The organism is Polaromonas eurypsychrophila (assembly GCF_014641715.1).
Classification (GTDB): domain Bacteria; phylum Pseudomonadota; class Gammaproteobacteria; order Burkholderiales; family Burkholderiaceae_C; genus Polaromonas; species Polaromonas eurypsychrophila.
In genome coordinates this window covers 1-55,857 of record NZ_BMIG01000020.1, presented here as the reverse complement: position 1 = coordinate 55,857, position 55,857 = coordinate 1, and the positions used below count along the sequence as shown (strand labels likewise).

General features: G+C 62.2%; 53 protein-coding genes and 1 pseudogene (1 of these 54 only partly in view). 30 read left to right on the top strand and 24 right to left on the bottom strand.

All coding sequences use genetic code 11. The features are described from left to right. The 7 genes from IEX16_RS19055 to IEX16_RS19025 form a co-directional block, all read right to left on the bottom strand. A protein-coding gene (locus IEX16_RS19055) for an AtzE family amidohydrolase (protein WP_188710132.1) crosses the window boundary here: on the bottom strand, positions 1–1,202 show its 5' portion. 196 nt of this gene lie to the left of the window's left edge; only the first 1,202 of its 1,398 coding nucleotides appear in the window; it begins with the start codon at positions 1,200–1,202; its stop codon lies beyond the left edge, outside the window. Beyond that, positions 1,199–1,420 (bottom strand): DUF4089 domain-containing protein, encoded by a 222-nt coding sequence (locus IEX16_RS19050; protein ID WP_188710130.1) that lies wholly within the window; start codon positions 1,418–1,420, stop codon positions 1,199–1,201. The genes IEX16_RS19055 and IEX16_RS19050 overlap by 4 nt, the downstream gene beginning before the upstream one ends. A 21-nt stretch (positions 1,421–1,441) precedes the next feature. Continuing rightward, positions 1,442–2,263 (bottom strand): ABC transporter ATP-binding protein, encoded by an 822-nt coding sequence (locus IEX16_RS19045; protein ID WP_188710128.1) that lies wholly within the window; start codon positions 2,261–2,263, stop codon positions 1,442–1,444. Positions 2,264–2,414: 151 nt separating this feature from the next. Next, entirely contained in the window at positions 2,415–3,260 is an 846-nt protein-coding gene (locus IEX16_RS19040; RefSeq protein WP_188710126.1) for an ABC transporter permease, read from the bottom strand. A 5-nt stretch (positions 3,261–3,265) separates the two neighbouring features. Beyond that, positions 3,266–4,273, bottom strand: coding sequence for an ABC transporter substrate-binding protein (locus tag IEX16_RS19035; RefSeq protein WP_188710124.1), 1,008 nt, complete (start codon positions 4,271–4,273; stop codon positions 3,266–3,268). A 46-nt stretch (positions 4,274–4,319) separates the two neighbouring features. Continuing rightward, positions 4,320–6,035, bottom strand: coding sequence for an allophanate hydrolase (gene atzF, locus IEX16_RS19030; RefSeq protein WP_188710122.1), 1,716 nt, complete (start codon positions 6,033–6,035; stop codon positions 4,320–4,322). A 240-nt stretch (positions 6,036–6,275) separates the two neighbouring features. Next, on the bottom strand, positions 6,276–7,154 hold the full coding sequence (locus IEX16_RS19025; RefSeq protein WP_188710120.1) for an exodeoxyribonuclease III: 879 nt from the start codon (positions 7,152–7,154) through the stop codon (positions 6,276–6,278). Between the two features lie 9 nt (positions 7,155–7,163). Between IEX16_RS19025 and pyrE the strand changes: the two genes are divergently transcribed. After that, a complete protein-coding gene (pyrE, locus tag IEX16_RS19020) occupies positions 7,164–7,943 on the top strand; it encodes an orotate phosphoribosyltransferase (RefSeq protein WP_188710118.1) in 780 nt (259 codons plus the stop codon). Between the two features lie 12 nt (positions 7,944–7,955). Continuing rightward, a complete protein-coding gene (locus IEX16_RS19015; RefSeq protein WP_229676444.1) occupies positions 7,956–8,657 on the top strand; it encodes a DUF4124 domain-containing protein in 702 nt (233 codons plus the stop codon). A gap of 79 nt (positions 8,658–8,736) precedes the next feature. Here the strand turns inward: IEX16_RS19015 and gatB are convergent, their stop codons facing one another. The 3 genes from gatB to gatC form a co-directional block, all read right to left on the bottom strand. After that, the gene (gene gatB, locus IEX16_RS19010) at positions 8,737–10,269 is read right to left on the bottom strand and encodes an Asp-tRNA(Asn)/Glu-tRNA(Gln) amidotransferase subunit GatB (RefSeq protein ID WP_188710115.1); all 1,533 of its coding nucleotides are present in this window, start codon (positions 10,267–10,269) and stop codon (positions 8,737–8,739) included. A gap of 10 nt (positions 10,270–10,279) precedes the next feature. Continuing rightward, positions 10,280–11,806 (bottom strand): Asp-tRNA(Asn)/Glu-tRNA(Gln) amidotransferase subunit GatA, encoded by a 1,527-nt coding sequence (gene gatA / locus IEX16_RS19005; RefSeq protein ID WP_188710113.1) that lies wholly within the window; start codon positions 11,804–11,806, stop codon positions 10,280–10,282. A gap of 112 nt (positions 11,807–11,918) precedes the next feature. Next, positions 11,919–12,218, bottom strand: a complete 300-nt coding sequence (gene gatC, locus IEX16_RS19000; RefSeq protein WP_188710111.1) for an Asp-tRNA(Asn)/Glu-tRNA(Gln) amidotransferase subunit GatC — start codon at positions 12,216–12,218, stop codon at positions 11,919–11,921. A 253-nt stretch (positions 12,219–12,471) separates the two neighbouring features. On the opposite strand from gatC, the gene IEX16_RS18995 reads away from it, so the two are divergent. The 4 genes from IEX16_RS18995 (at position 12,472) to mrdA (ending at position 17,301) form a co-directional block, all read left to right on the top strand. Beyond that, positions 12,472–13,515, top strand: a complete 1,044-nt coding sequence (locus tag IEX16_RS18995) for a rod shape-determining protein (protein WP_188710109.1) — start codon at positions 12,472–12,474, stop codon at positions 13,513–13,515. 51 nt (positions 13,516–13,566) lie between these two features. After that, positions 13,567–14,487, top strand: a complete 921-nt coding sequence (gene mreC, locus IEX16_RS18990) for a rod shape-determining protein MreC (RefSeq protein WP_188710107.1) — start codon at positions 13,567–13,569, stop codon at positions 14,485–14,487. Then, positions 14,484–15,002, top strand: coding sequence for a rod shape-determining protein MreD (gene mreD, locus IEX16_RS18985; RefSeq protein WP_188710104.1), 519 nt, complete (start codon positions 14,484–14,486; stop codon positions 15,000–15,002). The genes mreC and mreD overlap by 4 nt, the downstream gene beginning before the upstream one ends. Before the next feature lie 232 nt (positions 15,003–15,234). Beyond that, positions 15,235–17,301 carry a penicillin-binding protein 2 gene (gene mrdA / locus IEX16_RS18980; RefSeq protein ID WP_188710102.1) on the top strand — a complete coding sequence of 689 codons (2,067 nt, stop codon included), beginning with the start codon at positions 15,235–15,237 and terminating at the stop codon, positions 17,299–17,301. Between the two features lie 35 nt (positions 17,302–17,336). On the opposite strand, the gene IEX16_RS18975 is transcribed toward mrdA, so the two are convergent. After that, positions 17,337–18,095, bottom strand: coding sequence for a sulfite exporter TauE/SafE family protein (locus tag IEX16_RS18975; protein WP_188710100.1), 759 nt, complete (start codon positions 18,093–18,095; stop codon positions 17,337–17,339). Between the two features lie 348 nt (positions 18,096–18,443). Between IEX16_RS18975 and IEX16_RS18970 the strand changes: the two genes are divergently transcribed. Both IEX16_RS18970 and IEX16_RS18965 read left to right on the top strand, forming a co-directional pair. Then, positions 18,444–19,934 (top strand): ammonium transporter, encoded by a 1,491-nt coding sequence (locus tag IEX16_RS18970; RefSeq protein ID WP_188710098.1) that lies wholly within the window; start codon positions 18,444–18,446, stop codon positions 19,932–19,934. Positions 19,935–19,948: 14 nt separating this feature from the next. Further along, positions 19,949–20,422 (top strand): hypothetical protein, encoded by a 474-nt coding sequence (locus IEX16_RS18965; RefSeq protein WP_188710153.1) that lies wholly within the window; start codon positions 19,949–19,951, stop codon positions 20,420–20,422. Positions 20,423–20,437: 15 nt separating this feature from the next. Here IEX16_RS18965 and IEX16_RS18960 read toward each other — a convergent pair whose 3' ends face one another. Continuing rightward, the gene (locus tag IEX16_RS18960) at positions 20,438–22,714 is read right to left on the bottom strand and encodes a response regulator (RefSeq protein WP_188710097.1); all 2,277 of its coding nucleotides are present in this window, start codon (positions 22,712–22,714) and stop codon (positions 20,438–20,440) included. Between the two features lie 323 nt (positions 22,715–23,037). Here IEX16_RS18960 and IEX16_RS18955 point away from each other — a divergent pair, with 323 nt between their 5' ends. Together IEX16_RS18955 and IEX16_RS18950 are read left to right on the top strand one after the other, a co-directional pair. Beyond that, entirely contained in the window at positions 23,038–23,556 is a 519-nt protein-coding gene (locus tag IEX16_RS18955; protein WP_188710095.1) for a retropepsin-like aspartic protease family protein, read from the top strand. Between the two features lie 216 nt (positions 23,557–23,772). Beyond that, positions 23,773–24,501: a hypothetical protein gene (locus IEX16_RS18950; RefSeq protein ID WP_188710093.1), complete on the top strand. Its 729-nt coding sequence runs from the start codon at positions 23,773–23,775 to the stop codon at positions 24,499–24,501. A 110-nt stretch (positions 24,502–24,611) separates the two neighbouring features. On the opposite strand, the gene IEX16_RS18945 is transcribed toward IEX16_RS18950, so the two are convergent. Next, a complete protein-coding gene (locus IEX16_RS18945) occupies positions 24,612–26,360 on the bottom strand; it encodes a GMC family oxidoreductase (RefSeq protein ID WP_188710091.1) in 1,749 nt (582 codons plus the stop codon). Positions 26,361–26,503: 143 nt separating this feature from the next. Next, positions 26,504–28,021, bottom strand: coding sequence for a CoA-acylating methylmalonate-semialdehyde dehydrogenase (locus IEX16_RS18940; RefSeq protein WP_188710089.1), 1,518 nt, complete (start codon positions 28,019–28,021; stop codon positions 26,504–26,506). Positions 28,022–28,137: 116 nt separating this feature from the next. On the opposite strand from IEX16_RS18940, the gene IEX16_RS18935 reads away from it, so the two are divergent. Continuing rightward, complete coding sequence (locus IEX16_RS18935; protein WP_188710088.1) at positions 28,138–29,118, top strand: LysR family transcriptional regulator; 981 nt, start codon at positions 28,138–28,140, stop codon at positions 29,116–29,118. 33 nt (positions 29,119–29,151) lie between these two features. On the opposite strand, the gene IEX16_RS18930 is transcribed toward IEX16_RS18935, so the two are convergent. From IEX16_RS18930 to IEX16_RS18910, 5 genes are all read right to left on the bottom strand, one after another. After that, positions 29,152–30,432 (bottom strand): TRAP transporter large permease subunit, encoded by a 1,281-nt coding sequence (locus tag IEX16_RS18930; RefSeq protein WP_188710087.1) that lies wholly within the window; start codon positions 30,430–30,432, stop codon positions 29,152–29,154. Between the two features lie 9 nt (positions 30,433–30,441). Further along, on the bottom strand, positions 30,442–30,945 hold the full coding sequence (locus tag IEX16_RS18925) for a TRAP transporter small permease (protein ID WP_188710085.1): 504 nt from the start codon (positions 30,943–30,945) through the stop codon (positions 30,442–30,444). A gap of 48 nt (positions 30,946–30,993) precedes the next feature. Further along, complete coding sequence (locus IEX16_RS18920; RefSeq protein WP_188710084.1) at positions 30,994–32,382, bottom strand: FAD-binding oxidoreductase; 1,389 nt, start codon at positions 32,380–32,382, stop codon at positions 30,994–30,996. Positions 32,383–32,509: 127 nt separating this feature from the next. Then, positions 32,510–33,535, bottom strand: a complete 1,026-nt coding sequence (locus IEX16_RS18915; protein WP_188710082.1) for a TRAP transporter substrate-binding protein — start codon at positions 33,533–33,535, stop codon at positions 32,510–32,512. A 9-nt stretch (positions 33,536–33,544) separates the two neighbouring features. Next, the gene (locus IEX16_RS18910; protein WP_188710080.1) at positions 33,545–34,432 is read right to left on the bottom strand and encodes a fumarylacetoacetate hydrolase family protein; all 888 of its coding nucleotides are present in this window, start codon (positions 34,430–34,432) and stop codon (positions 33,545–33,547) included. A 114-nt stretch (positions 34,433–34,546) separates the two neighbouring features. Between IEX16_RS18910 and IEX16_RS18905 the strand changes: the two genes are divergently transcribed. The 6 genes from IEX16_RS18905 to IEX16_RS18880 all read left to right on the top strand — a co-directional run bounded on the left by IEX16_RS18905 (position 34,547) and on the right by IEX16_RS18880 (position 39,911). Continuing rightward, the gene (locus tag IEX16_RS18905) at positions 34,547–35,254 is read left to right on the top strand and encodes a GntR family transcriptional regulator (RefSeq protein WP_188710078.1); all 708 of its coding nucleotides are present in this window, start codon (positions 34,547–34,549) and stop codon (positions 35,252–35,254) included. A gap of 181 nt (positions 35,255–35,435) precedes the next feature. Beyond that, a complete protein-coding gene (locus IEX16_RS18900; RefSeq protein WP_188710076.1) occupies positions 35,436–36,593 on the top strand; it encodes an MlaE family ABC transporter permease in 1,158 nt (385 codons plus the stop codon). 1 nt (position 36,594) lies between these two features. Then, positions 36,595–37,425: an ABC transporter ATP-binding protein gene (locus tag IEX16_RS18895; RefSeq protein WP_188710074.1), complete on the top strand. Its 831-nt coding sequence runs from the start codon at positions 36,595–36,597 to the stop codon at positions 37,423–37,425. A 166-nt stretch (positions 37,426–37,591) separates the two neighbouring features. Continuing rightward, complete coding sequence (locus IEX16_RS18890; protein WP_188710073.1) at positions 37,592–38,545, top strand: MlaD family protein; 954 nt, start codon at positions 37,592–37,594, stop codon at positions 38,543–38,545. Then, on the top strand, positions 38,542–39,237 hold the full coding sequence (locus tag IEX16_RS18885) for an ABC-type transport auxiliary lipoprotein family protein (protein WP_188710071.1): 696 nt from the start codon (positions 38,542–38,544) through the stop codon (positions 39,235–39,237). Before IEX16_RS18890 ends, IEX16_RS18885 begins: the two co-directional genes overlap by 4 nt. 101 nt (positions 39,238–39,338) lie before the next feature. Continuing rightward, positions 39,339–39,911, top strand: coding sequence for a Crp/Fnr family transcriptional regulator (locus tag IEX16_RS18880; RefSeq protein ID WP_229676443.1), 573 nt, complete (start codon positions 39,339–39,341; stop codon positions 39,909–39,911). A 22-nt stretch (positions 39,912–39,933) separates the two neighbouring features. Here the strand turns inward: IEX16_RS18880 and IEX16_RS18875 are convergent, their stop codons facing one another. Both IEX16_RS18875 and IEX16_RS18870 read right to left on the bottom strand, forming a co-directional pair. Continuing rightward, the gene (locus tag IEX16_RS18875; protein ID WP_188710067.1) at positions 39,934–40,572 is read right to left on the bottom strand and encodes a MarC family protein; all 639 of its coding nucleotides are present in this window, start codon (positions 40,570–40,572) and stop codon (positions 39,934–39,936) included. Positions 40,573–40,702: 130 nt separating this feature from the next. Continuing rightward, positions 40,703–41,449, bottom strand: a complete 747-nt coding sequence (locus IEX16_RS18870) for an SDR family oxidoreductase (RefSeq protein ID WP_188710065.1) — start codon at positions 41,447–41,449, stop codon at positions 40,703–40,705. A 96-nt stretch (positions 41,450–41,545) separates the two neighbouring features. On the opposite strand from IEX16_RS18870, the gene IEX16_RS18865 reads away from it, so the two are divergent. From IEX16_RS18865 to IEX16_RS18850, 4 genes are read left to right on the top strand one after another with little or no spacing between them, the layout of a single operon-like run. After that, a complete protein-coding gene (locus IEX16_RS18865) occupies positions 41,546–42,148 on the top strand; it encodes a 2-hydroxychromene-2-carboxylate isomerase (protein WP_188710063.1) in 603 nt (200 codons plus the stop codon). Between the two features lie 59 nt (positions 42,149–42,207). Then, complete coding sequence (locus IEX16_RS18860; RefSeq protein ID WP_188710061.1) at positions 42,208–42,897, top strand: dienelactone hydrolase family protein; 690 nt, start codon at positions 42,208–42,210, stop codon at positions 42,895–42,897. Between the two features lie 2 nt (positions 42,898–42,899). After that, on the top strand, positions 42,900–43,826 hold the full coding sequence (locus tag IEX16_RS18855; protein WP_229676442.1) for an amidohydrolase family protein: 927 nt from the start codon (positions 42,900–42,902) through the stop codon (positions 43,824–43,826). Further along, positions 43,823–44,473, top strand: a complete 651-nt coding sequence (locus tag IEX16_RS18850; protein ID WP_188710059.1) for a glutathione S-transferase family protein — start codon at positions 43,823–43,825, stop codon at positions 44,471–44,473. The genes IEX16_RS18855 and IEX16_RS18850 overlap by 4 nt, the downstream gene beginning before the upstream one ends. Here the strand turns inward: IEX16_RS18850 and IEX16_RS18845 are convergent. The 3 genes from IEX16_RS18845 to hemB are packed head-to-tail and all read right to left on the bottom strand — an operon-like array spanning position 44,470 to position 47,465. After that, positions 44,470–45,225, bottom strand: coding sequence for a DUF72 domain-containing protein (locus IEX16_RS18845; RefSeq protein ID WP_188710057.1), 756 nt, complete (start codon positions 45,223–45,225; stop codon positions 44,470–44,472). The genes IEX16_RS18850 and IEX16_RS18845 overlap by 4 nt on opposite strands. Positions 45,226–45,242: 17 nt before the next feature. After that, positions 45,243–46,397: a magnesium transporter CorA family protein gene (locus IEX16_RS18840; protein ID WP_229676441.1), complete on the bottom strand. Its 1,155-nt coding sequence runs from the start codon at positions 46,395–46,397 to the stop codon at positions 45,243–45,245. Positions 46,398–46,457: 60 nt separating this feature from the next. Then, positions 46,458–47,465, bottom strand: coding sequence for a porphobilinogen synthase (hemB, locus tag IEX16_RS18835; RefSeq protein ID WP_188710055.1), 1,008 nt, complete (start codon positions 47,463–47,465; stop codon positions 46,458–46,460). 373 nt (positions 47,466–47,838) lie between these two features. Between hemB and IEX16_RS18830 the strand changes: the two genes are divergently transcribed. From IEX16_RS18830 to IEX16_RS18790, 9 genes and pseudogenes are all read left to right on the top strand, one after another. Further along, positions 47,839–48,276 (top strand): CopD family protein, encoded by a 438-nt coding sequence (locus IEX16_RS18830; protein ID WP_188710150.1) that lies wholly within the window; start codon positions 47,839–47,841, stop codon positions 48,274–48,276. Positions 48,277–48,635: 359 nt separating this feature from the next. Beyond that, positions 48,636–49,751, top strand: a complete 1,116-nt coding sequence (locus tag IEX16_RS18825; RefSeq protein WP_229676440.1) for a VanZ family protein — start codon at positions 48,636–48,638, stop codon at positions 49,749–49,751. Then, entirely contained in the window at positions 49,748–50,122 is a 375-nt protein-coding gene (locus tag IEX16_RS18820) for a (2Fe-2S) ferredoxin domain-containing protein (RefSeq protein WP_188710052.1), read from the top strand. Before IEX16_RS18825 ends, IEX16_RS18820 begins: the two co-directional genes overlap by 4 nt. A gap of 101 nt (positions 50,123–50,223) precedes the next feature. Next, positions 50,224–50,844, top strand: coding sequence for an alpha/beta hydrolase (locus IEX16_RS18815; protein WP_188710050.1), 621 nt, complete (start codon positions 50,224–50,226; stop codon positions 50,842–50,844). Between the two features lie 46 nt (positions 50,845–50,890). Further along, positions 50,891–52,087, top strand: a complete 1,197-nt coding sequence (locus tag IEX16_RS18810; RefSeq protein ID WP_188710048.1) for a D-alanyl-D-alanine carboxypeptidase family protein — start codon at positions 50,891–50,893, stop codon at positions 52,085–52,087. A 200-nt stretch (positions 52,088–52,287) separates the two neighbouring features. After that, entirely contained in the window at positions 52,288–52,665 is a 378-nt protein-coding gene (gene rpsL, locus IEX16_RS18805) for a 30S ribosomal protein S12 (RefSeq protein WP_092130055.1), read from the top strand. 205 nt (positions 52,666–52,870) lie between these two features. Continuing rightward, entirely contained in the window at positions 52,871–53,344 is a 474-nt protein-coding gene (gene rpsG, locus IEX16_RS18800; RefSeq protein WP_188710046.1) for a 30S ribosomal protein S7, read from the top strand. A gap of 199 nt (positions 53,345–53,543) precedes the next feature. After that, the gene (gene fusA / locus IEX16_RS18795; RefSeq protein ID WP_188710044.1) at positions 53,544–55,646 is read left to right on the top strand and encodes an elongation factor G; all 2,103 of its coding nucleotides are present in this window, start codon (positions 53,544–53,546) and stop codon (positions 55,644–55,646) included. Positions 55,647–55,791: 145 nt separating this feature from the next. Then, positions 55,792–55,857: pseudogene (locus tag IEX16_RS18790) on the top strand (GTP-binding protein); the annotation flags it as partial.

The window sequence follows — 55,857 nt, the reverse complement described above, 5'->3', positions numbered from 1 at the left end:
GCAGCGCGACACGGCTGGCGCACGCCGTTGAGTTCGAGCCACTCGGTGCCAATCACGGTGGCGCTGACCGGCGTGGCCGGTGTCAGCAACACGTCCCAGTCCTTGAACAGGGCGTTGACCTTGTCGCGGTAAACGCGGCGAAATCGCTGCGCGCGCAGATACCAGTGCACCGGCTGCAACGCGCCGGCGATGAAACGGTCCACCGACAGCGGCTCGAAATCGTCGGCACGCGTGCGCAAATCGCCCAGGTGCAGGCTGCCGCCTTCGCTCGCGGTGATGATGAAGGCCGCTGCGCGCGCCAGCGCTGCATCGGGCCAAGTCACCTCTGCTTGCGCGCCCAAAGTGCGGCCGGCCAGCGCCACCGCCGCGCGCGCTTCAGGTCCGGCGTTGTCATGAAAGTAGCCGCCGAGCACACCGATACGCAGGCCGGCTATCCCCTTGCCCAAAGCCGACGTCACCGGCTGCACACGCAGCGCATGGCTGCCGGGGTCCAGCGGGTCGGGCTGTTGCAGCGTGTCGTAGGCCAGGCCAAGTCCGGCCAGGCTGCTGGCCATCGGCCCGAGGTGGTCGATGCTGTGCACAAAGGGATAGGTGCCGCGGCGTGACAAGCGGCCGAAAGTGGGCTTGAGTCCCCAGACGCCGCACAGCGAGGACGGCACACGGATGGAGCCATTGGTGTCCGAGCCCAGCGTTACCGGCACCTGGCCGGCCGCGACCGCTGCACCCGAGCCGCCTGAGGAGCCGCCGGCAACCCGCGTCAGGTCGTGCGGGTTGTGGCAGGGCCCGTAATGCGTGTTCTCGGTGGTGAAACCGTAGGCGTATTCGTCCATGTTGAGTGCGCCCACCAGCACCGCGCCGGCGGCCTTCATCTGCGTGATCAGCACCGCGTCGGCCGAAGCTGCCGGCAGGCCCTGGTTGACCTTCGAGCCGGCCAGAGTGGTCAGTCCCTCAATGTCAAACAGGTTCTTGACCGCATAGGGCACACCGGCCAGCGGCCCCAGGGTGTCGCCGCGGGCTCGCTGCGCGTCCACCGCATCGGCCTCGGCGCGGGCGCGTGCCGCAGTCGTTTCGGTGAAGGCATTGACCTGGCCGTCAGTGGCGGCGATACACGAAAGGCTGGCGTCTACCAGCTCGCGCGCACTGAGCTCGCCTGCAGCAACAGCGGCAGCCATGGTGGCGGCGTCAAACGTTATGACTTTCATAGCTGGGATGGCCGGTCATCCATGGGCGGAAAGGCTGCAGGGCTGTAAATTGCAGCCAGTTCGTCGTGCGGTGCCAACGGCGCGGTATCCAGCAGCGCGGCCATGGCGGCGGTGCGCTGCAGGTGGGCGACGACCCGCGCCGCACGTGCCGGCGACAGCGGCAGCCCCAGCATGGCGGCGGTGCTGCCAACATAGGCCGCGATCTTTGCTTCGTCCATTGTTTCAATTCTCCGGATGTCTCAGCGCCGCACTTCGCTCTGGAAAATCTCCAGGCTCAGTTTTTTGGTGCTGATGAAGCCCGGCTCGGACAGCGTGTCCACCGTGCGCGGCCGGACATCGTTGTAGGGCAGGATTTCGGCGACGCGTGTCGGCCGTTTGGTCAGCAGCAGCACCTGGTCGGCCAAGTAGACCGCTTCTTCCAGGTCGTGTGACACCAGCAGCATGGTGGTGCCGGTTTGCATGAAGACTTCCTGCAGCTTTTCACGTATGAACAGCGTCATCTCGAAGTCAAGCGCAGAGAAGGGTTCGTCCAGGAATAGCACCTCGGGGTTGTTGGCCAGTGCCCGCATGATGGAGGCGGTCTGCTGCTGGCCGCCCGAGAGTTCATAGGGGTAGCGGTTGAGGTCGAACTTGACGTCAAAAGAGGCCACCAGCTCGGCCATGCGCCGGTCCACCTCAGCCTTGGACCTGCCTTCGAGCTTCAGCGGGTAGGCAATGTTGTCGATGGTGCGCATCCAAGGGAACATCGCTTCGCGGTAGTTCTGGAACACGTAGCCGATCTTGGTGTCCTTCAGCGACTTGCCATCGAACAGGATCTCGCCGGCATCGATGGGCACCAGCCCGGCGATCATGTTGATCAGCGTGGACTTGCCGCACCCGTTGGGCCCGAACACCGAGACAATCTTGTGTTTCGGGATATCGAGGTTGAAGTCCTCGTACAGCGGCCATCCGGCGAAATACTTGGTCAGCCCGCGGATGGTGATTTGTGTGCCGGCCGGACCAGGCTGAAATTCGCGCACAGGCACATCGGCAAACACCGGCGCATTGATTACAGCGGACATGACGCACTCCAATAAGTTTCATGTTGAGGAAACGCCCGCGCACACTTCCCCTTCAAGCAGGGGCCGCGGGTCCGGCTCCGCCGGCCCGCAGGCGCAGCGGCCCCCTCGGGGGGCAGCGTAGTACCCGAAGCGACAAGCGTGGGGGCCATATTCACCTACCGCTCCAATGCACAATGCGGCGCTCAAGCAACAGGAAAAAGATGTTGAGTGCGTAACCCAGCGCGCCGGCAGCCAGGATGGACGCATACATGTCCTTCACGTTCATCACCTGCTGCGAGTTGATGATTCGGTTGCCCAGGCCGGTGTCGGCACCGATGAACATCTCGGCAACAATCACAATCACCAGTGCCATCGACACGGCAGAACGCAGGCCGACAAAACTCGGCTGCAGGCTTTCCCAGATCAGCACATCCTTGAACACCTGCCAGCGCGTGGCACCCATGACTTTGGCCGCCATCACACGCTGCTTGCGCGCATTGATCACGCCGTAGGCGCTGTTGAAGACCACAATCAGCCACGCGCCAAAAGCGGCAATAGCCACCTTGTTGATGTCGGACACGCCGAAGATCATCAGGAACAGCGGGATCAGCGCCGAGGACGGCGTCGAGCGGAAGAAATCGATCAGGAACTCGACGCTGCGGTAGGCCTTTTCGTTGCTGCCCAGCAGTACGCCCAGCGGCATGCCGATCGCGGCGGCGATCATGAACGCCTGCACCGTGCGCCATACCGTGACCGCGAAGTCCTTGAGCAGCGGCCCACCGGCCAGGCCGTTGACCAGCGCGCCGAGGGCATCGAGCGGCGGAGGGAGCAGGATGGGCTTGATGAAGCCGAAACGTACCACCATGTCCCAGACGATGAAGAGCACCACCGGGCCGATGAAGGGCAGCGCCTTGTCCAGCGCTGGCGTGCGTTGCACAACGGCCACCGGCGTGGCAGCAGGCGGCGCCCAGGGCTTGGTGGGCGCTGCCGGTGCCGCCGTCGCAGAGGTGGTGGTCATCTTGCTCAGCCCTTGTAGAGCATTGAGTCCACCATCAGACGTGAACTGAAGATGCCTTTTTCGGAGAACAGGTCGAAGAACTTCTGAAAGTGCGCAACGTCAGCCGGCTTGAATTCGTTGTACATCATGTAGGCCGCCAGCGGTACCTCGGCGGTGAGCGCGCCCTCGATGGGTGTGTAACCCTTGAGGTACTGGCGCGCCTCGACCGACTTGCTGCGCACGTAGGCCACGCCCTTGCCGTAGGCGGCAACGAATTTTTTGGCGGCATCGGGGTTCTTCTTGATGAAGTCTGAAGACAGCGAGGCCGAACCGCCGAACCACGGGGCCATCGGGTCGCCCAACACGTAGCGCGCAATCACGCCAGCCTCAAGCACACGCGTGGTGCCGTTCATGCGGCCTATGGTGCCGGTGGGCTCCAGCGTGTAGGCGCCGTCGATCTGGCCGGCGGCCAGCGCGGCCACATGCTGGCCAATCGGCAACTCGACCACGGTCGCACCCACGGCGCCGCCGCGCTCCAGCACCGTTTTGGCCAGGGTCACGTTCTGGATGCCAGGACCGGAGCCGATGCGCTTGCCCTTGAGATCGGCCATCACCTTGGCGGGACTGGCCACCGGAACGATGACCTCGTCGAGCACGTTTTTCACATTGCTCGGGTTAGAACAGAAAATCTTGAAGGTGCCAGGCTGGGCCAATTCACCGATGGCGATATTGGCCGAGCCGGTGCCGTTGGCGGTGCCATCGGAGCGGCCCGAGAGCACGGCTTCCATGACCTGCTGCGCGCCTGCGAACTTGAGCGGCTCCACGTCCAGGCCGGCTTCCTTGAAGTAGCCCAGCTCGATGGCCGCGTAAAACGGCAGGCCGGCGGCGATGGGCCAGTAGCCGATGCGTATTTTCGGTGCGGCCTGGGCGCGCACGATGGCGGGCATGCCGAGCACGCCAAGCAAGGAGGCGCCTGTGACCATGGCTTTCCTGCGGGTGACGGTGGCGGGGGACGTTGTGCTGGGAATGCTCATGGGAACTCCTTGGGTGAGAAAGGGTGGGTAAAAAAAGCGGAAAGCGTCAGGCCGCCAGGGGTTTGAGCGACTGGATATAGGCACGCCAGCCGCCAAGATGCGAAATGTCACGGGCACCGCTCTGCAGGGCCTGGGCCTCGCAGACAAAACCCTGCACGCTGCTACCGTCGCCTAGTTCCAGCGTGCCTATGCCCAGCGGCGCGGGAATCAGCGCGACAAACGAGCCGTATTCGGCCAGCGGCATGGCCCAAATTTCCAGTGCGATGCGCTCGCCCTGGTCAGGCGCCACACGCAGCAGGCCGGGCTTGGGTGGCGTGGTGCCGGGCAAGGCATACAGCCTGTAATGCGCTGCGGTTTCAGTGCTGCAAATCAGTGTGGCGCCGCGCTCGGTCAGTTGGCCGTTGAGCGGCATGCCCGAGAGGTGCGCGCCCACCACGGCGACCCGTACGGTCGCAGGGGGGCGCAGGCCGGTGATGGGCACCATCGCAGGCAGGGGCTCGCCGGTCGCGCCCTGCGTGAGCCCGCTCTGGTGATGGTATCGCTGGCCGAGATCGGCCAATTGCCAATCGCTGCCGCAGGGACCAATCAGGGTGATGCCAAACGGCAGACCGTCTGCCCGCATCGAGCTGGGCACCGACAGCGCTGCGTAATCAAGCAGGTTCACGAAATTGGTGTAGGCGCCGAGCTTGCGGTTCAGCGCCACCGGGTCGTGCTGCATTTGCGCAATCGTGTAGTGCGTGGGTGCGGTCGGCACCAGTAGCAAATCAATGCCGCTCCACATCGCATCGGCCTGCTGGCCCAGCAGCTTGACGCGGGTCTGCACTTCATAAAGGTCGGCAGCGCTGTAATTGCGACCGGCGGCAATGATGCTGCGGACCGGTTCGACAACATCGCCTTCGTGCGCATCAAAGAAACCGCGTATCGCGGCATAACGCTCCGCCACCAGCGCACTTTCATAAAGTAGCGCCGCCACCTCGGCGAGCGGGCTGAAATCGAGGGACACGGCGGTGCCGCCCATGGCCTGCAGGCGAACGATCGCGTCTCCGAACGCCGCCTCGGCGGCGGCATCACCATAAAACTCGGGTGCCGACGGCACCCCAAAACGGAAAGTGGCAGGGAAAGGCTGGCTGCTCAACACCAGCTTGCGCGACCAGGCATCGAGCGGGTCGTGCCCCATGGCACTTTCAAGCACACGCACGGCGGTGGCGACGGTGCGCGCAAAGATGGAGACACAGTCCACACTCTGGGCGGCCGGCACCACGCCGCGCGCGCTGATCACGCCGCGCGAGGGCTTCAGGCCGACGATGTTGTTCAGGCCGGCCGGCACGCGGCCGGAGCCGGCGGTGTCGGTGCCTAGGGCGAAGTCCACCTGACCGGTGGCCACCACATAAGCCGAGCCAGAGCTGGAGCCTCCCGATACATACAGCGGATTGAACGCATTGGGGACGGCGCCAAACGGTGAGCGCGTACCGTTCAGGCCGCAGGCAAACTGATCGAGGTTGGTTTTACCGGCCAGCGACGCACCAGCATCGCGCAGTTTTTGCACAACAGCAGCGTTGGCCGGTGGCGTGTAGGCAAAGGCCGGGCAGGCCGCCGTGGTCGGCAGGCCGGCGGCGTCGATGTTGTCCTTGACGGCAAAACGCAGGCCTGCGAGCGGGCCCGCTCCCACCTCATCGGCAGCCGACAGGGCAGCTTGCGCCGGTTGGTAGATCCAGGCCTCATCCGCCCAGGCCGGGTTGCGCTTGGCAGGATCGAGATTCATGAAAGGGCGCACCAATTTAAAGCATCCATACTTGTGTACAAGATGAGATGCAAGGGGCGTGCCAAGTGATCCTGTAGTCGCTGCCGTCGGCGGCGTTTTGACGCGGCGTCAGTCGGGCGCGCAAGCGCGCGGAGCGCAGGCGCCCTGTGTTTGTGTATTAAATGGGCTGCTAGCCCATGGCCGGTGGGCGCAGACAGCTATATTTTTAATAGCAAATGCAAACGTCGTCGGCCATGCGGATCAAAGCGTGAGGGCGTAATCCACGGTGATCGGCGCGTGGTCGGAGAAGCGTTGCGCCTTGTAGATGGTTTCGCTTTTGGCCAGTGCTGCCAGTGCAGGCGTTGCCAAATGGTAGTCCAGCCGCCAGCCGACGTTCTTCGCGTAGGCCTGCCCGCGGTTACTCCACCAGGTGTAAGCCGCGTCGGTGGTGGTCGGCTGCAGTTTGCGGTAGACATCAACCATGCCGCCACCGCGTGTGGCCTTTTCCGTGGGCTGGCCAGTGCCTTCGGTCAGTTCTTCGAGCGCTTCTTCCGCCGCTTCGGCGTCGCGCAGCAGAGCAGTCATCCACGCACGCTCTTCGGGCAAAAAGCCGCTGTTCTTTTTGTTGCCCTTGAAATTTTTCAGGTCGATCTCCTGGTGCGCAATGTTGATGTCGCCACACAGCACGAAGTCGCGGTTTTCCTTGAGGCTGGCGAGGTAAGGGTAAAACTCGGCCAGAAAACGGAACTTCGCGGCCTGGCGTTCCTCGCCTGAGGAACCACTCGGGAAATAACAACTGATGATGGACAGTTTGGGTGCCTGATTGCGGCCGGGACGGTCAAAGCGCAACTCGACGTAGCGGCCTTCGGCGTCGAATTCATGCGAGCCGTAACCGGTGATCACGTCGCTGGGCTCGTGGCGGCTGTACACCGCCACACCGGAATAGCCCTTTTTCTCGGCAAAGTGAAAGTGCCCTTTGAGGCCGGCAATCTCGTCGAAGCGCCCGGCCACGTTGGCCGCCTGGGCCTTGAGCTCCTGCATGCAAATACAATCCGGCTGGGTCTGGGCCACCCATTCGGGCATGCCTTTGGTGGCGGCGGAACGGATGCCGTTGAGGTTCAGGCTGGTCAACTTAAACATGGGACTCCAATGAGCATAACAACAGGCACGCCAGGGCAGGCCCGCAAGCATCACCCACAGGGCGACATTCAAAACGACGAAGGCCGTGCGCTGGCACAGGAATTCGTGCAGTTTGCCATTGCGTCCGGCGTGCTGCGCTTCGGCGAGTTCAAGACCAAGGCCGGGCGCATGAGCCCCTATTTTTTCAATGCGGGCCTGTTTGACGACGGCGCCAAGCTCGGCCGCCTGGCCCAATTTTATGCGCGCGGCCTGCTGCTGGAAGAGAAAACCAGCGGCCTGCAGTTCGACATGATTTTTGGTCCGGCTTACAAGGGCATCCCGCTGGTCGCGGCCGTGGCCGTGGAGCTGGCACGTCTCGGCCGCAACCTGCCGTTTGCCTACAATCGCAAGGAAGCCAAGGACCACGGCGAGGGCGGCTCGCTGGTCGGCGCACCTGTCAAGGGGCGGGTGTTGATCCTTGACGACGTGATTTCGGCCGGCACCGCGACACGCGAGTCGATTGCCATCATCCGCGCAGCAGGCGCCACGCCGCATGCGGTGGCCATCGCGCTGGACCGGCAGGAGAAGGCGGTCGAAAACGGCCAGGACGTGGCTTACAGCGCCGTACAGTTTGTCACTCGCGAGTTGGGGCTTCACGTTTTCGCGATTGCCCGATTGACCGACTTGCTGCAGTATCTGGCTGAGGCGGGCAAAGCGCCTGCTGTTGATGCGGAACCAAACAGCGGCGACTCGCTTCAGACCCATTACCAGCGCGTGCTGGACTACCGGCAGCGTTACGGCGTTGATTGAGGAATCATGCACATGCCCCTGCAGCTGTACACCGTGACCCAGGCGGGCCTCGCCTTGCTGGCCGCCTGTCTGGGCGAAATCGCGGTTGCACAAACCAGCGTTCCAAGCCTGCAAGGCATTTACACCTGCGTTGACGGCACTGGCCGCAAGATCACCTCGGACCGCCCGATTGCTGAATGTATGGATCGGGTTCAGCGCGAAATCAACCCGTCAGGCACGGTCCGGCGCGTGGTGCCCCCCCAACTGACCCCACCAGAGCGCGCGGCGCTGGAAGAAAAGGAAAAGGTCGCCGCCGAAGTGCGGGCCCGCGAGGATGAAGATAAGCGCCGTGATCGCGCCCTGTTGCTGCGTTACCCCTCGCGTGAGCTGCATGACAAAGAGCGCGCCGAAGCGCTGAGCCAGGTCGGCGAAGTCATCAAGGCCTCGAACAAACGCTCGCAGGAGCTTGCCGAGCAGCGCAAGGCCATCAATGCCGATTTGGAGTTTTACAAAGACACCCCAGGCCGTGCACCGGCCTCGCTGAAGCGCCGGCTGGAAGAAAACGACAGCAGCGTTGCCATGCAAAAACGCTTCATCGTTGAGCAGGACGCCGAGAAAAAACGCGTGAACCAGCGCTTCGACGTCGAGTTGGGCAAGCTCAAACAGCTATGGGCGGCGGCCGGTGTGGCGGCGCAGGGTAAGCCCGCGCCTGCGCCGGTGGCCGTCAAAAAATAGAATCAGTGCTAAAAAATGGCTTTGGCCCTTGCTGGATGGGCGCAAGCGGCTATTGTTTTCGTAGCAATTTCGACTTGCGTTAAGCCAATTTTTTCTTCAGCAACTCATTGACCTGCGCCGGGTTGGCCTTGCCCTTGGTGGCTTTCATGGCCTGACCGACCAGCGCGTTCATGGCTTTGGTATTGCCGGCGCGGACTTCCTCGACGTTTTTGGCGTTGGCCGCGAGAACATCGTCGATGATCTTCTCGAGCTCGCCGGTGTCGCTCATTTGTTTAAGATCACGGCTCTCAATGATTCGATCAATCTCAGCGATGTAATCAGCAAGCTCTTGGAATTGCCTTTTAATACTTGCAAAAAGTTCTTGGAATGCTGTCTTGGCTCCTGTATGGGAGAGAGTTCCATCACTAATTCGCCGTATTAAAGCAGCGACAGCCATCGGGTCCGGCATCGTTACATCATCAATTTCCACCTGCAAGCGATTGGCTGCGGCCGAAACCTCGCCGAGCACCCAATTGGAAGCAAGCTTTGGGTTTCCGGAAACATTGGCAACGCTGTCGAAATATTTCGCAAAGACCGGACTTTGAGTTAGCTGAGCTGCGTCGTATTCAGACAATCCGTATTTTGTTTGAAATTCGCAAGCAAGTTCCCTGGGTAACTTCTTCATCTCAGACCGTGTTTTCTCCACCCACTCGCGCGAAATCACAAGCGGCGGCAGATCCGGATCGGGGAAGTAGCGGTAATCCGCCGCGTCTTCCTTGGTGCGCATGGCGCGTGTTTCGCCGGTGTCCGGGTCGAACAGCACGGTCGCTTGCTGGATCGTTTTGCCGTCCTCGATCTGCTCGATCTGCCAGCGCACTTCGTAGTCGATGGCCTGCTGCATGAACTTGAAGCTGTTCAGGTTCTTGATTTCGCGGCGTATGCCCAGTTCGGCGCCGGGCTTGCGCACCGACACGTTGGCGTCGCAGCGGAAGCTGCCTTCCTGCATGTTGCCGTCGCAGATGCCAATCCAGGTCACGATCTTGTGCAGCTCTTTGGCATAGGCCACAGCCTCGGCGCTTGAGCGCATGTCGGGCTCGGTGACGATCTCCAGCAGCGGCGTGCCGGCGCGGTTCAGGTCTATGCCCGACTGGCCGATAAAGTCTTCGTGCAGCGACTTGCCAGCATCTTCCTCAAGATGGGCGCGCACCAGGCGCACCGACTTTTTCACGCCGTCGAGGAAAAATTCGATCTGGCCGCCCTGCACCACCGGAATTTCAAACTGGCTGATCTGGTAACCCTTGGGCAGGTCGGGATAGAAATAATTCTTGCGCGCGAACACGCTGGACTCGGCAATGTGGGCGTCCACCGCCAGGCCGAACTCGATGGCGCGTTGCACTGCGCCTTTGTTCATCACCGGCAGCGCGCCGGGCAGCGCGAAGTCGACGGCCGATGCGGCGGTGTTGGGTTCGGCGCCGAAGCTGGTCGGGGCTCGGCTGAAAATTTTCGATTGCGTGGTGAGCTGCGTATGGGTCTCGAAGCCGATGATGACCTCGTAGCCCTGCACCAGCGGGCCGGTGGGTCGGCCGGCCTGCATCTCGGCAAAGGGGTTCACGGTGGGTTGGGTCTGGCTCATGTCAAATCACTCAAAGGCCTGGGGGCTGGCGCAGGTGCCAGTCGGTCGCGAGCTGGAACTGGTGTGCCGCACCCAGCAACTGCGCTTCCTTGAAATAGTTGCCTATCAGTTGCAGGCCAACCGGCATGTTGTGCGCGCCGAAACCGGCCGGCACACTCATGCCAGGCAGGCCCGCGAGACTCGACGACAGGGTGTAAATATCGGCCAGGTAGCTGGCCACCGGGTCGCTGGCGTTCTCGCCGATCTTCCAGGCGACGGTGGGCGACACCGGTCCGGCAATGATGTCGCACTGCGTGAAAGCGGTCTGAAAATCCTGCGCGATCAAGCGGCGGATTTTTTGCGCCTTCAGGTAATACGCATCGTAATAACCATGTGACAAGACATAGGTGCCGATCATGATGCGGCGCGTGACCTCGTCGCCGAAACCTTCGCTGCGCGACTTCTTGTACATGTCGGTCAGGTCGCCGTAGCTAGCGGCACGGTGACCGTAACGCACACCGTCGAAGCGGCTCAGGTTGCTGCTGGCCTCGGCCGGTGCGATCACGTAATACACCGGGATCGACAGCTCGGTCAGTGGCAGATCGACATCAACCAGCGTCGCGCCCAACTTCTCAAACTCGGCCAGTGCCGCACGCACGGCCTGGAGCACGTCGGCCGAGCAGCCGGCGCCGAAAAACTGGCTGGGCAGACCAATCCGCAAACCTTCTAAGCTTTTTGGGGCTGTAGCCCCCGCCCCAACTGCGCCGGCAGCTATCAAATCGGTAGCGTAATCGGCGACCGGCAGGTCCAGCGAGGTCGAGTCGCGGTCCAGGTCCGGGCCTGCCATGCTTGAAAGCAGCAGAGCGCAATCGAGTGCAGAGCGCGCCATCGGGCCGGCCTGGTCCAGGCTTGAGGCAAACGCCACCATGCCGTAACGCGAGCAGCGGCCATAGGTCGGCTTGATACCGGTGATCCCGGTCAGCGAGGCCGGCTGGCGGATGGAGCCGCCGGTGTCGGTGCCGGTCGCCGCTGGTACCAGCCGCGCCGCAACGGCAGCGGCGGAGCCGCCCGACGAGCCACCGGGAATCCGCGTGTGATCCCAGGGGTTCATCACCGGTTTGTAGGCGCTGTTTTCGTTGCCCGAGCCCATGGCGAACTCGTCGCAGTTGAGCTTGCCGAGCGTGACCATGCCGGCACCCGGGCCTTGGCCTGGCACACCTTGCCCCAGCTTGCCAACGACAGTGGCGTCGAACGGGCTGCGGTAGTTCTCCAGCATTTTTGAGCCGGCGGTGGTTGGGAAGTCGCGCGTGACAAAGATGTCCTTGTGCGCCAGCGGCACACCGAGCAGCGGCGTGCGCTCGCCGGCGGCCAGACGCGCATCGGCTACCCTGGCCTGCGCCAGTGAGACTGCACTGTCGGTGGCGAGAAAAGCGCCCAGGCTGGCGTTTTGTTCAATGCGGGCCAGAAAGTGCTGCGTCACTTCGACGCTGGAGACATGCCGGGCGGCGAGTTTGGCCGCGAGTTCGGCGACGCCGAGGTCGTGCAGGTCGGTGCTCATCGTTCAGCTGCCTCCCGGACAGCGTGCATGCGAGATAGGTTGATGGTGTCGGCAGCGGATCGAATTCGCGCTGTGTCGATCCCCGCCAAGCCGGGCCCCTCGCCAAGTGCGCTCATTCAATCACCTTCGGGACAAGAAACAGACCACGCTCGACGGCTGGCGCGCTTTTCTGGCTTGCATCGCGCTGGTTCGGCTCACTGACGATGTCGTCCCGCAGGCGCAGCGCGACCTGGCCCAGCACCGCCGCCGGGTGGGCCAGCGGCTCTACGCCGTCGGTGTTGACGGCGTCCATTTGCGCCACCAGTGCAAAAAAGCCATTGAGCTGGCCGAGCACGCGGTCTGTCTCGTCGGGTCGCAATTCAAGCCTCGCCAGGTTGGCGACGCGTTCTATGTCTTGGGATGTCAATGCCATGAGGGGTACAACTGCAGCTGAAACCGGGTGTAAAGGTGAAATAATCGGCCGTGTGCCAGCCAATGACTCTCAGGGGATGCGTTATTATCCCGCCTTTGGTGTGCAATCAGGGTTGGATGCACGCTTTAGGCGTTATTTATCAAGGTGTTAGACCGTTTCGTCCTTCCAATTTCGCGCGCTTATTGATTAATCATAAAAGGCGATAGGGCAACGAAGTTTGCCCCATGCCCACAACCAGAACCGGACCCCCAACATGTTTGAAACTTTCCGTCGGTACTTTTCCACCGACTTGGCGATTGACCTGGGTACCGCCAACACCCTGATTTATGTGCGCGACCGCGGCATTGTGCTGGACGAGCCCTCCGTCGTTGCCATCCGCCACGAAGGCGGCCCGCAGGGCAAAAAGACCATCCAGGCTGTCGGTCACGAAGCCAAGGCCATGCTGGGCAAGGTTCCCGGCAACATTGAGGCCATCCGCCCGATGAAGGACGGCGTGATCGCCGACTTCACCGTGACCGAGCAGATGCTCAAGCAGTTCATCAAGATGGTGCATCCGCGCAGCTTCTTCAAGCCCAGCCCGCGCATCATCATCTGCGTGCCTTGCGGTTCGACCCAGGTCGAGCGCCGCGCGATCCGCGAAAGCGCCTTGGGCGCCGGCGCCAGCGACGTTTACCTGATTGAAGAACCGATGGCCGCAGCCATAGGCGCCGGTCTGCCAGTGTCGGAAGCTTCCGGCTCGATGGTGGTCGACATCGGCGGCGGCACCACCGAGGTCGGCGTGATCTCGTTGGGCGGCATGGTCTACAAGGGCAGCGTGCGGGTTGGCGGCGACCGTTTCGACGAGGCCATCATCAGCTATATCCGCCGCAACTACGGCATGTTGATCGGCGAGCCAACGGCCGAAGCCATCAAGAAAAACATCGGATCGGCCTTCCCTGGCTCCGAGGTCAAGGAGATGGAAGTCAAGGGCCGCAACCTGTCCGAAGGCGTGCCGCGCAGCTTCACGATCTCCAGCAACGAGATTCTCGAAGCCCTGACCGACCCGCTCAACAACATTGTCAGCGCCGTGAAAACCGCACTCGAACACACGCCGCCCGAACTCGGCGCCGACATCGCCGACCGCGGCATGATGCTGACCGGTGGCGGCGCGTTGCTGCGCGACCTGGACCGCCTGCTGGCTGAAGAAACCGGTTTGCCGGTGCTGGTGGCCGAAGACCCGCTGACTTGCGTGGTGCGCGGCTGCGGCATTGCGCTGGAGCGAATGGATCGCATGGGTTCCATCTTTACTTCGGAATAAAAAAGCATCCTCCTTGATGCAGCCGGATGGGCGCATGATTGACCGCAGACCATGCCCTTAGGAACCCTCGACAGAACCCCGCCGCCCTTTTTCAAGCAAGGGCCGTCGGCCTTGTCCAAGCTGATGTTTTTCAGTGCGCTGGCCCTGTTCCTGATGGTCGCGGACATGCGCTTCCGGGTGACCCAGCCGATTCGTGCCGCCTTGGCCACTGCGCTTTACCCGGTGCAATGGCTGGCGCTGCAGCCGGTGCGCGCCGTGCAACACGGCGGCGGTTATTTCACCGCTTTGAGCCAGGCCAAAACCAGCGAGGAAGAAGCGCGCAGAAAACTCGCGCTGCAGTCGCTTCGGGCCGGCCAGGTCGAGCAATTGGCGCTTGAGAACACGCGCCTGCGCAAGCTGCTCGATCTGCGCGAGCAAAAAGCCATCAACGGCCTGGCCGCTGAGGTGTTGTACGACGCGCCCGATCCCTACACCCGCAAGATCATCATCGACAAGGGGTTGGCCCACGGCGTTGCACTTGGCTCGCCGGTGGTGGACGAGTCTGGCGTACTTGGCCAGGTCACCCGCGTGCATCCCCTGGTCAGCGAAGTGACTTTGGTGATTGACCGCGAGCTGGCCATTCCGGTGCTCAACACACGTACCGGTGCGCGAAGCGTGGCGTATGGCGAGCCCTCCGCTTCGGGCGGTGGGCTGGAGCTGCGGTTCATGGGCAGCAACTCGGATGTGCAGCAGGGCGATTTGCTGACGACCAGCGGCGTGGACGGGGTCTACCCACCAGGGTTGCCAGTGGCCAAAATCGAAAAAATTGAACGCCGTGCCGAATCGGCTTTTGCCCGCATTTACTGCACGCCCCAAGCCCAAGTCGGCGCGGCCGTGCATGTCATGGTGATTGAGCCGGTGTCGGGCCAGATTCCGCTGCGACCGGTTGACGAAGCCGCGCCGGGCCCGGTCAAGAAAGGGGCCAGAAAATGATCATGCCGTCGGGCCAGCAACTGTTGCTGCCGGCCAACCCCGTTTTCATTTGGACCAGCCTGATCATCGCCTTGCTGCTGGACATGTTGCCGCTCGGACGTGTGCCCTGGATGCCCGATTTTCTGGCGTTGGTTCTGGTGTTCTGGAACGTGCACCAGCCGCAGCGCGTGGGCATCGGCCTGGCCTTCATGTTTGGGCTGGGCATGGACGTGCACCAGTCGGCCCTGCTGGGGCAGCATGCGCTGGCCTATACCGCACTGAGTTTTTTCGCCACCATGATTCACCGCCGTCTGCTGTGGTTCACGGTGCCTTCGCAGGCCCTGCAGGTGCTGCCGATGTTTGCCGTGGCGCACGGGGTCGAGATCATCATCCGCATGAGCAGCGGCGGTATTTTTCCGGGCTGGACACTGCTGCTGGCTCCGCTGGCCGAGTCGCTGCTGTGGCCGGTGGTCAGCGTGATGTTGCTGGCACCGCAGCGCCGGGCGCCCAATCCCGACGAAAACCGGCCACTCTAGATGGCCCTCACGCTTTTCAATTCGCCGTGGGCTGCGTGTAATGCACTGCGCCCCGACTGGCTTGAATACCCACCGAACCTTTCGGTGATTTTGCGCTCCAAGATCGAACGACGTTCGCTCTCGCTGTTATGCAAGCAGGGGCCGCGGAACTGGCTTTGCCAGGCCGCAGGCGCAGCGGCCCCCTCGGGGGGCAGGGCGCGACACGCAGTGCGCAACCGTGGGGGCAATTTCCATGACTGAACTCCGGGATGTTGAAGCCGACCTGTCGCGCTTTCGCGCGCGGGTGTTGGTGGTGGGCCTGATCATCCTTTTGGCTTTTTCGCTGGTCGCCGCCCGTCTGGTCTATTTGCAGGTGGTTCGTCACGACGACCTCAACGCGCAGGCCGAGAGCAACCGTACTGCAGTGGTTCCCATCGTGCCCAATCGTGGCCTGATTCTGGACCGCAATGGGGTGGTGCTGGCAACCAATTACTCCGCCTACACGCTGGAAATCACGCCCTCCAAGGTCAGCGACCTTGACGACACCATCGAAGCGCTGGGGCGTCTGGTGGAGATCACGCCGCGCGACAAGCGACGTTTCAAAAAACTGCGTGATGAATCCAAAAATTTCGAGTCCTTGCCGATCCGCACCCGACTGAGCGACGAGGAAGTGGCGCGTTTCGCGGCCCAGCGTTTCCGGTTTCCCGGCGTGGACATCAAGGCGCGGCTGTTTCGCAGCTACCCTTATGGTGAGCTGGCCAGCCATGTGGTGGGCTACATCGGCCGCATCAACCCGGCGGAAAAGGCGCGCATTGAGGAAAACGACGAAGAAGGCAATTACCGCGGTACCGACTACATCGGAAAACTCGGCGTGGAGCAGAGCTTTGAGCAGCAACTGCATGGCCACACCGGCGTCGAGCAAGTGGAAACCTCAGCCGGTGGCCGGGCGGTGCGCAAGCTGGCCAGCAGTTCGGCCACACCGGGCGACACGGTCATGCTGTCGATCGACATCAAACTGCAGAAACTGGTGGAAGATCTGTTCGGCGAGCGGCGCGGCGCGCTGGTGGCGCTGGACCCGAGCACCGGCGAAGTGCTGGCCTTTGTCAGCAAACCAACCTTCGACCCCAACCTGTTTGTTGACGGTATCGACAGCGAAAGCTGGCAGGCCCTCAACGAGTCCATCGACAAGCCGCTGTTGAACCGGGCCTTGCGCGGCACTTACCCGCCGGGCTCCACCTACAAGCCCTTTATGGCCATGGCGGCACTCGAGTCCGGCAAACGCCAACCCGGCAGCATCACCAACGACACCGGCTCCTGGATGTTCGGTGGCCACCAGTTCCGCAGCCATGGCGCCGGGCTCGGTCCGGTGGACATGCACCAGAGCATCGTCAAGTCCAGCAATGTCTACTACTACGCGCTGGCCAACGATCTGGGCGTGGATGCGATGCACGATTTCATGAAACCCATGGGGTTCGGGCAGATCACTGGCCTAGACATCCTGGGTGAAGTGAGCGGTGTATTGCCCAGCCAAGCCTGGAAGCGCGACTATTACAAAAAACCAGAGCAGAAAAAATGGTACGCCGGTGAAACCATTTCCCTGGGCATCGGGCAGGGTTACAACAGCTTCACCATGCTTCAGTTGGCCCAGGCAACTGCCATCCTGGCCAACAATGGCGTCAAGCACAAGCCGCGGCTGGTGATTGCCACCCAGGATGCGGTGACACGCGCCAACCAGCCGGTGGCGCCGAGCGTCGGTGAAAACCTCGGCTACAAGCTTGACAACATCGCCGTTGTTCGCAAGGCGCTGGTCAGCGTTACGCAGGACGGCACGTCGGCGCGTGTGTTCGCGGGGGCGGCCTATCTCAGCGGCGGAAAAACCGGCACGGCGCAGGCCAAGACGGTCGGCCAGAAAGACAAATACGACGCCCGCAAGCTGGAGGAACATCAACGCGACCACGCCCTGTACATGGCGTTTGCACCAGCGGACAAACCCAAGATTGCGCTGGCCGTGGTGGTGGAAAACGCCGGCTTTGGCGCGGCCCACGCGGCGCCGATTGCCCGGCGCGTTTTCGACTATGTGTTGCTGGGCCAATACCCCAGTGAGGTCGATCTGGCCGCCGTGCAAAAAGGCCTGGCCGGTGCCCCGATTGGCAAGCCGCGTACTCTCGCCGAAGTGGCGGACCTGCTCACAGCCAGCGCCGCCGGGGGCGGACGTGGCGCGGCATCGGCCGCTGCCAACGCGGCCAAGGCGGCCGCGATTGCCGAGGCCCTGAACAAACTGGCGCCCACCGTGCCTGCACTTGACGTCTATCCTGACTAGGGTAGCGCCTGTCGGCAGGCCGGTGAACTTTGGCGCTACTTCATAAAAGCGTCATACCCGGTTTTCAGGATCAAGGTGCTGACCACCCCGATAAACACAATGCGCACAAAACCGGCGCCGTGTTTAAGCGCCATGCGGGTGCCCAGTACGCTGCCGATGACATTGGCTGCTGCCATGGTCAGCGCGAAATGCCACCAGACATGGCCTTTCCATGCGAACAGCAGCAGGGCTGCCAGGTTGGTGGACGTGTTGAGCAGCTTGGCCGATGCTGAGGCATTCAAAAAGTCATAGCCCAGCCAGCGCACAAACAAAAAGACAAAAAAGCTACCGGTGCCGGGGCCAAAAAATCCATCGTAAAACCCCAGCACCAGCCCAATACAGCAGGCCGCAGCTGTCTCGGCATGGCCGCTGAAACGCGGTGTATGGTGGCGGCCCAGTTCCTTTTTGATCAGGGTGTACAGCAGCACCGCCAGCAGCACAAACGGTAGCGCCTTGCGCAAAAAACCCGGCGAGATAACGGTCACCAGCCAGGCGCCGGCCAGCGAGCCGGCAAAACCCGCCGCTGCCGCCGGCAGCAGGGCCGACCAGCGCATGTTCACACGGCGGGCATATTGGGCGGTGGCGACCGCTGTGCCCCAAACCGAGGCTCCCTTGTTCACGCCAAACAGCGTGGCCGGATGGGTGGTGGGAAAGACCGCAAACAGGGCAGGCACCAGAATCAGGCCACCGCCACCGACGATGGCGTCCACAAAACCCGCCAGCAGCGAGGCCATCGTCACGATCAACAAATCCATGCTGGATTGTCTCATCGTGCCTGCATCACATGCGGATGCGCCCGGGTGCATGCACTGATTCGGTACCTAGAGGCAAAAAAAAAGCGCCAGGAAAGCCCGACGCTTTGTAAAAAACATCCCGAAGGATGCCGATTCAGTTCTGGTTGATTTGTTTGTCTCCTCGGCCCCTTTGCGAGCACGGAGGCTCGTCTGCAGGTCAACCAATGTAGGCGGCGCACTCAGTCAGTGCATCGGGACTTTCCCTGCTTCGCTGAATTTCTGGCGGGTGCATTGCCTGCCCGCGGCCACTGGCATGACTTATGCCTGTTATTAGTTGTTTGAAAATTTTGCACAAAAACGGGAATCACTATGGATTACACGCGTGTCGTCAGGCTGGGTTTGTGTTTTTGGCTGGCATCGACGGTCTTTCAGGCGGGCGCCCAAGCCCCGGCAACGACACCTGGGGCGTCCGCTCCGGCCGCCACCGGTGTGACGAGCCAGGCATCGGCACCTGACGTTGCGGTTGCTCCCGTCGCCGTCCCACTGCCAGCGGCTCCCGCCGCGCCGGTGGCAGCACCTGCGTCCGCTGTGCCGGCCCCGGCGCCTCTCACCCGTCCCGCCATCGTGGCGGCCGACACCATCAACGGTGCGGACACAGCCTGGATGATGACTTCCACGGCGCTCGTGCTCTTGATGACACTTCCCGGCATTGCGCTTTTTTACGGTGGCATGGTGCGCAAGAAAAATGTGCTGAACACCATGGCCAGCGTGGTGGCCATCTGCGCGGTGGTCAGTCTGCTCTGGTTTGCCGTTGGGTATTCGCTGGCCTTTACGCCGGGCAGCGGCACCCTGGGCCATTTCATAGGCGGCACAGAGCGACTCTGGTTCGCCGGGCTGGACTACGCCAAGGACACGCAGAAAGTGGCGGTCAGCCATATCGCCCCGAACATTCCCGAATCGGTGTATTCGATGTTTCAACTCACCTTTGCCATCATCACGGCAGCGCTGGTGGTGGGCGCCTTCGTCGAGCGCATGCGGTTTTCCGCGATGCTGTGTTTCATCAGCCTGTGGACGATGGCGGTGTATGCGCCGATTGCGCACTGGGTCTGGGAGCCCAATGGCTGGCTGGCCCAGCTTGGCGCGCTCGATTTCGCCGGTGGATCGGTGGTGCATATCAACGCCGGCGTTGCCGGCCTGGTGTGTGCCTATGTGCTCGGGCCGCGCGCCGGCTACGGCCGTGAAGCGTTTACTCCCTTCAACCTGGGGTTGACCATGGCCGGCGCCGGCATGTTGTGGGTCGGATGGTTTGGCTTCAACGCCGGCTCGGCAGTGGCGTCTGACGGTCGTGCGGGTCTGGCGATGGCGGTAACGCACATCGCGGCAGCGGCTGGTGCCCTGTCCTGGATGTTCGCCGAATGGATGGTGCGTGGCCGCCCTACGCTGCTCGGTTTGTGCTCCGGCCTGGTCGCCGGCCTGGTCGCCATCACGCCGGCCGCAGGATTTGTCTCGCCACGTGCCGCACTGGCCATCGGCCTGATTGCCGGCGTGGCCTGTTACTGGGGCGCGACCGGGCTGAAACGGTTGCTCAACGCCGATGACTCCCTTGACGTCTTCGGTGTGCACGGTGTCGGCGGGATCGTCGGCTCCCTGCTCACCGGCGTGTTTGCCAGCAAGACCATTTCAGGCGTTGAAGGCAGCATCCTCATCCAGGCCATCGGGGTCGGCGCCGTACTTTGTTACAGCTTGCTCATGACGGCGGTGGTGCTCTGGATCACCTCGCTGTTTTTCAGCCTGCGCGTCAGTGAAGGCCCCGAATTGGACGGCATGGACCTCTCCCAGCATGCCGAGCGGATTGCGTGATGGAAGGAGAAGCCATGTCATCCACCGAAAAAATTGCCATTGCCGCTCATCTGCATGTGTTGCTGCGCCGCAAGACCGGGCGCGTGACGGATACCGAATGGATGGCAACCAATACGGCGTACGCCGCCGAAATGATTCGCTTCTCGCGTGAAAAAGCAGTCGAGGATGGGCACATTGACCTCCGGGTGTGGGCCGACAAACTGGAAGAAATCATGGCAACGCCCGACGCCAAGCACCGCGTGCCGCTGGTCAAGATGATGGCCGATGCGGTCAAGGAACGCACCGCCGTCGCGCACCATGCGGCCTCTTCGGTTCCTGCGGTGGTCGACCAGCAAAGCGCGCGCTCGGTCAATGCCGAGGAAGAGGTGTACCCCGAATCCGGTTTCATCGAATCGACATTTGGCACCATCTTCGGCGACAGTGAAACCCATCGCCAGCGTGAGCGCCGGGACCCTGGCGTGCCGCGTTATGTCAAAGGATTGCGCTGATTTCTCGCCGGCTTGTTATCGGGCTTGCTTGCCAAGAGTGAAGAAAAAACAGGCACCTTCTTGCGGCGCAGATTTCGCCCAGATTTCGCCGCCGTGGCGGGTGACAATCCTGCGCGCCGTCGCCAGACCAATACCCGCGCCCGGAAAATCCTCCGGTGCGTGCAGACGCTGGAAAGCGCCAAACAGCTTGTCGGCATAGGCCATGTCAAAGCCTGCGCCGTTGTCTTTGACAAAAAAAACTGTCGCGCCGTCCGAACTGGTTTCGGCGCCTACCGAGATGTCGGCATGGGCCTGCCGCGAGGTGAATTTCCAGGCATTGCCCAGCAAGATTTTCAAGAGGTGGCGCATCAATGTGGCGTCGGCAGATGTGGGCAAGGGCGCATGCACTCGTGTGTGGACCTGGCGGTCAGGTGCCTGTTTCCGCAGCTTTTCAATCTCTTTTTCTGCCATGGCAGCCAGGTCCAGCGGCCCGCGCCGGATGTCGGTGCGAGACAATTGCGCCAACGCCAGCAAGCTGTCTGTTCGCTCATTCATCTGGGTGACACCGGCGCGGATGCGCTGGAGGTAGTGCTTGCCGCGCTCGCTGGCTGCGGTGCCCATCTCTCTTTCCAGCAGGCCGGCCAGCCCGTTCACAGCGATGAAGGGCTGACGCAAGTCATGCGCAAGCGACTGCGAGAAGGCTTGCAACTCCTGGTTGGCCGCGGTGAGCTCGATGGTGCGCTGCGCCACCCGGCTTTCCAGTTCAGCATTGAGCTGCATGATTTGCTGCTCGGCGAGTTTGCGCTCGGTGATGTCGCGCAGGATCACGCTGACTTGGACGTCGCCATGGCTGCCGACATGTTGTGAAGAGGAAACCTCGACTGGAAAACGTGTGCCGTCGCCGCGGACGCAATTGAGCTCACCGCGAAACTCACCAGTCCGGCCTCTGTGCTGGAGCATCTCCGCCACACGCGGATCAGCGGCATCCACCAGACCGGCGATGCCGGTGGCCTTGATCCGGGCGTCATTCATCCCGAACATGGCGCAAGCGGACGGATTGGCGGCAATCACCGTGCCGTCCGCCAGCGCCTGGATGAAACCGTCAAGACTGGTCTCGAACACCAAGCGAAAACGCTCTTCGCTGATGCGCAAGGTGTCTTCCGCCGCCAGCAAACTGCGGTAGCGGCGCGCGCGGCTTTGCGCGGCCGAGACCAGCGCGGCCGGCTCCACTGGCTTGACGATGAAGTCGTCCCCCCCTTGCCGGAGCGCTTGCGCCTGTTTGTCCAGGCTGGTTTCAGCCGACAGGAAAACAATCGGGATGCGCACAAAGACCTGCTGCTGGCGAATCAGCGCGGCCAGCTCGATCCCGCTGCATTGCGGCATGTGGATGTCGCAAGTGATCAGGTCGGGCTGGAAGTCGATCAAGGGCGCCATCACCTGGCTAGGGTCAGTGACGATGCAGGTTTCCATGCCGGCCGCCTCAAGCACGCCGGCATAAAAGGCGGCCAGCAGATCGTCGTCGTCCACGATCAGTACACGGTAGGGTCGGACGGGTTCCCCGGATGTGACCTGGTCCAGCAGGCCAAGCAGTGCCGGCACATCGAGTGGGTGCGGAAAATAACCGGCTGCGTCGGCGCGCACGGCTTCCAGGCGGGCCTCGAAATCGTTGCTGCCCGCTATAAAAATCAGGGGGACCGGGTCAACGCCTTCGGGTACGGTCTGGGTGTACCTCGTCAGTTGGGGGTCGGCAGTAAAAACCGTGTTGGCCAAAATCGCAACCGGTCGGTTTTGGACCGGGAGCTGATCCGGCTGTTCAACGATGCGGCTGGCGTATCCGGCGTGACGGAGCTGATCGACCAGCCGGCCGGCCGCCTGCAAGTCCGCTTCAACAATGCAGATCTGGCCCCCTGCCTGGGCGCGAAGGTGCGGCGCCGGCCAGCTCCGGGCCGGGGCCACAGGCAAGGAAAGAGCTGCAGAAGTGCCGCTGGCCTGGGTCATGGCGTCGTACAAGGCCTGCTCGCTGGCCTGCAACAACTGACGTTCAGCGGCTACCGGAGGCCTGCGGCGGGCCGAGACTGCAGCCAGAAGCGTCTCGATGCCGGCGGCCGCTTCACTGATCGCCGGAAACCCGAAGGTGCCCCCCGAACCGGCCAGCTTGTGCGCTGTTGCCAGGGCCGAAAGTCCTGCAGCATCGTCACCTGCATGCAGGTACTGCTGCAATGCCGTGCCCACCTCGGATACCTTTGCCGGCAAGCTTGCCAGATAAAGCTCGCGCTGCGCTTGCATGAAAAGGGCGAGACGGGTTTGCGGCATCGAAAGTCCTTGGCTTGAGCGCGAGGTTTGGGGAAGCGCTGAACAAGTCCACTGCGGCGCGCGTCCATCCGGACTCGGGCGGTCTGCTGCGTTGAATTTCTTGCCAATAGTTAACTATTGGTTGCGACATCCGCCTTGCACCCCATCCCGATCCGGCTGCCGCTCTCCCGCAAGGACTTATTCAGCGCTCGCCTGCAATTATGTGCCTTGCGGAAGACCCCGCCATCGTTTTGCATTGTCAGGCTCGTATCATGGCCTCCAGGAGTTTGGAGCTCCCAGCCCGCAGCCGCGGGAACGGCATTTGCCGCCAACCTGGATATGTCATGGGCAACAACAGTGCGAAAGAAGCGGGCCGGGCCGGCGCTGGCCTGGGCTGGGGCCCGTTGGCAATTGTGCTGTTCTGGCTGGCGGTCATGGCGGTGCTTTATGCCTTGATGACCCAGGTGCTGAAACCGCCGCCGCTGCTGGTTTCCGCAACGGGAGAGTTGTTGATTCCTCGAGCGCGCGACGGCCATTTTTATGCGCAGGGCCAAATTCAGGGCAAACCGGTGAATTTTCTTGTGGACACCGGCGCCTCGCTGGTCGTGGTCAGCGAGGCGTTCGCCCGTGACGCCGGCCTGGCGCCCGGCGAGCCCACGACCTTCCGGACGGCCAATGGCGAGCTGCGGGGGCGAATTGTTTCCGGACTCACCGTCTCGGTCGGGCCAGCCAGTGTTTCCGGCACACGCGTCGGCGTGGGGCTGGTCGGCCCGAATGCCGACGTGGCCTTGCTGGGACAGAGTTTTTTGTCCAAATTTGAACTGGTTCTGTCCGGGGACACCATGATTTTGCGTGCCAAATAGTCGCAGCCAGGGGAAAAATGGCCGCAAGTGTGGAAATCGCGCGCCCGAGCAGGGTAATAAGTTACCACCGCACCGGTAATTCATGACTGACAAACTTGCCCAAGGCTCATAACATTCGCTGACATTCAGTTGTTCCCTGCGAGCAGGAGTACTTCCATGTTACGAGCGGCTTTTGTTCTTTTTGCGTGGCTATTTTTCAATGCACCTGCTCCCGCAGTGGCCGCCGATATTTCCGCCCACCAGCAGGGCGTGCTGATCAAGGGGCCGATCCAGAAAGGCGATTACGCCAAAATCATCCAGTTTGTCCGGTACTCCGACAACTACGGTCGTTTTGCGCGATCTGTTTTTTTAGATTCTCCTGGCGGCGATTTTGATGAGACCGTCAAGATCGCCCGCCTGCTTGAGAAAAACTACGCGGCAACGCATGTGGTTCCTGGTGCCCGTTGTTACAGCGCCTGTTTTATTTTGTGGATGAGCGGCGTCAGTCGCCATGTACCCAGCAGTGCCAGCCTGGGGGTACACCGGATCAACGTAAAAGTGAATGGTCAAACCATGGACCCGACGTCTGAGCGCTTTGCCAGCATCGCGCGCGGTGTCGAAAATTACATGGCCTCACTCGGGACGCCGCGGACCATCCTGGACAAGATGAACGCCACCGCTTCGGCCAACATGTTTGTCATCAGCCAGCGCTGGCTCGCCGATCAGCACCTGCTGGTGGCACTGTCTTACCGCATGGGGTTTATGGAAGCGGCCCAGATGCATTGCGGGCCAGAGCCCTATGCGGCCGCTGTCAAAGACAAAACACCTATGACTGACGAAGAGGCGCGAGGCTGGGGCGCACAGATCAAGCGCTGGATGGGGTGCGCCGACGAGCTTCGCGCCCGCAATCAGAAGGCAGACGTTCTAACCATCGCGGCCCTGCTCGACGATACAGAAGTCAACTGAGATCAGCGCCGGCCTGGCGAATTTACTGCGCCGCATACCCCATTCTTTGCACCTTCGAAGGGTTCTGGACGACTCAGGACGAACACATAGGTGGCAAGCGAGCGGTGGCCTCAAATGCCGCCCTGAATCCATTGCGCAGCCTTCTCCGCAATCATGAGAGTGGGTGAGTTGGTGTTGCCGCTGGTGATGAGCGGCATCACGCCGGCATCGACCACGCGCAAGCCCGTTATTCCACGCACCCGCAAGTGCGCGTCCACCACCGCCATCGAGTCATCCGCCCTGCCCATTTTGGTGGTGCCCACCGGGTGAAAGATGGTGGTGGCAATGTCGCCCGCCAAGCGCGCCAGGTCGTCATCACTTTGAAACTGCACGCCTGGGCGGAACTCTTCGGGCTGGTAGCCGGCCAGTGCGCTCTGGCTCACAATGCGGCGCGTGACGCGCAGGGAGTCGGCTGCGACCTGCCGGTCTTCGGGCGTGCTCAGGTAATTGGGCGCAATTGCCGGCGCGTCTTCAAACCGGGCACTCTTGATCTGCACCGTGCCCCGGCTGGTCGGGTTCAGGTTGCAGACGCTGGCCGTGAAGGCGTTGAAGCTGTGTAGCGGCTCGCCAAAAGCATCCAGCGACAGCGGCTGGACGTGGTACTCGATGTTGGGGTAGGGCTGGTCGGGTGAGCTGCGTGTGAAAGCGCCGAGTTGCGATGGCGCCATGCTCATCGGGCCGGTTTGCCTAAAGGCGTATTCGAGCCCGATTTTGGCCTTGCCCCAGAGCGAGCTGCCCAGGGTGTTGAGCGTGAAGTTGTTGACCTTGCTGCCTGACAGCTTGTTGACCTTGTAGACCGAGCGGATCTGCAGGTGGTCCTGCAGGTTGGCGCCCACTCCGGGCAGGTCGGTCACGACCGGGATGCCATATTTTTGCAGCAGCGCCGCGGGGCCGATGCCGGAGAGCTGCAAAATTTGCGGTGAACCTATGCTGCCCGCGCTCAGGATGACCTCACCCAGCTTGCCCTTCGCCTTGCCAGAGTCGCGCGTGGCAAAAGCCAGGACGTTTTCCTGTCCGGTCCAGACCTGGACGCCGGTGCAGCGCTGGCTGCCGTCGTCCTGCCGTTCAATCACCAGTTTGCTGACTTGCGCGCTGGTCCACATTTCAAAATTTGGGCGGCCAAAGCAGGCGGGCCGCAGAAAGGCTTTGGCGGTGTTCCAGCGCCAGCCATTTTTCTGGTTGACCTCAAAGTAGCCCACACCTTCGTTGTCGCCGCGGTTGAAGTCATCGGTCGCAGGAATGCCCGCCTGCTGCGCAGCTGCAGAAAAAGCGTCCAGCAGGTCCCAGCGAAGCCGCTGTTTGTCGACACGCCATTCCCCGCCCGATTTGCGGTGGCGCAGCGTTTTCTGATAGGGCACACCCGGATCCTGCATTAACGCCGGTGCCGTACCGCGTGCACCGTGCATGGCGCTGGCGCCCTTATAGTGGTCCTCATGCAGCATGAAGTGAGGCAGGGCATCGTCCCAACTCCAGGCGTCGTCACCGGTCAATTGCGCCCACTGGTCGTAGTCGCGCGCCTGACCGCGCATGTAAATCATGCCATTGATGCTGGAACAGCCGCCCAGCGTCTTGCCGCGCGGGTAACGCAGGCTGCGCCCGTTCAGGCCGGCGTCGGGCTCGGTGTTGTATAGCCAGTCGGTGCGCGGGTTGCCGATGCAGTGCAGATAGCCGACCGGGATGTGAATCCAGTGGTAGTCGTCCTTGCGCCCGGCCTCGATCAGCAGCACGCGTATGCTGGCATCGGCACTGAGCCGGTTGGCCAGCAAGCAGCCTGCGGTTCCGCCGCCGACGATGATGTAGTCAAAGATGTTTTCGTTCATGCGTTTTGTCTCGTCGTTCTTGTTGTGTGATCCGGTTCGCGCCGTCCAGCTCCAGCGCGCTTCAAGTCAGCGCGGATCCGGCTTTGCCGGTCCGCAGCTGGCGCCCCCTTCGGGGGGAGGCGGCCGCAGGCCGCTTCGGGGGGTTACTTGGACACTGGCATCACAAACTCCGCCCCCTTGCCAATGCTCTCGGGCCAGCGCTGCATGATGGACTTTTGCTTGGTGTAGAAACGCACACCCTCCTCGCCGTAGGCGTGCATGTCACCGAACAGGCTCTTCTTCCAGCCACCAAAGCCGTGCCAGGCCATGGGCACCGGAATCGGCACATTGATGCCCACCATACCCACCTGAATGCGCCGGCTGAACTCACGCGCCACATGGCCGTCCCGCGTGAAGCAGCTCACCCCGTTGCCAAACTCATGCGCGTTGATCAGGTCCACCGCTTCCTTGAGGTCCTTCACCCGCACACAGCCCAGCACCGGGCCAAAGATCTCCTCCTTGTAAATCTTCATCTCCGGCGTCACATGGTCAAACAGCGTGCCACCCATCCAGAAACCACTCTCGCAACCGGCGCCCGCATCCTTGCCGGTAAAGCCGCGGCCATCGACCAGCAGCTTGGCGCCCTCTTTCACACCTTGGTCGATGTAACCGGTGATGCGCTGGTGTGCCGCCGCCGTCACGATCGGGCCCATCTCCGCATCCAGGTTGACACCATCCTTGATGATCAATGTCCTGGCACGCGCTTCGAGCAGGGGAATCAGCTTGTCCGCGACATCACCGACCAGCACCGCCACCGAGATCGCCATGCAGCGCTCGCCGGCCGAGCCGTAACCGGCGCCAATCAACGCATCAACGGCCTGTTCCAGGTCCGCATCGGGCATCACCACCATGTGGTTCTTGGCGCCGCCCAAGGCCTGCACCCGCTTGCCGTGGTGCGCGCCAGTTTCGTAGATGTAGTTGGCAATCGGGGTCGAGCCTACAAATGAGACTGCTTTGACGTCCGGGTGCACCAAGAGCGCATCAACCGCTTCCTTGTCACCCTGCACCACGTTGAACACGCCGTCGGGCAGCCCGGCTTGTTTCAAGAGCTCGGCCATCAGCAGACTGGCGCTGGGGTCAGTCGGGCTGGGTTTCAAGATGAAGCAGTTGCCGGCGGCAATCGCCACCGGGAACATCCACATCGGCACCATCACCGGGAAGTTGAACGGCGTGATGCCGGCCACCACGCCCAGCGGCTGGCGCAGGGTCCAGTTGTCTATCCCCGTGCTTACCTGGTCGGTAAAGTCGCCCTTGAGCAGTTGCGGGATACCGCAGGCAAACTCCACAATATCAATGCCGCGCGAGACTTCGCCCTGGGCGTCGGTGAAGACCTTGCCGTGTTCGGCGGTGATCAGGTGGGCCAGCTTGTCTTTGTTCTGGTTGAGCAGTTCGAGGAACTTGAACATCACGCGGGCGCGGCGTATCGGCGGGGTGTCGGCCCAGGCGGGGAAGGCGGCTTGCGCCGCAGCGACGGCGGCATCGACCTCCGAGGCGCTGGCCAGGGCCACCCGGCCGGTGATCGCGCCTGTGGCGGGGTTGAAGACATCCTGCGCGCGGCCGGAACTTCCGGCGGCGTTGCGTCCGTTGATGGCGTGGCCGATGGCCTGAACAGTGGGACTCATATTTGGGCGGCTCATATCATTCATTGTCAGTCTCCATGGGTAAGCGTCTAGATTACCGGACTCGACCGGGACGCGCTACTTTGAATTTCTCAGAAGTGTTATAAATATTACTAATAATGGATATCCAGACACTCCGGATTTTTGCGGCCGTGGCCCGGGAGGGCAATCTCTCGCGTGCTGCCGACAAGCTGGCCCTGACGCAGCCCGCCGTCAGCCTGCAGATTAAAGGCCTGCAAGCTGCCACGGGGCTGACACTATTCACCCGCAGCGCGCAGGGCATGAACCTGACGCGCGATGGCGCGGCCTTGCTGCCGCTGGCCGAAAAGGTGCTGGCCGCCCAAGGCGACTTCAAAAACGCCGCCGCCGGCCTGCACACCCAGGTGCGCGGCCAGTTGCGCATAGGTACCATCCTGGACCCCGAGTTCACCCGGCTCGGCGCTTTTCTGAAGGTGCTGGTGGAAACCGCGCCGCAGGTGGAGACCGAGTTGCGCCAGCTCATGAGCGGGGACGTGCTGGCGCAGATTGACCGCGGTGAGCTCGACGTGGGCTTTTACCTCGGCGGTCCGGCGCAAGCCCGGGCCCATCCCGCAAGTTCTCAATCAAATCGGGCTACAGCCCAGACTGGACGGGAGAAGGTAGGTATTGATTCGGGAGCAATCCAGCGTCTGGACCTGGCGCCGCAGTTTGCCTTCCGGGAGTTGATGCATTTCACCTACCGCGTGCTGGCGCCGGCCGGCTGGGGGCCGCGGGTGCTGGGCAAGGACTGGAAGGCGCTGGCCGCCTTGCCGTGGATCGCCACACCGCCGGCGTCTGCCCACCACCGCCTGCTGGCCGGCGTGTTCGAACCGCTGTGTGTTGAGCCGCGGCGCGTTGCGATGGTGGACCAGGAGGCATCCATGCTGGACCTGGTCAAGTCCGGCGTCGGCCTGAGCCTGGTGCGTGATTCGATTGCCATGCGCGAGTCGCAGTCCGCCGGCCTGGTGATTGCCGACCAGGTCAGTCTGCAAAGTGTGCTGGGCTTCGTCAGCCTTCACACGCAGCGCCAGGCGCCGGTGGTGGCCAGTGCCTGGCAGGCGCTTGACGCCGTCTGGTGCTGAGGGGAGTCCGCCTGACGCTTCTGCCCCGATGGGCTACCGCGTCAGGAACTGCAGGGGCACCATCACAAGCTGTGGAAAGATGATTAAAAGCAGCAGCACCGTCATCTGCGCCAGCAAGTAGGGCACAACCGCCCGGATCACCGGCTCCATGCGCTGTCTGGCTACGCCGCAGACGACGTTGAGCACCGTCCCCACGGGCGGCGTGATGAGGCCGATGGCATTGTTCATGATGAAGAGCACGCCGAAGTACACCGGGTCGATGCCGGCCATCCGCACGACCGGCATCAGCACCGGAACCATGATGAGGATGGTGGGCGCGAAGTCGAGTGCCGTGCCCACTAGGAAGATCAACCCCATGATGACCAGCATCAGCAACATCGGGCTGTCTACCAGGGGCTGCAGCATGTCGGCCACCGCCATCGGGATGTTGGCGGCGGCGATGAGCCAGGCAGACACCTGCGCTGCCGCCACCAGAAACATCACGACGGCCGATGTCTTGCCAGCGGTCAGCAGCAGACCATACAACTGGGAGACACGCAGTTCGCGGTAGACCACGAAGCCGACGAACAGGGCGTAGAACACTGCGACCACGGCCGCCTCGGTAGGCGTGAAGTAGCCGCTCTTCAAGCCGCCGACGATGAGCACCGGCAGCAGCAGCGCCCAGACGCCCGCGAAGGTGGCTTCCCAGCGCTTGCGCACGGGAAGCTTCTCGCCGCGCGGCATGTTGTCGCGCTTGGCCTGGAAGGCCCAGGTCAGCACCAGCGCCAGCGCCATCAGCAAGCCCGGGACGATGCCAGCGATAAACAGCTTGGTGATCGAGATGTTGCCGACCACGCCCAGCATCACGAAACCGATGGACGGCGGAATCACCGGGGCGATGATGCCGCCTGCGGCGATCAGGCCGGAAGCACGCGGCAGGTTGTAGCCCGCATTGCGCATCATCGGGATCAACAGGGCGGCGACGGCCGCCGTGTCGGCGATGGCCGAGCCCGACAAAGACGCCATCACTACGCAAGCGAAGATGGCCACGTAACCGAGCCCACCCTTGAAGTGGCCGACCCACGCGCCCGCCACATCGACAATGCGCCGGGAGATACCGCCGGCATTCATCAATTCACCCGCCAGAACGAAGAAAGGGATGGCCATCAGTGGGAAGCTGTCCGCGCCGGACAGCATGTTCTGCGCCATGATCTGCGCATCGAAAAAATCCATGTACAGCATCATGGCCAGGCTGCAGGCCATCAGCGAAAAGGCCACGGGCACGCCGATAGCCATGGCCGCCAGCAACGAAAGAACAAAAATGGTGACGATCACGGGGGAACCTCAGTCGCTGTCGGTGGTGGGAATGAGAGAGGCTGGCGTGATCTTTCCCAGCAGGAGCTTCGCGATGTTGGCCAGAGTCAGGATACCGATCGAGGCGGCGCACAGGTAAGCCACCGAATACACCACGCTCAGAGAGATGCCCGTGACCATGCCGGTGTTGGCGACGTTGAGCGAATGCTGCCGGATCAGCCCCCACAGCAGCACTGCGCAGCAAACCAGCACGACGACTTGCGCCAGCAGCACCGCGGCAAACTGCGCCCAGCCGGACAGCCGGCGCACCACCATGTCCACGCCCAGGTGACCGCCTTCCCGCATCGCGACGATGGCGCCGAGAAAGGTGAGCCAGATAAACATGAAACGCGACAACTCCTCGGAGGTGTTGATGCCGGAGTCGAAGAAGTGCCGCAACACAACATTGCCGAACACCATGAGGCACATGGCGGCCAGGGCCAGCACCACGATCAGCTCAAGCGCTTTGTAGTACCAGTGAATAAGTTTTTTCATTGAGGAGTCCTGGTAGGAAGAACCGTCCGGCCCGGCGGGCCTGCGGCGTCAGAACGCGAAGATTTTCCCGGGGTTCATGATGTTGTGCGGGTCCATCGCATGTTTGATCTGCCGCATGACGTTGACCGAGGCGCTGCCGAGCTCGTCGATTAGAAAGCCTTGCTTGTGCAGACCCACGCCGTGTTCGCCGGTGCAGGTGCCGTCCATCGCCAGCGCGCGCGCGACCAGGCGCGCGTTGAGTTGCTCTGCGGCTTCCACCTCGGCGTGGCTGGCTGCATCGACCAACATCTGAACGTGGAAGTTGCCGTCGCCCACATGGCCGACGATGGGCGCCAGCATGCCGGACTGCTGCAGGTCGCGGGCGGTGTCGTTGACGCACTCGGCGAGTTGCGAAATCGGCACGCAGACATCCGTGACGACGGACCGGCAGCCGGGGCGAAGCTGAAGCGCCGCGAAGTAGGTGTTGTGGCGGGCCTCCCACAGTTTGGTGCGCTCTTCCGGGGTGCGCGCCCACTGGAACTGCGCGCCGCCCCCCTCGTTGCAGATCTCCTGCACCAGTTCGACCTGCTCGCGCACACCGGACGCGCTGCCGTGGAATTCGAAAAACAGGTGGGGCTGCTCGGGCAGGCCGGTTTTGCTGTAGGCATTGATGGCGCGGATCGCGACACTATCGACGAACTCGCAGCGGGCAAGAGGCACGCCCAGCTGTATCGATTGGACCACCGCCTGCACGGCCGTATTGATGTCGGGAAACGCACACACAGCGGCGAGGATGCTTTCAGGCAGCGGGTAAGTCCGGACAGTCGCTTCGACCACCACGCCCAGCGTGCCCTCGGAGCCGACGAACAAGCGGGTCAGGTCGTAGCCTGCGGCGGATTTTTTGGCACGGCGACCGGTTGTGATGACTTCACCGTCGGCGGTGACGACCGTGAGGTTGAGGACGTTCTCGCGCATGGTGCCGTAGCGCACGGCGTTGGTGCCCGAGGCGCGGGTGGCGCACATGCCTCCGAAGCTGGCGTCGGCGCCAGGGTCCACCGGGAAAAACAGGCCGGTGTCACGCAGGGCTGCATTGAGCGCCTTGCGTGTCACGCCCGGTTGCACGGTGGCAGTCTGGTCCTGGTCATGGATGGTCAGCACCTGATCCATCTGCTGCAGGTTCAGCGTCAACCCGCCGCGCGCGGCGAGCGTGTGGCCCTCCAGCGATGAGCCCGCGCCATAGGGAACGATGGGAACGCGGTATTGCTGGCACATCTTGACCGTGGCGACCACTTCGGCGGTGTTCCGTACAAAGGCCACGGCGTCGGGCGGCATGGCCTGAAAGATGGACTCGTCCCGGCCGTGGTGCTCTCGCACGGCGGCGCTGGTGGACAGGCGGTCGCCGAGCAGCGCCGTCAGGCTGGCAAGAAATTCGGGGGGCAGGGGTGGATGGGATGACATGGATGAATCGGGGGGCGTGGTAGGCCGGCGTTGTGCAGGCCAGAAAAGAAGAGAAAGTCAGCGGGCTCCGATATGGCTGTGCAGGCCGCTGCCAGAAGCGGCGGGCCCGCACATCTGCGGCGTTCGCTTATTTCCCGGCGCGTACCCGCGCGATTTCGCTGCGGACCAGGGTCATGAACTCGGGGCCGATTTTTTCAAGATGCGGTGCGATCGCTGGTGGCACCCGGGTGCGAATGGCCTGCAGATCGGCGGCCGAAAACTGCGTAACCTGCATGCCCTTGTCCTTCATGCCCTGCAGGGCACTGCCGGCTTCGGCTGCGGTGGTCTTGCGCTGGAAGGCGGTAGCGTTCGCGGCGGCGGTGGTCATCAGCTGTTTGTCGGCGGGCGACAGGCTGTCCCAGTACTTCTTCGAGACCGCAAAAATCAGTGGCGAGTAAACGTGGCCAGACAAGGTCATGTACTTTTGCACTTCATAAAAGCGCTGCGTATACATCAGCACGATGGGGTTTTCCTGGCCATCAAAGGCCCTGGTTTCCAGCGCAACGAAGAGCTCGGACCACGGCAGCGGCGACGCATTGGCGCCAATCGCCTTGAAGGCGTCCAGTGTCAGCGGGTTGGGCTGCGTGCGCAGCTTCAGGCCCTTCAGGTCATCGAGCGTGTTGACCGGCCGCTTGGAGTTGGTGATGTGGCGAAAGCCGTTTTCCCACCAGCCGAGCACATGGATGCCGACGGCGCTGAGTTTGTCGTTGAGGTGCTTGCCGACCGGCCCGTCGAACACCGCGTGCGCTTCGGCTTCGGTGTTGAAAAGGAAGGGGACGTCCTGAAAGCCGAGTTCCTTGACCTGCCCCAACATGCCGAGGGCGCTGCCGGTGTAGAACTCCTGCACCCCGCCCTGCAGTGCGCCCAGCATCTGCGGGTCTGGCCCCAGGGCCTGATTGGCGATGACGCTGGTCTTGATGCGTCCGCCAGTCACTTTTTCAATCTCGGCGGAAAACATCTTCGCGGCCTGGCCGGCCGGGTGGTTGTCGGCCATGCCGTGGCCAAAACGCGTGGTGCGCGCCTTGTCCTGGGCCACGGCGCCCAGGGGGGCAAGGGCAGTCAGCGCGGCAGCAGCGCCGATGGCGGTGATGGATAGAAATCGGTTCAGTTTCATGGTGTGCTCTCAGTGGTGGACAGTTGGATTGGCCGGGACTCTGCTCTGGACCTTGTTGCGCAGCAGACCGATGCGCTCGATCTCGACCTCGCACACGTCGCCGGGCCGCATGTACAGCTTCGGTTCGCGTGCGTGGCCGATGCCTGACGGTGTGCCGGCGACGATCAGGTCGCCAGCTTCAAGCGTAAAAACCTCGCTGAGAATCATGATCAGGGACTCGACGTCGAACACCATGTCGTCGGTATTGGCCGACTGCACCGTCTGGCCGTTCAGGCGGGTTTCAAGCAGCAGGCCGCGCGCGCCAGGCGGCAGCTCGTCGGCCGTGACTAGCCAGGGGCCGAAGGCGCCAGTGCCGTCGAAGTTCTTGCCCATCATCCACTGGGGTGACTTGAACTGGTACTCGCGGATGCTGCCGTCGTTGAAGACCGAATAGCCCAGCACATGCGAGAGCGCGTCTTCGCGGGAAATGTTGATGCCGCCCTTGCCGATCACGACCACCAATTCGCCTTCGTAGTCCAGCGTGTCCGACAGGTCGGTGTGGATCAGCGCCGCGTCATGGGCGACGACGCTGGTGTTGAAGCGCGAAAACAGCGTGGGGTAGTCTGGCTGCTTGAAACCGCTCTCTTCGGAGTGGTCTTTGTAGTTGAGCCCGACGCAGATGATCTTGGGCGGTTGGGCCACCGGCGCCAAAAACTGGATGTCAGCCAGGTCAACAGCGGCCTGACTGGCCATCATCGCGGCCGCGTTAGTCAGCGCGTTGCCACCGGTGCGGATCAGCGCGTCCACGGCGCCGGGATAGACCTCCGAATCGGAGGTCGTGCCATGCCAGCAGTCGGTTGCCGCGTCATGGACCGCCCACCCTTCCTGCCCTTTTGACAGGAATCGAACCAGTTTCATCTTTTCTCCTTGTGCCAACCATTGAGCGGCTTCTTGCCGCAAGTTGAATATGTATAATTTACCAAATAATCTATTATTTAAAGATTAGTACATACCCGATAAAATCCAATGGCTATGCTGACCCCCAGTAAACCCACCCAGGCAGAAACTGTCTGCCGCCTTATCAGGGCTGAAATCCTAGAAGGCCAGTTGCCTGCGAGTGCGAAGCTGAACATCGGCGCGCTTGAAAAAAGGTTTGATGTGAGCCTGGGCGCGATACGGGAAGCGCTGTCCCGGCTCAGCGCCGAGGGCATGGTGATTGCCGAGGCGCAGCGCGGTTATCGCGTGAGCCCGGTCAGCAGCGAGGAACTGTTGGATCTGACCCGCACGCGCGTGGAGGTCGAGTCGCTGTGCCTGGCGCAGGCCATGAAAAATGGCGACGTCGAATGGGAAAGCCGGATCGTCGCCGCTGCCCACCGCATGGAGCGCTTGCAGGACTCGCCGGCAGATGCGGAAACGCGTGTGACGCAAGTCTGGAGCAACTCTCACCGCGAGTTTCATGAAGCACTGGTGAGCGCCTGCCCCAGCCCGTGGCTGCTGCGCTTGCGCGCACTGCTGCACGAGCAAAGCGAGCGCTACCGCCGCCTGTCGGCACCGCTGGAAACCGACAAGCGCGATGTGCGCGGGGAACACCGTCAGCTCATGGAGGCCGTGCTCAAGCGCGATGCAGTTGCCGCGCTGCTCGCACTGGAGCAGCATTTTTTCTCTACGGCCCAGATCATTCTCAGGTCGCCGCTGTTGCGCGCTGCCCAAACTGCCTCACACGAACAGGCTGACAGTTAGCGATCTCAAAGTGCCGGTCTCGCCGGAGCGCTGTAGGACAGGAAGAGGGTGTTTTGAAGCCAAATACCGGTAGCCGTGGCACCTTTAGCTGCATTACCATGTATTTGAATAGCTGTGCCATGCACCTGCGTGAGCTGCCCTTCCTGCCGAATCACCTTTTGACTCTCCCACCATCAAAAACATGCCACTTTCGGCGGAAAACGCCGCCAGCGAATCTACTCCGCATATCGAGTCGCAGGACCCGCCGGAAGGTGCCTGTTATTTGGTGCTGGGTCCGTGGACGGCGAGCGAGCTGACCGCGCGGCCAGTGTGGGATGCGCTGAGCGCCCACCTGCAATCCCTGGTTGCTAGGGCTCCGGGTCAGGGCGTGCTGTGGGACTTGCGCCAGATCGGGCAGCTTGATCATCTGGGCGCACAGGTGCTCTGGGACCATTGGGGCCGGCAGTGGCCTGCAAAATTGGAGCTTGATCCCGCGCAGCGCGCGGTGCTGGAGCGTGTGGCCGAGTTCAGCGTGGAGCGGCCCGCGATGCCGGTCCGGGGCTTCAGGCAGACCTTTCTGAAGCTCGGCGAGGGACTGCTGGAAGTTGTCGATCACTTCACGGACCTGGTGGCTTTGGTGGGCCGCCTGGTGCTCAACCTCGGCAAGCTGGCCAGAAACCCGCGGGAAGGCCCGTGGCGCGACCTGTCCGGCCATCTGTACCACATAGGCGCGACTGCCTTGCCGATCACCGCACTGGTCGGCTTCCTGATCGGCGTGGTGCTGGCTTACCTGATTTCGCAGCAGCTCAAACAGTTTGGTGCGGACGCCTTCATCGTCAATATCCTGGGCATCTCTCTGATCCGCGAGCTCGGGCCGGTGCTGGCTGCCATCCTGATCGCCGGGCGCTCGGGCTCGGCCATCACCGCGCAGATTGGCGTGATGCGGGTGACGGAAGAACTCGATGCCATGCGCGTCATGGGCATCGCCCACAGCTACCGCCTGGTGATGCCGCGCGCGCTGGCGCTGGCCGTGGTGATGCCGCTGATCAGCGTCTGGACCACAGTGTCGGCCTTGCTGGGCGGCATGCTGGCGGCCGATCTGGCGATGGGCATCACACCGTCCTTTTTCATCAACGCCCTGCCGGCGGCCGTGGATGTCGCCAACCTTGCGCTGGCCACCGCCAAGTCCGTGGTTTTTGGTGTGTTGATCGCGTTGATTGGTTGCCACTTTGGCTTGCGCGTCAAGCCCAACACCGAGAGCCTGGGCCAGGGCACCACCGCATCTGTCGTGACCTCCATCACCGTGGTGATCCTGGTGGACGCACTTTTTGCCGTGCTGTTCAAAAATATCGGAACCTGACATGGATACGGACAACAGGAACACGACAGCGCCACGCAATGACGCGGACGACGTGATTGTCGACATCGCCGGCCTGTCGACCGTGTTCACCAACGGCGACAAGCAGTCGGTGGTGCACAAGGACCTGGACCTGACGATACAGCGCGGTGAATTTTTGTCGCTGGTCGGCGGCTCGGGCACCGGCAAGACGGTGCTGCTGCGCCAGATGCTGGGGCTGGAGCATCCCACCGCCGGTGAGATCACGGTATTGGGCAAACCCGCAGCCGAATTGGGCAAGCGCGGTGCGGCGCAGCGTGTCGGCATGTTGTTCCAGCAGGGCGCGCTGTTCTCGGCCTTCACGGTGCTGGAGAACATTGCTTTTCCGCTGCGCGAACTCAAGACCTTGCCGAGCGCGCTGATACACGAGGCGGCCATGGTGAAACTGCAGATGGTTGGGCTGGCGCCGGAGCACGCTGACAAGATGCCCAGCGACTTGTCGGGCGGCATGGTCAAGCGCGTGTCGCTGGCGCGCGCCCTGATCATGGACCCGCCGCTGCTGCTGCTTGATGAGCCGACCGCCGGGCTGGACCCGGACAGCTCGGACAGTTTTTGTGCGCTGCTGCGCTCGCTGCACAAGGGCATGGGCCTGACGGTGGTGATGGTGACGCACGACCTCGACACCCTGTTCGAGCTGAGCACGCGCATCGCCGTGCTGGCCGACCAGAAAGTCATTGTCAGTGGCCCGCCGCGCGACGTGATCGCCTTCCCGCATCCTTTCATTCGCAACTTTTTTCTGGGGGAGCGTGGGCAGCGGGCGATGGAGCTGCTGCGCGAATACCCGTTCACCGTATGAGGTGCCTCCATAAATCCGCTGCCCGGGCGCATTGCTGCTTTGCGCGGTGCTCGGAATCCTCATGCACCGAAGTGCATTCCGGTGTCCTGCGCTCCGGGCGCCTTGCACTGCATCCCAAGCAACGAATTTCTGGAAGCACCTCGAAAAAGGTAATAAGGACTTAAAAATGGAAAACAAAGCCCATGCCCTGGCCGCCGGCGCATTTGTGCTGGTGGTTGCTGCCTTGCTGGCCGTGCTGGCCGTCTGGCTGACCCGCGACAACGGCGAGCGCAACCTGTATGAGTTGTCCACCCGCGAAACCATCTCCGGCCTGCAGCCGCAGGCACAGGTGCGTTTTCGCGGTGTGCCGGTCGGCAAGGTCGAGTTCATCGGTTTTGACCACAAGGCGGCGGGCAATGTGCTGATCCGCATCTCGGTTGACGAGGGCACGCCGTTGACGCAATCGACTTTTGCCACCCTCAGTTCGCAGGGCGTGACCGGCCTTGGTTTCATCCAGCTTGAAGACGACGGCCCCTCCACCGTGGCGCTGGTGGTCAACGACGACGACCCGCCGCGTATTCCGCTCAAGCCCGGCTTGCTGGACAAGTTACTCAGCAAGAGCGAGGTCATCATGGATCAGGTCGAAGCCGCCAGCACCAAGCTCAACAAACTGCTCGGCGACGCCAATCAGGAGGCCCTGATCAGCGCGGTCAACAATTTCAGCCAAGCCGCCGACAGCATCAACAAGGTGGTGCTCAAGATGGACCCGGTGGTGGCCGGCCTGCCCAAATTGAGCCAGGAAGCCAGCGCAACCATGAAGTCATTCAAGACCGCGGCCGACGATGTGTCCAAAACTGCCACCAGCGTCACCGCTACCGCTGAACGCCTGAACGCCAAGGGCGGCCCCATCGACAAGGTTGCCGAAGGCGGTGCCGCGCTGGCGGCTACCGTGGAGACCTTCAGCGCCGCGACCTTGCCGCGGCTGGGCGAGGTGGCCGAAGAAACTGCGCGCGCGATGCGCCAGCTCCGGCGCACCGTCAATGCGGTGGACGACAACCCGCAGTCGCTGATTTTTGGCAATGGCCCGCCCACGCCCGGACCGGGTGAAAAAGGCTTCACCGCTCCAGGAGGACAACCATGAATCATTTATTTGCTATCAATAAAATAGCTGTTAGCGCCCGCTCCATAGGGGCTGGATGCCGATTTGGCTTGATATTTTCGATGGCCCTGCTGCTGGGCGCGTGCTCGGCCCTGCCTGACAAACCGGTGCGCGCCGCGCTTTACGACTTCGGCCCCGGCGCGTTGACGTCGGAGCCAAGCACGCGGCAGGCACCTTTGGCACCGATAGCGCTGGCCGACATCTCCACCGCGGGTGGCGCCTTGGACAACCAGGCCGTGTTGTACCGGCTGGGCTACGACGATGCCCAGCAATTGAGGCCTTACTCACAGGCGCGCTGGAGCATGCCGCCGGCGCAACTGCTGCGCCAGCGCCTGCGTGAGGTGCTCAGCCGCAACCGCGCTGTGCTCAATGCCGGTGAAGGCCCGGCACTCAATCGCAGCGTCAACCAGGGGGTGCTGCCGCGTGTGTTGCAGCTCGACCTGGAAGAGTTCAGCCACTTCTTTGCATCGCCCGGCAACAGTATCGGGCTGGTTCGCCTGCGTGCCACGCTGGTGGAAACCACGCCCAGCGGCGAAAAACTGCTGGCCCAGCGCAGTGTCACGGTGCAGCGTCCGGCGCCCAGCGCTGACGCGCCCGGCGGCGTGCGCGCTCTAACGGCGGCCTCTGACGCCGCAATTGACGAGATTGCGACATGGCTGCAACAGGTCCCCTGAATCCCGACGCCGCAGGCGGCGCGCCTCAGGAGCGCAGCGCAGGGCCGCCCCAAGCAAGCACGGCCCCCCCGGGGGGCAGCGCCGTACATGAAGTGACAAGCGTGGGGGCCATCTCCCTTGAAGACAAGCTTCGGCAGGCCGGGCTGGAACTGCTCGGCAATTGCCAGAAGATGTCCGGGCGCGGGCCGGGCCTGCTCGAACATTCCGCCATGCTGGAAGACTTCACGCCGCAGGAGCTCGACACCCTGGGCGAGGCCATGCTGCTGATCCGCGCGCAGCCGGGCCAGGTGCTGATCAGCGAAGGCGACGAGGGCGACTGGATGCTGCTGCTGCTCAGCGGCACGGTGGACGTGACCAAGACCACGCCGCCCGGCGAGGATGAGCCCGAATCCCAGGAGAGCTTCTCGCGCCTGGGCGTGGCCACCGAAGGCGCAGCCCTGGGCGAGATGTCCATGTTCGACCGCGACGTGCGTTACGCCACCTGCACCGCCATCGATACGGTGGAAGCTGCGGTGCTCAGCCGCGCAGCGATTGGGCAGTTGATCCGCCAGCACCCCGGCGTCGGCGCCAAGCTGGTCGTCAAGATCACCCAGCTGCTGGCCCAGCGCCTGCGCAACACCAGCAATCGGCTGGTCAAGATGCTACAAAAAAAGCAGCTGCCTGCGCTTGCGTGACATGGGCTGAGGGTGAATTTGACTAGGAAGCCCGACCCAGAATGGGAAACAGCTTGAGCAGCCCGCCGGTCATCACCTCGATCGCCAGCGCCGCCAGGATCAGGCCCATCAAACGCGTCATCACATTGATGCCGGTCTTGCCGAGCACACGCGCAATCGGGTCGGCCAGCGCAAAACAGACGGCCGTCGCCAGACCGATCACCACACCGTAACCGACCAGCGTCACCAGCTGAAGGACGCTCTGCGCCTTCTCCGCGTAAATCACCACGGTGGACATGGTGGCCGGGCCGGTCAGCAGCGGAATCGTCAGCGGCACCACCGCGATGCTGGCGCCCATCGCGGCTTTTTCGGCGCCGTCCTCGAACTCGTTCGTCTGCGCCTTGGCTTCGGCCGGCTGCGCGTTGAGCATGTTCATCGAACTGATCAGGAGCAGCATGCCGCCGCCGACCTGAAAACTGGCCAGCGAGATGCTGAAAAATTCAAGAATCTGCAGGCCCAGCAGCGCGCTGGTGGCAATCACCAGGAAGGCGCTGAACGCGGCAGTGACGATGGTGCGGCGCCGCTGCTCGGGCGAAAAATCGCGCGTGTAGTGAATGAAGAAGGGCACGATGGCCAGCGGGTTGACGATGGCCAGCAGGGTCACCAGGGGTTTGAAGTCCATCGTTACTTGCCCTCTCTTTGCCAGTCATCCCGGACTTGATCCAGGATCCATGCGTCATGAACCACTGCGGGTTGTTTGTGGCATGGATTGCGGATCGAGTCCGCAATGACAAACCGGGCCATTCCATCCATTAACGTCCTCCTGCAATGTCTAGCAGCGCGCCTGTCGTGTAGCTCGATTCCGGCCCCATCAACCAGACAATGCTTTGCGCGACTTCCCCGGCCGTGCCGGGGCGTTGCATCGGCACCTGCAGCGCCAGGTCGCGCGCGCGATCCGGCAGGCCACCCGAGGCGTGGATCTCGGTGTCTATGATGCCGGGCCGCACCGCGTTGACACGTATGCCTTCGCCTGCCACCTCTTTGGCCAGACCGATGGTGAAGACATCAACCGCGCCCTTGGCCGCCGCGTAATCCACATACTGTCCGGGCGCGCCGAGACGGGCTGCGACGCTGGAGACGTTGACAATCGCACCGCCCGCGCCACCGTAACGCGTGCTCATGCGTTTGACGGCTTCACGGGCGCAGACCATGGTGCCGATGACATTGATGTCGAACATGCGCTTGAGCCGCGCCACACTCATGGCGTCCACCCGTTCGGTGCGGTCCACCACACCGGCGTTGTTGACCAGCGCCGTCAGCCGGCCGAGTTTGGCGTCGACTTTTTCAAACATGGCCAGCACCTGGGCCTCGTCGGCCACGTCGGCCTGCACCGTGATGGCGCTGCCGCCTTGCTTTCGGATCTGTCGCACCACCTCGTCGGCGGCCAGCGAATTGGTCGTGTAGTTGACGGCCACTGCGTAACCTTGCCGGGCTGCCAGCAAGGCGGTGGCGGCGCCAATGCCGCGGGAGGCGCCAGTGATCAAAACAACGTGGGACAAAGCCTGCCTCCAGCAAAAAAAAGCAATCCCGGTTACAAACCGGTGGGATCCAAATCAATGTACATCAATCGGCAGCAGCGCCAACAGGAGATATCCGTGAGCATCACCATCGACTACTACTTCACGCCGCAAAGCCCGTGGACCTACCTGGGCCACCAGCACTTTGCGCAGATCGCTGCTGCGGCCGGAGCGGCTGTTCGGGTGCTGCCAGTAGACTTCGGCAAGATTTTCCCGCTCTCTGGCGGCCTGCCGCTTGGCCAGCGTGCGCCACAACGCCAGGCCTACCGGCTGGTCGAGCTGCAGCGGTTCAGCGAGCACCTGCAGGTGCCGTTGAACCGCCAACCCAAATTTTTCCCCGTGGGCGGCGACCCCGCAGCGCGCCTGATCACGGCGGTTGGCCAGCACGACGCCAGTGGGGTAGCCATGACCCTGGCCGGCGCCATTTTCCGGGCGGTCTGGGCGGAAGAGCGCAACATCGCCGACGACCAGGTGCTGGCCGAGATTCTCAAGGAGTGCGGTCTGGACGCGCAGCGGCTGGCACAGTCGCAGGTTCCGGAGATTCAGCAGCAGTATGAAGCGCACACGCAGCAGGCCATCAGCGCCGGCGTGTTTGGAGCACCCACCTATGCGGTGAACGGCGAATTGTTCTGGGGCCAGGACAGGCTGGACTACCTTGAGCGCAAACTGGCGAGCAAGTAAATTGCGCCCTAGACACCTTCACGCATTTCACACATTCAACCGAATCAGGAGACCAACCCATGGCTAACTTCATTGACCTCAAATCCACCGACGGCCTGGTATTTCCGGCCTACGTGGCCGAACCGGCTGGCAAGCCCAAAGGCGCCGTTGTGGTGCTGCAAGAGATTTTTGGCGTCAATTCTCACATTCGCTCGGTCGCCGACGGCTATGCTGCAGCCGGCTACCTGGCTGTTGCGCCCGCCACCTTCCACCGCGTCCAGCCAGATGTCGAGATGGGTTATACCGAGCCCGACATGAACGCCGGTTTTGCGCTCAAGGGTGCGGTCGAAGCCTTGCCTGCGCCCGGCCTACTGCAGGACATCCAGGCCGCCATCAACCATGCGGCGCAGACCTCCGGCGGCAAGGTGGGCATCGTGGGTTTTTGCTGGGGCGGCCTGCTGACCTGGCGCGCGGCCTGCACCTTGTCCGGCCTGTCGGCGGCCGTGCCTTATTACGGCGGCGGCATGACGGCGGGCGATGAACCGGCACGCCAGCCGGCCTGTCCGGTGATGGCCCACTTCGGCAACCAGGACCACTGGATCCCGCTGGACACCGTCGAGGCTTTCAAAAAGGCTCAGCCCGGCGTCGAGGTGCATGTCTACGAAGCCAACCACGGCTTCAACTGCGACCAGCGCGGCTCCTACAACGAAGCCGCAGCCCAACTGGCGAAACAGCGCACGCTGGACTTCTTCGCCAAACACCTGGGTTGAGCATGGCTCTCAGTCAATGTCCTAAGCCTTTTGGGCCCCTGGTCCATAGCTGGCGGGCGCAAGCAGCTATATTTTTAATAGCAATTGCGCCGCTGGCCGCGCGGGCTGCGGACTACGCCGGCCCGCTGTTCGACGCGCACCTGCACTACAACGAGGAAGCCTGGAACGGCAGCGCAGGTCCCCACAGCCCCGCCGACGTGCTGGCGCGCATGCAGCGCAACGGTGTCAAGGCCATCGTCGCCAACTCCCGGCCCAACGATGGCACCAAGGCGCTGGCCTCGCTGGAGCAGACCCTGCAAGCCGGCGTGACGGTGGTACCTTTCATCCGCCTGTACCGCAACCGCGCCGACTATGACAGCTGGTTTCGCGACGAGACGATTTACGAGATGGTGCAAACCGAGTTTGCGCGCGGCGTCACCGGCGCGCAGGTCGGACCGTACAAGGGCATCGGCGAATTCCATCTGTATGACAGCGCCAATGCGAACGGGCCGGTCGCGAAAAAACTCATGCAATTTGCCGAGAAGAACAACCTGGCCGTCCTCTCGCATGTGGACGACGTCGCCATCGACCTGCTGATGGCGCATGCGCCCAAAGCGCGGCTGATCTGGGCGCACACCGGTATAGGCGGTGCGCCGGCTGCGCGCGTGGACGCGCTGTTTGCGCGTTACCCGACCTTGATGGGCGAGTTGTCCTACCGGCCTGGCCTGACCTGCGATGCCGGCAAGCTGTGTCCCGAGTGGCGCGCGCTGCTGCTCAAGTACCCAGGCCGGTTCATGATCGGCTCGGACACCTGGGTCAACCAGCGCTGGCAGTATTACGACGAGCTGATGAAGGGCTACCGCGTGTGGCTCGGCGATCTGCCGCCCGATGTGGCGCGAAAAATTGGATGGGACAACGGTGCCAGTTTGTTTGGCGTCAAGGCGCCGTGATACGTCTTCATTATTACCCCAGCACGGCGGCCATGGTGCCGCACATCGTGCTGGAAGAAGTTGGCAGACCTTACCAGCGTGTGCTCGTCGATCGCATGCACAACGCTCATAAAACCCCCGATTACCTGAAGCTCAACTCCAACGGCCTGATCCCGGTACTGACAGACGGCGAGATGGTGCTGTATGAAACCGCCGCGATCTGTCTGCATCTGTGCGACACGCATCCCGAGGCGGGTTTGGCTCCCGTCCTGGGCTCGTCAGAGCGGGCGCACTTCTACAAATGGCTGATGTGGCTGACCAATACGCTGCAGGCCACGCTGATCATTTATTTTTACCCCGAACGCTCGGTCTTGCCCGGTAATACAGCGGGCGCCGCCGAGGTCAAAACGCAGGCCGAAGCAAAAATCGGCGCCATGCTCGATCAGCTCGACGCAGAACTAGTGCGCCACGGCGGGTTGTGGTTTGGTGGACAGCGCTACAGCATGCTCGATGCGTATGTGTTCACGCTGTGTCGCTGGACGCGCAATTTCACCTCGCCAGCAGCACGCACAAGGCCGCACCTGGGGGCATATTTGCAGCGCATGCTGGCCCGGCCTGCGGTGCAGCGCGTGTTCGTTGCCGAAGAACTGGCACCGCCTTTTGTTTAGGCGCCAGACACCCGGCGCGTGAGCTCCAGCGCGTTGTGTGTTGCCGCGCCGCTCGCGGTGTTGTCAAACATGCACCATACCGCTGCGCCATCACGTCCCGCCAGCGCCAGTCGATCTGCGAGGGCCTGCAGCGTGGCAGAGTCGTACCTGGAGTAATAGATGCGCGGCGAACCGTGCAGCCGGCAGTACACCAGGCCAGGCCAGCCACCTGGCCAGCGTCCGGCCTCATGCAGCACCGGATCTGCCAGCACGCGCGCAATGCGCCAATGCTGCAGCAGTGCCTCAGCTTCTGGCGTGAACCAGCTCGCATGGCGCGGCTCCAGCGCGACCGCGCCGGGATACCGTGCCCGCAACGTTTTGAAAAACAATGGTGCGACCCCCATGTCCATGGACAAGCTGGGCGGAAGCTGGACCAGCAGGCAACTGAGCTTGCCGCCCAGGCCCATAACCTGCGCCATAAAACTGTCGAGAAGCGCACCACTGCGCGTCAGCCGCTGTTCATGGGTGATGGTCTTCGGCAGCTTGACCGAGAACCGGAATCCTGTTGGCGTGGCAGCGCCCCAGCGTTCGTAAGTCAGCTTCTGGTGCGGCCGGTAAAACGAAGAGTTGATTTCCGTCGCATGGAGCCGGCCGGCATAACGCTGCAGATGTGTGCCCGCGTCGGGAAACTCCACCGAGCTGTCGCGGGGCAAGCTCCAGCCGGCGCATCCGATTTTCAGTTGCAAAGAGCCGGGTGGGGCCTGCTGCGCCATGCGTGTCGCTACCGGTATCAGCGGGAGGTTCTGGCCAGATACTGCTTGCGCCAGAACACCGTCACCACGACGACAACCAGCAGGATCATGAAGCCGAACACCCACCAGAAGCCGGTGGCCGTGTGAATCAAGGGCAGGAACTCGAAGTTCATGCCAAAAAACCCGGTGATCAGGTTCAGCGGCAAAAACACCGCGGTCAGCGCGGTCAGCGTGCGCATGATGCTGTTGGTGCGGTTGCTCTGTGCACTGAAGTGAATTTGCACCACGGTTTCGGCCGACTGCTCGAGCCGGCGCGCATGGTGCACCACCCGCTGGATGTGCTCGATCACGTCGCGGGCTCGCGCCACCATCTGGTCGCGCCGCGTCTGCGCGAGCTGGGCATCGGCGGCAAACGACGACATCGGCTGTTCCCGCAACGAGTCCAGCCATTCCTGCATCGCATCGTGCTGTTCGTCGCACAGGTCTTCCAGCACATGCAACTGGCTGCGCGCGCCCATCAATGCGCCCCAGTTGATAACACGCGAATTGGGTTTGAGCAGTTCGGCCTGCCAGTGCTCGAGCTGGGTGGTCAGTTCCTTGCGCACATCCAGGTAGCTGTCGACCATGGCGTTGACCATGCGCAGCACCAGGTCGGCCGGGCTGGACGGTATGCGGCTGCGCGCCGACACGCTGTCCACGCTGAACTTGGCGTCTGTCAGCGAGCGTTCGATGAAACTTTTGGCGGTGTAGCAGCCGCGCGGGTGCACGCTGATCAGCAGGCGGTCGAACACCACAAAGCCCACTGCGCGCGAACTGATGCGATTGAATGCGGCCAGGCCGCCGCGCGGCTTGATGCGCGGCTGCCCGCCCTGGCCGTGGTAAGCCTCGATGGCGGCTTCGTGCTCGGCCTCGGCGCGCGTCTCCACCTGGGTCGCCAGCCGCCGGAAGATGATCAAGTCGTAGATCGAGGTGAAGTCGTAGTGTGAGGGGTGGACGGCGTTGCCGAGGTCCAGGCAATGCAGATCAAGCAGGGCAGAGCCACCTATTTTTTGTGCGGCTTGTTGCATGAACGGCAAATGGGTTTCGAATTCGTCGCGGTCAAAAAATATCCAGACGAAACCATCGGCCGGCGGCTGCGCGGGCAGGGCGTCCGAGAAGCGCAGGCTGTCGGCGGTGAATTCAACAATTTGCACGGTGTCTGTCCAGTTTGAAGCTAAATTGGCCTGTGGCCCATGTCTGTAATGCGCAAGTAGCTATCTATTTTGTAGCAAACGAGCGGCTGCCACGGCAAAGTAGGTCAGCACGCCGTCGGCGCCGGCGCGCTTGAAAGCCAGCAGGCTTTCCATCATTACTGCGTCATGGTCGAGCCAGCCGTTTTGCGCGGCGGCCTTGAGCATCGCGTATTCGCCGCTGACCTGGTAGGCAAAGGTCGGCACGCCAAACTCGTCCTTGACGCGGCGAACGACGTCCAGGTAAGGCATGCCGGGTTTGACCATCACCATGTCGGCGCCCTCGGCTATGTCCATCGCCACTTCGCGCAGTGCTTCGTCGCTGTTGCCCGGGTCCATCTGATAGACCTTTTTGTCGGCCTTGCCGAGATTGCCGGCAGAGCCAACTGCGTCGCGGAAAGGGCCGTAAAACGCGCTCGCATACTTGGCGCTGTAGGCCATGATGCGGGTGTGGATCAGCTTGCGCGATTCGAGCGCCTGACGGATCGCACCGATGCGGCCGTCCATCATGTCGCTGGGTGCCACGATGTCCACGCCGGCTTCGGCCTGCGTCAGTGCCTGGCCAACCAGCAGTTCAATTGTTTCGTCGTTGAGGATATAGCCAGTCTCCTTGTCGGGCAGGCCGTCCTGGCCGTGACTGGTAAAGGGGTCCAGCGCCACGTCGGTCATTACGCCGAGTTCGGGAAAACGCTTCTTGAGCTCGCGCACCACACGCGGCACCAGGCCCTCAGGGTTCAGCGCTTCCTTGCCGTCGTAAGTCTTGAGCGACGCGTCAATCACCGGAAAAAGCGCCATCACCGGAATGCCGAGTTGTACGCATTCCTCGGCCACCGGCAGCAGCAGGTCCAGGCTCAGGCGCTCGACGCCCGGCATCGAGGCCACAGCTTCGCGGCGCTTCGTGCCTTCGGTGACAAACACCGGGTAGATCAGGTCGTGCACGCTGAGTGCGTTTTCACGCACCAGGTTGCGCGTGAAGCTGTCACGGCGCAGGCGGCGCGGCCGGCCGGAAGGGTAGGGGGCGTGGACTGTCATTGGCAAATTGTGCCAAAGCTTTGCTCTGCGCTGCCGATTAATTTGGCAGCCGCGACATGGCGCATGAAACGGCCCGGCAGCGCAGGCAAAAAAAATGCCCGGATGACACGAGGTCAGCCGGGCCTGGAAGCCTTTTTGCTGTGACACGTAAAGGCACCCGCTCAGGGAGGAAAAGCGGGGATGCTGCCACCAAAAGGTAACAACACCTGTTAATTCTAGTCACCGCAGGCCGATGTGACAAGCGCTTCCTGGACAGTCGCGTTGGGTGTTCGCAGCGCAATGAATTTTTCTGGCGCTGATCCGCACGGCAATGCCTTGATTGCGCATGGGCCTTCGCCTGCGGGGCGGCTGGCATGCGGGCTACACTTCGCCCATGCTCTGGGTCAAATCACTTCACATCGTTTTTGTTGCCAGCTGGTTTGCGGGTCTTTTCTACCTGCCGCGCATTTATGTGAACCTCGCGATGGTGCCGCCAGAGAGCGTGGCCGAACGTGAGCGCCTGATCTTGATGGCACGCAAGCTGCTGCGCTTCACTACTTTGCTGGCCGTGCCCGCATTGGCTTTCGGCCTGTGGTTGTGGCTGGGTTATGGCATAGGTCGCGGCCCCGCATCTTCGGGAAATGGCTGGATGCACGCGAAGCTGGCCGTGGTGGTGCTGGTCATCGGCTATCACCACGCCTGCGGTCGCGTTCTCGCGACCTTTGTCGCGCAGCGAAACATACGCAGCCACCGCTGGTACCGCTTCTTCAACGAAGTGCCGGTGCTGCTGCTGCTCGCAGCGGTCGTGCTGGTGGTCGTCAAGCCGTTCTGACAGACAGGCGGCACCTCGTGAACTCCCCGAATTCACCAGACGCCATGCCAGCGGACGCGGGCGAACCGGCTTCGCCGGGCGCCATGCGTCGCCCCCTGCAAGGGGGAAAGGAACTACACGGAGCAAAGCGCAGTGAGAACGACGGGGGTGAGCCAACTCCTTCGAGCGAACCGGCTTTGCCGGGCGCGATGCGTCGTCCCCGGGAAGGGGGAAAGGAACTACACGAAGCGCAGCGCAGTGAGGACGATGGGGGTGAGTCAAGTCCTTCGAGCGATCCGGCTTCGCCGGGCGCCATGCGTCGTCCCCTGCAAGGGGAGGCAGAACTACACGGAGCAAAGCGAAGTGAGAATGTCAGGGGTGTGCCATCAGCTAGCTGGCCGCTCGCGTTGGCGACCGTCTGCCTGATTGTTTATGCCAGCCTTTATCCCTTTGCCGAATGGCGCAACCAGGGCATCTCACCGCTGAATTTTTTGACCGCACCCTTGCCGCGTTACTGGACCGGTTTTGATGTGGGCGTCAACCTGGCAGGCTACGCGCCGCTGGGTTTTCTGCTGGCCCTGGCTGCGCTGCGCAGCGGGCGCTTGCGCTGGGCGGTCAGCGTGGCCGTGCTCAGCGCGGCGGCCCTGTCCTTGAGCCTGGAAGCACTGCAAAGTTACCTTCCGTCGCGTGTTCCCTCGAATGTGGACTTTGCGCTGAACAGCGCCGGCGCCTGGTTGGGCGCCTGCAGCGCCTGGCTGCTCGAAAAAGCCGGCGCCATCGCGCGCTGGAGCCGGGTGCGCGCGCGCTGGTTTGTTCGCGACGCGCGCGGAGCGTTGGTACTGCTCGCGCTGTGGCCAGTGGCGCTGCTGTTTCCCGCTTCGGTGCCGCTCGGGCTGGGCCAGGTGATCGAGCGGCTGGAGCACTGGCTGGCCGAAATACTGGCCGACACGCCTTTCCTCGAATGGCTGCCGGTGCGCGACATCGAATTGCAGCCGCTGGTGCCGGGCGCCGAGGTGATTTGCGTGGCACTTGGCGCGCTGATCCCCTGCCTGCTCGCCTATGGCGTGGTGCGCACCTGGCCGCAGCGGGCTTTTTTCTTGGTGGCAGCCTTGGCGACCGGCATTGTGCTGACGGCCCTGTCGGCGGCGCTCAGCTACGGCCCCGCCCACGCCTGGGCCTGGCTGGACCTGCCGGTGCAAGTGGGGTTGATCATGGGCGGCGTGCTGGCGCTGCTGCTGCTGCCGGTGCCGCGCCGCGCAAGTGCCGCGCTGTTGCTTGTCGCTCTGTGTCTGCACCTGTCGCTGCTAAACCAGGCGCCGGTTGGCCCCTACTTTGCCGAGACGCTGCAGATCTGGGAGCAGGGGCGCTTTGTGCGCTTCAACGGCCTGGTCCAGTGGCTGGGCTGGCTCTGGCCGTTTGCGGCGCTGGTCTACGTGCTGGTGCGTTTGTCCGTGCGCAAGGCGGCGGAAGCGGTCGAAAGTAAAATCGAGGCATGACCCCCACCAGCGCGACAGGCGCGGCTCCGGCCGCCGCATCCCCGGACTCTTATTACGAACGGCATATTTTCTTTTGCCTGAACCAGCGTGAAGGCGGCGAAGACAGCTGTGCCAACCACCGGGCGCAACAGGGTTTTGACCGCTGCAAGTCGCAGGTCAAGGCCGCCGGTCTGGCCGGACCGGGCAAGGTGCGTGTCAACAAGGCCGGTTGCCTGGACCGCTGCGCCGCTGGCCCGGTGGCGGTGGTCTATCCCGAGGCGGTCTGGTACACCTATGTGGATGAACATGACATCGACGAGATTGTCGAGTCGCACCTCAAAAACGGCCAGGTGGTCGAGCGCCTGCTGACGCCCGCGCACCTCGGGCGCTAAGTCCCAGAACGAAAAAATGAATGATTTGTGTCGCTAGCCCATAGCAGTCGGTCACAAGCAGCTATTGATTTGATAGCACCCATCTTTGGAAAGACCGTCTCTTGAACGCCCACACCCAGAAAAGCAGTTTCCCCGGCCCGGCCGGCGCCATCGAAATGGCACTCGATGCACCTGCAGGCGCCTCGCGTGGCGTCGCCGTGATCGCGCATCCGCATCCGCTGTTTGGCGGCACGCTGGACAACAAGGTGGTGCAGACGCTGGCGCGCGCTTTCACCCAGAGTGGCTGGACGGCGGTTCGCTTCAACTTTCGCGGCGTCGGCGCGAGCGAAGGCAGCTATGACGAGGGCCGCGGCGAGGTCGAGGACATGCTGGCGGTGGTGCAGCAGGCGGCGCCCGATGGCGCGCTGGCGCTGGCCGGGTTTTCTTTCGGCGGTTTTGTCACCTCGCAGGTGTTTGCGCGCCTGCAGCCGGCGCGCGCCATCGACAAGCTGGTGCTGGTGGCGCCGGCGGCCAGTCGCTTTGCGGTCGCGACTGTGGCCGAGGCCGCGCATGAGCAGACGTTGGTGATCCATGGCGAGCAGGACGACACCGTGCCCTTGCAGGCCGTGATGGACTGGGCCCGGCCCCAGCTACTGCCTGTTACGGTTGTTCCGGGTGGCGGGCATTTCTTTCATGGACAATTGCCGCTGTTGAAAAGTCTGGTCGCGCGCCACCTGCGCTGAACTTTTCTCATCCTTTCCGTCCTCCATTTGCAGGTTTTATTCCCCCATGCGTTTTCTGACAGATTTCCGCGGCCTGGCCGCTTCTTTGGTTTTTGTGTCCTCCGCGTGTTTTCTGCCGCCAGTGCAAGCCCAGATGCCGCAGCCGCCCGAAGTGGCTGCCCGCTCCTACCTGCTGCTGGACGTCACCGCGAACCAGATCCTTGCCGCCAAGGACATCGATTCGCCAGTGGAGCCGGCCTCGCTGACCAAACTCATGACCGAGTACCTGGTGTTTGACGCGCTGAAATCCAAAAAAATCGACCTCAAACAGACCTTTGGCGTCAGCGAGCGCGCCTGGAAGATGCCTGGCTCCCGCATGTTCATCGACCCCAAGATGCAGGTGCCGGTGGAAGACCTGATCAAGGGAATGATCGTCCAGTCCGGCAATGACGCCACCATGGCGCTGGCCGAAGGTGTGGGCGGCACGGCTGAAAACTTCGTCAAACTGATGAACGAGCAGGCCAAGGTGCTGGGCATGAAATCGACCAGCTACAAAAACCCGGAAGGCCTGACCGAGCCCGGCCACACCACGACGGCGCGGGATCTGAGCATCCTGTCGATCCGCCTGATGCAGGACTTCCCCGATTACATGGGCTTTTCGGCCATCAAGAAGTACCGCTACCCCGGCACGCCGGCGGCCAACGACACCAATCGCAACACCCTGCTGTTCCGTGACCCTTCGGTGGACGGCCTGAAAACCGGCCACACCAATGCCGCCGGTTACTGCATGATCGCCACCGCGAAGCGCGACTTCCCGAATCTGGGCGCTGCCGGCGCACCCGGCAGCCGGCGCCTCCTGGCCATCGTGCTGGGGGCCGCCAGCGACAGCGACCGGGCCAACGAGTCGCAAAAGCTGCTGAACTGGGGTTACACCGCGTTTGAAGCGGTCAAGCTGTTCGACGCCGGCCAGCCGGTGGCCTCGCCCAGCGTCTGGAAGGGCAAGTCCAATACCGTCAAGCTGGGCCGTCCCCAGGCCATCGTGATCGCCATTCCTGCCGGCAGCTCCGCCAAACTCCAGACTCAGGTCGCCCGGCTCGACCCGCTGGTCGCGCCTTTTGTCAAAGGCCAGGCCGTCGGCACGCTCAAGGTCAGCACCGGCGCAGGCCAGCCCGTGGCGGATATCCCGCTGGTGGCGCTGGAGGCAGTCGAGGAGGCCGGCATCCTGGGCCGCGCCTGGGATTCGATCCGGCTCTGGATCAAATAAGGCCTGTCTACACGGTTTCAGGTCGTTTCCTGCCGATTTTTGGTGGGTTGAGGCCGAGTCAGAGCCGGCCTGGTTTGCAGCCATCCTCCCAAACTGCTACACTCAAAGGCTTTTCCGGAATTCCGGGGAGATTTTCGTTTTCACGTAAATATTCACGTATTTAGTCAAGTCAGAAATCAGACGTTTAGGGACGTTTTTACATGCCAACCATTAATCAGCTAGTCCGTCAGGGGCGCGAGGTCGAAAAGATCAAGTCCAAGAGCCCTGCGATGGAAAATTCTCCGCAGCGCCGCGGTGTGTGCACACGTGTGTACACCACGACGCCCAAGAAGCCAAACTCCGCTCTGCGTAAAGTCGCCAAAGTGCGCCTGACCAACGGATTTGAAATCATTTCCTACATCGGCGGCGAAGGCCACAATCTGCAGGAACACAGCGTTGTGCTGGTTCGTGGCGGTCGTGTCAAGGACTTGCCCGGTGTGCGTTACCACATCGTCCGTGGCTCGCTCGATCTGCAAGGCGTGAAAGACCGCAAGCAGTCGCGCTCCAAGTACGGTGCGAAAAAGCCAAAGGCTAAATAAGCCAAACCGGCTCGGGTTTTATCGCCCGCGCCAGAGGATGTTGTCATGACGTCTTCAAAAACAGGTGTTTGAATCACCCTGGCAGGTGGTTCAAGCGAAGTGACCCAAGTGCAAATAGTTGCACCGGTCGAGTAAGTGAGGGTTTTGATAACCCTCGCGGCATGGCCCGAAACGGCAGTGCCAACTGAAGCAAAGAGGTGAAAAAATGCCACGTCGTCGCGAAGTCCCTAAACGTGAGATTCTTCCTGATCCTAAATACGGCAATGTTGACCTTGCCAAATTCATGAACGTGATCATGCAGGGCGGCAAGAAAGCCGTCGCAGAGCGCATCATTTATGGCGCGCTCGACTTCATCGAGAAAAAGAACCCCGGCAAAGATCCGCTGGAAGCCTTTCATATGGCCATCGGCAACATCAAGCCCATGGTTGAAGTGAAGTCCCGCCGCGTTGGCGGTGCCAACTACCAGGTGCCGGTTGAAGTGCGCCCGGTCCGTCGCATGGCTCTCGCCATGCGCTGGCTGAAAGAGGCGGCCAAGAAGCGCGGCGAGAAGTCCATGTCCCTGCGTCTGGCCAATGAGCTGATGGAGGCCACCGAAGGTCGTGGCGGCGCCATGAAAAAGCGTGACGAAGTTCACCGCATGGCCGAAGCCAACAAGGCATTCAGCCACTTCCGCTTCTAAGAGCGATTGCCATGTTTGCTGCGCGGATTTGACGCGTTGCTGGCCGGAGTCAAAGGTGTTCAGACGCCTTGATTCCCGCCGGCTCAACCCAATTTTCTGCCAGCTGCGTGCAAAACGTGCAGTTGGCAGACGCGTAGAAAAAACATGAAAAGTGTTTTAGCAACGAGTCTTTGTTCGTCTTTCGAACTGAAAGTAATTTATGCCCCGCGCTACCCCCATCGAAAACTACCGAAACATTGGTATCTCCGCGCACATTGATGCCGGTAAAACCACCACCACCGAGCGTGTTCTCTTCTACACCGGTGTGAACCACAAGATTGGTGAAGTTCATGATGGCGCAGCCACGATGGACTGGATGGAGCAGGAGCAGGAGCGTGGCATCACGATCACCTCCGCTGCGACCACCTGCTTCTGGAAGGGCATGGACAAGTCCCTGCCAGAGCACCGCATCAACATCATTGACACCCCGGGCCACGTTGACTTCACGATTGAAGTCGAGCGCTCGATGCGCGTGCTTGACGGCGCGTGCATGGTGTATTGCGCCGTGGGCGGCGTGCAGCCCCAGTCCGAGACCGTCTGGCGTCAGGCCAACAAGTACAAAGTGCCGCGTCTGGCCTTTGTCAACAAGATGGACCGTACCGGCGCCAACTTTTTCAAAGTCGTTGAGCAAATGAAGCTGCGCCTCAAAGCCAGCCCGGTTCCCATGGTGATCCCTATCGGCGCTGAAGAAAACTTCACCGGCGTGGTCGATCTGATCAAGATGAAAGCCATCATCTGGGATGAGGCTTCGCAGGGCATGAAGTTTGACTACCGTGAAATTCCGGCCGAGCTGCTTGAGCTGGCCAAGGAGTGGCGCGAGAAGATGGTTGAAGCTGCCGCCGAAGCGTCTGAAGAGTTCATGAACAAGTACCTTGAAGAAGGTGACTTGACCGAAGACGAGATCAAGCTGGGCATACGCACACGCACGATCGCCAGCGAAATCCAGCCGATGTACTGTGGCTCTGCATTCAAGAACAAAGGTGTGCAGCGCATGCTGGACGCCGTGATTGAATTCATGCCGTCGCCGATCGACATTCCACCCGTCAAGGGCATGGACGAAGACGAGGCGCCTGTCACCCGCAAGGCCGACGATGGCGAGAAGTTCTCGGCCCTGGCATTCAAGCTGATGACTGATCCGTTTGTCGGCCAGCTTACGTTTGTGCGCGTGTACTCCGGCGTGCTGAAAAAAGGCGACAGCGTTTACAACCCGATCAAAGGCAAGAAAGAGCGTATTGGACGTATCGTGCAGATGCACGCCAACAACCGCGAAGAAGTCAGCGAAATCCGCGCCGGCGACATTGCCGCCTGCGTGGGCCTGAAAGACGTGACGACTGGCGAGACCCTGTGCGATCCGGACGCCATCATCATGCTCGAGCGCATGGTTTTCCCGGAGCCTGTGATTACCCAGGCTGTCGAGCCCAAGACCAAGGTTGACCAGGAAAAAATGGGCATTGCCTTGCAGCGTCTGGCTCAGGAAGACCCTTCATTCCGTGTCAAGACCGACGAAGAGTCCGGCCAGACCCTGATTGCCGGCATGGGCGAGTTGCATCTGGAAATCATTGTTGACCGCATGAAGCGCGAGTTCGGCGTGGAAGCCAACGTCGGCAAGCCGCAGGTGGCTTACCGCGAAACCATTCGCAAGACCATCGAAGATGCCGAAGGCAAGTTCGTGCGCCAGTCCGGCGGCAAGGGCCAGTACGGTCACGTCGTGCTCAAGATTGAGCCGAACGAGCCAGGCAAGGGCATTGAGTTTGTTGACGCCATCAAGGGCGGAACGGTGCCGCGCGAATACATTCCTGCGGTTGAAAAAGGCATTCACGAGGCGGTAACGTCGGGTGTGCTGGCTGGGTACCCGGTGGTGGACGTCAAGGTCACGCTGCATTTCGGTTCGTACCATGATGTGGACTCAAACGAGATGGCCTTCAAGATGGCCGCGATTTTTGGCTTCAAGGAAGGCTGCCGCAAGGCCAGCCCGGTGATTCTGGAGCCGATGATGGCGGTTGAGGTGGAAACGCCTGAAGACTATGCTGGCAACGTGATGGGCGATTTGTCCTCACGCCGTGGCATGGTGCAGGGTATGGAAGACATGGTCGGTGGCGGCAAGGCCATCAAGGCCGAAGTACCTTTGTCCGAAATGTTCGGTTATTCGACCACGCTGCGTTCTATGTCGCAGGGCCGTGCAACCTACACCATGGAGTTCAAGCACTACTCCGAGGCCCCGCGCAATGTGTCCGAAGCCATCATGGCTGCACGCGCCAAGTAAGTAAAAAAGATGCTGGCCTTGCAAGGGCCGGCATCGCCAATTTCTTGTCTGCGATTGTGTGCCCCTCGCTGCCCGTGGTGATGGAACAAGCAACACAGTGCAAACGTTAAACCATGCACGGGCGCGTTCTTTACTGGAGTTTTAAATGGCAAAAGGCAAATTTGAGCGGACCAAACCGCACGTCAACGTAGGCACGATTGGGCACGTTGAC

Excerpts from the sequence above, each read along its gene's own strand:
- IEX16_RS18935 (WP_188710088.1), top strand. The coding sequence starts at position 28,138 with ATGGATATCCAGACACTCCGGATTTTTGCGGCCGTGGCCCGGGAGGGC.
- IEX16_RS18995 (WP_188710109.1), top strand. The coding sequence starts at position 12,472 with ATGTTTGAAACTTTCCGTCGGTACTTTTCCACCGACTTGGCGATTGAC.
- rpsL (WP_092130055.1), top strand. The coding sequence starts at position 52,288 with ATGCCAACCATTAATCAGCTAGTCCGTCAGGGGCGCGAGGTCGAAAAG.
- IEX16_RS18820 (WP_188710052.1), top strand. The coding sequence starts at position 49,748 with ATGACCCCCACCAGCGCGACAGGCGCGGCTCCGGCCGCCGCATCCCCG.
- rpsG (WP_188710046.1), top strand. The coding sequence starts at position 52,871 with ATGCCACGTCGTCGCGAAGTCCCTAAACGTGAGATTCTTCCTGATCCT.
- mreC (WP_188710107.1), top strand. The coding sequence starts at position 13,567 with ATGCCCTTAGGAACCCTCGACAGAACCCCGCCGCCCTTTTTCAAGCAA.
- IEX16_RS19045 (WP_188710128.1), bottom strand. The coding sequence starts at position 2,263 with ATGTCCGCTGTAATCAATGCGCCGGTGTTTGCCGATGTGCCTGTGCGC.
- IEX16_RS18885 (WP_188710071.1), top strand. The coding sequence starts at position 38,542 with ATGAATCATTTATTTGCTATCAATAAAATAGCTGTTAGCGCCCGCTCC.
- IEX16_RS18915 (WP_188710082.1), bottom strand. The coding sequence starts at position 33,535 with ATGAAACTGAACCGATTTCTATCCATCACCGCCATCGGCGCTGCTGCC.
- IEX16_RS19050 (WP_188710130.1), bottom strand. The coding sequence starts at position 1,420 with ATGGACGAAGCAAAGATCGCGGCCTATGTTGGCAGCACCGCCGCCATG.
- IEX16_RS18905 (WP_188710078.1), top strand. The coding sequence starts at position 34,547 with ATGCTGACCCCCAGTAAACCCACCCAGGCAGAAACTGTCTGCCGCCTT.
- IEX16_RS18890 (WP_188710073.1), top strand. The coding sequence starts at position 37,592 with ATGGAAAACAAAGCCCATGCCCTGGCCGCCGGCGCATTTGTGCTGGTG.
- IEX16_RS19025 (WP_188710120.1), bottom strand. The coding sequence starts at position 7,154 with ATGTTTAAGTTGACCAGCCTGAACCTCAACGGCATCCGTTCCGCCGCC.
- IEX16_RS18895 (WP_188710074.1), top strand. The coding sequence starts at position 36,595 with ATGGATACGGACAACAGGAACACGACAGCGCCACGCAATGACGCGGAC.
- IEX16_RS18810 (WP_188710048.1), top strand. The coding sequence starts at position 50,891 with ATGCGTTTTCTGACAGATTTCCGCGGCCTGGCCGCTTCTTTGGTTTTT.
- IEX16_RS18940 (WP_188710089.1), bottom strand. The coding sequence starts at position 28,021 with ATGAGTCCCACTGTTCAGGCCATCGGCCACGCCATCAACGGACGCAAC.
- IEX16_RS18875 (WP_188710067.1), bottom strand. The coding sequence starts at position 40,572 with ATGGACTTCAAACCCCTGGTGACCCTGCTGGCCATCGTCAACCCGCTG.
- IEX16_RS18830 (WP_188710150.1), top strand. The coding sequence starts at position 47,839 with ATGCTCTGGGTCAAATCACTTCACATCGTTTTTGTTGCCAGCTGGTTT.
- IEX16_RS18960 (WP_188710097.1), bottom strand. The coding sequence starts at position 22,714 with ATGCCGCAAACCCGTCTCGCCCTTTTCATGCAAGCGCAGCGCGAGCTT.
- IEX16_RS18855 (WP_229676442.1), top strand. The coding sequence starts at position 42,900 with ATGGCTCTCAGTCAATGTCCTAAGCCTTTTGGGCCCCTGGTCCATAGC.
- IEX16_RS19015 (WP_229676444.1), top strand. The coding sequence starts at position 7,956 with ATGCCCCTGCAGCTGTACACCGTGACCCAGGCGGGCCTCGCCTTGCTG.
- hemB (WP_188710055.1), bottom strand. The coding sequence starts at position 47,465 with ATGACAGTCCACGCCCCCTACCCTTCCGGCCGGCCGCGCCGCCTGCGC.
- IEX16_RS18920 (WP_188710084.1), bottom strand. The coding sequence starts at position 32,382 with ATGTCATCCCATCCACCCCTGCCCCCCGAATTTCTTGCCAGCCTGACG.
- IEX16_RS19040 (WP_188710126.1), bottom strand. The coding sequence starts at position 3,260 with ATGACCACCACCTCTGCGACGGCGGCACCGGCAGCGCCCACCAAGCCC.
- IEX16_RS18900 (WP_188710076.1), top strand. The coding sequence starts at position 35,436 with ATGCCACTTTCGGCGGAAAACGCCGCCAGCGAATCTACTCCGCATATC.
- IEX16_RS18925 (WP_188710085.1), bottom strand. The coding sequence starts at position 30,945 with ATGAAAAAACTTATTCACTGGTACTACAAAGCGCTTGAGCTGATCGTG.
- IEX16_RS18845 (WP_188710057.1), bottom strand. The coding sequence starts at position 45,225 with ATGGCGCAGCAGGCCCCACCCGGCTCTTTGCAACTGAAAATCGGATGC.
- mreD (WP_188710104.1), top strand. The coding sequence starts at position 14,484 with ATGATCATGCCGTCGGGCCAGCAACTGTTGCTGCCGGCCAACCCCGTT.
- IEX16_RS18965 (WP_188710153.1), top strand. The coding sequence starts at position 19,949 with ATGTCATCCACCGAAAAAATTGCCATTGCCGCTCATCTGCATGTGTTG.
- mrdA (WP_188710102.1), top strand. The coding sequence starts at position 15,235 with ATGACTGAACTCCGGGATGTTGAAGCCGACCTGTCGCGCTTTCGCGCG.
- pyrE (WP_188710118.1), top strand. The coding sequence starts at position 7,164 with ATGAGCATAACAACAGGCACGCCAGGGCAGGCCCGCAAGCATCACCCA.
- IEX16_RS18970 (WP_188710098.1), top strand. The coding sequence starts at position 18,444 with ATGGATTACACGCGTGTCGTCAGGCTGGGTTTGTGTTTTTGGCTGGCA.
- gatA (WP_188710113.1), bottom strand. The coding sequence starts at position 11,806 with ATGAGCACCGACCTGCACGACCTCGGCGTCGCCGAACTCGCGGCCAAA.
- gatC (WP_188710111.1), bottom strand. The coding sequence starts at position 12,218 with ATGGCATTGACATCCCAAGACATAGAACGCGTCGCCAACCTGGCGAGG.
- fusA (WP_188710044.1), top strand. The coding sequence starts at position 53,544 with ATGCCCCGCGCTACCCCCATCGAAAACTACCGAAACATTGGTATCTCC.
- IEX16_RS18910 (WP_188710080.1), bottom strand. The coding sequence starts at position 34,432 with ATGAAACTGGTTCGATTCCTGTCAAAAGGGCAGGAAGGGTGGGCGGTC.
- IEX16_RS18860 (WP_188710061.1), top strand. The coding sequence starts at position 42,208 with ATGGCTAACTTCATTGACCTCAAATCCACCGACGGCCTGGTATTTCCG.
- IEX16_RS18955 (WP_188710095.1), top strand. The coding sequence starts at position 23,038 with ATGGGCAACAACAGTGCGAAAGAAGCGGGCCGGGCCGGCGCTGGCCTG.
- atzF (WP_188710122.1), bottom strand. The coding sequence starts at position 6,035 with ATGAATCTCGATCCTGCCAAGCGCAACCCGGCCTGGGCGGATGAGGCC.
- gatB (WP_188710115.1), bottom strand. The coding sequence starts at position 10,269 with ATGAGCCAGACCCAACCCACCGTGAACCCCTTTGCCGAGATGCAGGCC.
- IEX16_RS19035 (WP_188710124.1), bottom strand. The coding sequence starts at position 4,273 with ATGAGCATTCCCAGCACAACGTCCCCCGCCACCGTCACCCGCAGGAAA.
- IEX16_RS18975 (WP_188710100.1), bottom strand. The coding sequence starts at position 18,095 with ATGGATTTGTTGATCGTGACGATGGCCTCGCTGCTGGCGGGTTTTGTG.
- IEX16_RS18945 (WP_188710091.1), bottom strand. The coding sequence starts at position 26,360 with ATGAACGAAAACATCTTTGACTACATCATCGTCGGCGGCGGAACCGCA.